The organism is Streptococcus sobrinus DSM 20742 = ATCC 33478, from assembly GCF_000686605.1.
In the GTDB taxonomy this organism is placed as follows: Bacteria; Bacillota; Bacilli; order Lactobacillales; family Streptococcaceae; genus Streptococcus; species Streptococcus sobrinus.
The window spans coordinates 1-45,994 of record NZ_JMLC01000018.1 but is presented as its reverse complement, the minus strand read 5'-3'; the positions used below and the strand labels follow the sequence as shown (position 1 = coordinate 45,994).

Here is a 45,994-nt window from a genome sequence, read left to right as displayed (position 1 = left end):
AGGAGGATTTTAAACCGTCCTCAATTTCCTTTTTCAACTTTGGTGTCAAACGAGACTTCCGACCTTTTTGCTTAGCCCTGTGGTCGTACTGTTCCTGTGCTAAGGCTGCGGAATAACCATTTTGGCATCGTCTTAACTCTCTTGAAATAGTAGACTTATGGACGCCAAGTTTATTTGCAATTTGGCAAGGTTTCAAACCTAATTCTAAGTAGGTTTCTATCTTTATTCGGTCGGTTATGGTAAGATGGGAGTAGCTCATAGTTTTTCCTCGGGTTCTGTTTGTGTGGTTACTTACAGTTTACACCAATGAAACGCTATGAGTTTTTTTGTTGCACTATATTTTACAATTTATCATGACTTAACTTAAAATCATCCTAAAAAGCCTGACATCAAGGCTTTTTCCTTGTCCTATATTAGTTAACAGGCTATAATATATAAGTTCAAACACCTTTAAAAAGTCAGGAAACTTTTGATGAATTCACTAGCCAAGTGAAAACAGCCCAGGGAGAGAGTGAGAGCTTGATTGAAAAAAGTTTTACTGATGGAATGAGGGGTGGGAATATTTTTAATAAGTTAAGTCCAAGTAAACGGATATTAAAAATTGAAGGAGCTTGGACACACAGTATTTTTACATGAGAGGGAGAGAATCATGAAACCAATTTTAATTTTGGCAACTAATCAAGACCACTATGAGGGTTATGATATTCCAACGGGCCTTTGGCTGGGGGAATTAACCCATTTTATTCATATCATGGAAGAAAAGGGTATCCCTTTTAAAATCGCCAGTCTTAAGGGAGGAGAAATTCCACTGGATCCCTACAGCCTTTCGGAACAATTTATGGATGAGCAAACTCTGCCTTATTACGATGACCTTCGTTTTATGTCAGAGTTGGTAAATTCACAGTCCTTAGATAAGCTAAATCCAGAGAATTACTCAGCTATCTATTTCGCAGGCGGACACGGCGCTATGTATGACTTTGTCCAAGATCCCCGAGCTGCCCAATGGATTTTAGCCATGACTAAGATGCAAAAACCAGTAGCAGCAGTCTGTCATGGTGTGGCAGCTTTGACAAATCAGGCTCTCGAGATTGATGACCAAGTCTTTGTCGAAGGAAAAACGGTCACAGGTTATACTAATGCTGAAGAACTACATGTTGGCCACAGTGACCATGTTCCCTTCCTTTTACAGGACCGCCTGCAAAGACTGGGTGCAAACTTTGGTGAAGCTGGTCCTTTCCAGTCTCACGTTCAGTTAGAGGGGTGTCTCTTGACCGGACAGAATCCACAATCGACCAAAGAATTGGCTGAAACCTTGGCTGACATGCTTCTAGGTGAAGCAGAATGATTGTCCGTCTTTACCGCAGCATTTTATTTGTTCTTGGGCTTCTGGGTCTCAGCCTGCAACTCTACAAGTACGGACCGGGCATGCTCCTCTATTACACCATTCTTTCCAACCTTGCCGTAACAGGCTTTTTAGGCTTCAGTCTTTATTTAATGAGCAAGCGGCAACAAGCTATTTTACAGGGGACTAACTGGCTTCGCTTCAAAGGTGGTCTAACAGTTATGATTTTGATTACCTTCATCATTTATCATTTCTTTTTGGCGCCGTTAGTGAAAGTTCAGGCCTATTGGAATCTGGAGAATTTTCTAGTTCACTATATCCTCCCCTTAGGCTTTGTACTGGACACCTTACATTTTGACCGCAAGAAGGTCTACAGACTCTGGGATCCCCTGCTTTGGTTGGGTTTCCAGTTGGCTTACAGCTTTTTGGCTCTGTGCAATGGCTTCATAACCAAGTGGACCATTCCCGGTGCAGTGGACAGTCCCTTCCCTTACTATTTTGTCAATGTCCATAAGTATGGTTGGGGCTTTGTCCTCAAAAATAGTCTGGCTCTTTTTATCTTTTACCTCATCTTGGGCTATCTCTTTAGTTTGGTAAAATTTTGGATAGGGCCAAGTCAGCAAAAGCAGGAGAAAAACTCATGAAGATAGATTTCAAAAATGTATCCAGTCAAGGACTGGATAGCTCACCGGTCGCAGAAAGCCTAGCAGGCTTGCGGGCCAATGAAGCTCGTTACTTCTGGAATAAGTTCAAGGTGGATTTCGAAACCCAGCCTATTTCAGAAAGAGCGGAACTTATGGCTGATATTGAAGACCTGCTCAAGCGAGAGAGGGACCTGGTCTTTGCGGCCAGGCCCTTAGAAATTGCCCAGTTTTTCCTAGAGGACCGCATTCTCTGGACACATGTCTTTTATGAGGATGGTTTGGCAATCGATGTCCTCTATGAATTGGACAATCCCAAGAAGCGAGCGGTTGGACTCAAGCTCTCTGATGGGATGGAAGTTCCTAGCGAGCTGGAGGGCCGTTTCAAATTTGCTCGCCAGAAATCCAAACTAGCTGGCACCATCCGCGGCTCCTATTTCACCCTCAAGGGCGACAATCAAGCCATGATTGCCCGCTGGTTGGAGAATTTTAAGTAATAAAAAAGACAGGTTTGACTGCGAAGCCACTTTTGGGTGACCTCTTGTCAGACCTGCCTTTCTTTTTATTCAAGAAACTATTTGAGTTGACGACCGTCTTGGTCGAAGTAGCAAACTTCACCGTTAATGACTTGTCTACCCGTTACTCTAAGGCCATTATCCTTATCAAGGTAATACCAAGTTATACCGCCATCAGGCGAAGCGAAGTCTCCTTTGACTTGAGAGCCATCGGCATTGAAATAGTAGGTTTTACCATTGATCACTTGAAGGCCTGTCAAAACCTGTCCATTATCTTTATCTAAGTAGTACCAAGTCTTGCCACCATCGGGCGAGGCGAAGTCTCCTTTGACTTGAGAGCCATCGGCGTTGAAATAGTAGGTTTTACCATTGATCACTTGAAGGCCTGTCAAAACCTGTCCATTATCTTTATCTAAGTAGTACCAAGTCTTGCCACCATCGGGTGAAGCGAAGTCTCCCTTGACTTGAGAGCCATCGGCATTGAAGTAATGAGTTTGTCCATCAATATCAGCCAAACCAGTCTCTAGTTGGCCATCTGCCTTGCGATAATACCAAGCTTGATTAGCGGTGAACCAGCCTTGCGACTTAACTTCCTGATTGAGCGGAGTCAGATAGACATTTTGGAAAGCGACCTCTCCATCCCAAAGTCCCAGGCCAATATAGGCCTTATTGAAATAGTCCTTAACTGTGTCAAATTTATGGCTCATAACTTCTTGTCCATCAATACTCAGGCTCACACTATCCTTGGTCTTCTTGATTTCAAGGTGATGGTAGAGATTATCATTGAGCGCCTTTGTGAGCGGTTCTTCTGTGATGGTATCCCCTTGGAAGTAGTAAAGTCGTGCACTGGTTTGGTCGCCCAATTGGAAGGTGTAGGCATTAGCTGGGTCGGTTGCCGGAGAGGCAAAGAAGATGTTGACCAAGCCCTTTTGATATTTAACATCAGCTTCTAATTTATATTCAGCATAAGGGACAATATCGGTTGACATAATGGCATCATTAGCGCTGGTATTGCTGTCCAGCAGCTCTTTATCATCGACCACCCATTGCCCTGAAATAGCCTTGAGATTTTTCAAGTTGGTCTTAAAATTATTCTCAAAGATATTAATTTTGTAGACCTTGGTCAAGCTAGGATCCTCCTTAGAGCTTGCCGTCAGGGTTAAACTGCCAGCCTTTTTGGCAGTCAAGGTCACCTTATTACCAGATTGACTAAAGTCAACTAGGTCAGGCTTATCTAATTGCCAGTTTACTTCCTGCTTGGCTTGAGCAGGTGCTAGGTAGGCCTCAAAACTTGTTGACTGACCAGTATTCAAGCGTGTTTCAGCCTGGCCGGTTCCGACAAGTTTGAATGGCTTGTCTGTTACGACCTTATTGGTCCAGATAGACTTAAGTGGGTAAAAGGCAATATCAGCTTTAGCGTCGCCACCTTCCGTGAAGACACTGGCTCCAAGGCTATCAGGAGCTGGGAAAATTTGGTTGGCACCAGCTACAGTGTCTCCCTTAGCAAAGACTTCAAGGCTAGCGCGGTCGACAAAGATATGAAGAGAAATGCTACCATCAGCATTTGTCGTTACCTTTTGCTTGTTGACTTCAGCAAATTTATCGTTAATAATAATGCCTGATTTGCTACGGTCGATTGAGAGTTCTTGAGTTTGTAGATCATAAGAGACAACAGTGACTTGGTCTTGTGATTGCCGTAATTTAAAGCCAACCTTCGTGGTACTTGCACTTGGCCTAAAGGTTGAGACGATTTCATAGCTATCGGATTTAACATCCTTGAGTAAATCATTATTAGCCGAAACCGTAACATCCTGATAGTTTATAGCCTTAGCTGTGTCGCGAAGAGACTCGTAGGCTTTAATTGGAGTTTGCGTCAAGATATATCTATCATTTTCCTTGGTCAATCCCAATTGCAGGTTGAGATTATAGGTTCCGTTGAAGTCTTGGTCAAGGGTCTTACCGACTAGGTTACAGTAGTCCCAGGTATTCATCCAGTTTAGTTCTGTTAATTTTGGAATGGTAGGATTGGCCTCGCTACCAAAATCCTGTACATAATAGGTCATGGCAGCGTAGGAATCTTTACCAAGATTCATAATGCCATCGGAATCCTGATAGGCCTGATCTGGGCAGAAGGTCCATTTACCATCAACTTGCTTGAAATCGCCAACCTTGTAGTAGCGGCCACCTCGGGAAAGGACCCATTTGACAGTACCATCATCGGTTTGAATCGGATAGAGGTCAGGACATTCGGTTTGGATGTCTGGGTAGGTCGATTCAACCGACCAATCTCTTAGATTATCGGAAGAATAGATACGCAATGGACCGCCAGCTAGAACCATGAACCATTTGTTATTCCAATGGAAGACCTTAGGGTCGCGGAAATCCTTGCTTTGCAGCGGGTCATTAGACCAGTCTGCCGCAACTTGATCCACCTTGGTCCAGGTTTGCCCCTCATCTGAGCTATAGGCCAACTTAATACGTTGGCCGTTGCCATCAGCCGTCACTAGGGCAACCAGTCCGCCTTCTCCATCTTTGAAGAAACCAGAAGTATTGTGTTCATCGACGACAATACAACCTGAGAACATGGTCCCGTTGGTGTCAGGGTAGAGGGCAATTGGTTGCTCTTCCCAATGAATCAAATCGGTGCTGGTCGCATGAGCCCAGTGCATTGGTCCCCAAACATTATCATCATAGAATTGATAGAAGAGGTGATATTTGCCCTTATAGTAGACCAGACCGTTAGGGTCATTGCCCCAGCCATCCTTGACAGAGTAGTGGTATTGGTCGCGGAAGAGTTCATTGTAATAAACGTCATTCGCTTGTCGCCGATGGACATTGATGCGATAGGTCAGGCTGGCCTGATTAGCCTCAGTCGTAACAGTGCTGGTCACCGTTAGATAATTAGCACCAACAGCCAGAGGAATGCTGTCAGTTAATTGATATTCCTTGCCGGTGCTATCGGTAATCTTGATATCCGCCTGATTATTTTTTGGCTTAATAGTTAGTTTTACACTAGTCGTGGCATTATCAACATACTGGATATTAATCGGAGCATTGGCCAAGAACTGACCTTTCTTTTCGACGCTACCTTGGTCGGATGTGACAGTAACATCTTCTAATTCTGGATTTAAGTCATCGGTAATTGGCGTGTAGTAGGTGTTTTGGAAGACTACTTCGCTATTCCAGTTAAGTAAGCCCAGATAGCCATCCTTGATAACAGTTGTTTGTCCCCTGTCGTCTTTTTGTAGGGTATAATCGCCGGTAGAACCGATTAATTGACCGTTGATGTAGAAGGATAGCCAGGAATCAAGAGCGACAACTCTGATGAAATAGTTACCATCGTCACTTGGACTAATCTCTTTTTCATCAATCAGTTGTTGATCCTGACCATCCTGCCACCGCCAGAATTTGCTCTTCTTTGTTCCTCCATCAATGTTGATGGCATAGCTATTTTGAACATTGTTGGGATCAGTGCTGCGGAAGATTAGACCGACAGCACCTTGGTCTTTGAGAAATTTAACATCGGTTGAATAGACAAAATTATCAGCCTGAATATCAGAGAGTTCCCAACTGTCACCCTTGTCAATAGCATTGCTGTAGAGACCGTCGTCTCGAACTTCCCAAGTTCCATTTGTTGGTTTGAGATTAGTCAAGTTAGTCTGATAGCCCTTTTCAGCAACTTGGGCTGCATCGGCCTTTTCAAGGGTGACTGCTACATCGGCAGGCTTGACAGTTGAAGTTTCCCCCTTGCTTGAATCCACATCCGTTTGCTCATTAGCTTCAACAGAAACGGCTGCAGTAGAAGTATCAGCAGCTGCTTGCCCATCAGTTTCACCAGATTCAGGTGTGGCATCGCTTTTGCTAGTTTCGTCTCCAGTAGAAGCATCTTGGCTTTCTGGAGTGGTTTGCTTATCAGCAACAGTCGTTGGATTATCTGTTGCAGAAGTAGAAGTCGTTGCTGAATTGTCTGCTGATTTTTCAGAAATTCCGCCAGCATCAGCCAACTGGGTGCTGGAAGAACTAGCAGTTGTTGCAGTGGTATCCTCAGCATAGACGGGGCTTGCGAGTGCCAGCCCTGCGACGAGCAGGGTAACAAGGCTACAGCCAAAAATCCAGTGTTTACCACGCTTGTGCATATACCAACCGGCCTGTTTGTTTTCCTTAGATGAACTATCCTTCATAATAAGTTTTCCTCCTTTTTTGAATTTTCACGATTATTATAAAATATCTGTAAGCGTTTTACAATATACGAATAATCATTCCTTTAGTTAAAAAATCCAGTTCTACCTTGTTCAGTTTGAGGATGGGCGGATGGATAGGTTGGTATTTTAAATCCTTAAGTAGGCCAAGTAAATTTGTTATAATGTCTTTATGAATCAACTGATTAAACACAAGTTGGAGTTGCTGCCGGATAGTCCTGGCTGCTACATCCACAAGGATAAAAACGGCACCATCATCTATGTTGGCAAGGCTAAGAATTTGAAGAATCGGGTTCGCTCTTATTTCCATGGCAGTCACGATACCAAGACAGAGATGCTGGTCTCAGAAATTGCCGATTTTGAGTATATTGTAACGGGCTCCAATACCGAGGCCCTGCTTCTGGAAATCAACCTCATCCAGAAGAATATGCCTAAGTACAACATTCGCCTCAAGGATGATAAGTCCTACCCCTATATCAAGATTACCAATGAGGTTTACCCTCGGCTCATGATTACCCGCCAGGTTCACCGCAAGGACGGGATTTATTTTGGTCCCTATCCGGACTCTGGAGCTGCCACCGAAATTAAGCGGCTGCTGGATCGGATTTTTCCCTTTAAAAAGTGTACCAATCCTGCCAACAAGGTCTGCTTTTATTATCATTTGGGACAATGCAAGGCCCACACCGTCTGTCACACCGACCAGGCCTATTGGGATAGTCTCAAGGAGGATGTCAAAAATTTCCTCAACGGCAAGGACAATAAGATTGTTGATCAGATTAAGGACAAGATGCTCAAGGCTTCTGAGCTTATGGAATTTGAGCGGGCCGCCGAATACCGTGACCTGCTAGAAGCCATCAGCAAACTCCGCACCAAGCAGCGGATTATGAACCAAGACATGAAGGACCGAGATATTTTCGGTTACTATGTGGATAAGGGTTGGATGTGTGTTCAGGTCTTCTTTGTTCGCCAGGGCAAGCTGATTCAGCGTGATGTCAATATGTTCCCCTACTATAATGAGCCTGAGGAAGATTTCCTGACCTATGTCGGCCAATTTTATCGGGAAAGCAAGCACTTCCTGCCCAAGGAAGTCTTTATTCCTCAGGATATTGATGCTGACTTGGTCAAGGCAGTCGTCAAGACCAAGGTGGTCAAACCCCAACGGGGCGAGAAGAAGCAGCTGGTCAATCTGGCCACCAAGAATGCCCGAGTCAGCCTGCAACAAAAATTTGACCTTCTAGAAAAGGACATTAAAAAGACCAAGGGAGCCATCGAAAATCTGGGCCAACTGCTCAATATTCCTGCCCCCCGACGGATTGAGGCCTTTGATAACTCGAATATCCAAGGAACCAGTCCCGTTGCTGCCATGATTGTTTTTGTTGACGGCAAGCCCAGCAAGAAGGACTACCGCAAGTTCAAGATTAAGACCGTTATCGGTCCTGATGACTACGCCAGTATGCGGGAGGTCATCTATCGACGTTATAGCCGGGTTATGCGAGATGGCCTGACTCCGCCTGATTTGATTGTTATTGATGGAGGTCAAGGTCAGGTCAATATTGCCAAGGATGTCATCCAGAACCTCCTGGGCTTGGATATTCCCATCGCCGGCCTGCAAAAGAATGACAAGCACCAGACCCACGAGCTCCTCTTCGGCGACCCCTTAGAGGTTATAGACCTCCCCCGCAATTCGCAAGAATTCTTCCTCCTCCAAAGAGTCCAAGATGAGGTTCACCGTTTCGCCATCACCTTCCACCGTCAGGTTAGAAGTAAGAACAGTTTCAGTTCCAAACTGGATGGTATTCCAAGCTTGGGACCTAAACGCAAACAGCTCCTGCTCAAGCATTTCAAGAGCCTGACCAAAATCCAGCAAGCCGATGTCGATGACATCGTCAACTGCGGTGTCCCCAGAAATGTGGCTCAGGATTTGAAGGCTAGATTGACGGAGATGGAGAAGGAGAAAGTGCCCAGCGATAAGAACTGATTGAAGAGCGATCAGAAAACAAACGTTAAAAATCCTTTGCTTGTGAATTGGACAGATAAATTCGTCCCCTTTCAAATCCCTAGCCAGAACCTTCTGGCTAGGATTTTTAATAGCTCAAAAGTCCGCCACCTCTCCATTTCCTGCCCCGTAGCAGAAATTTGCCCATCTCAGGCTTTTATGGTAATCTTGGCTTAAAAGTAGTAATCAGAAAGGCCTAAAGCCAAAGGTTTTATGCCTACCTGCAAACAAGAGAGAGGAACATCTATGGTAAAGACATACGATTATATTGTTTTGGGAGGCGGTTCAGGCGGGATTGCTTCGGCTAATCGAGCTGCCATGCACGGAGCTAAGGTTCTCCTGATTGAAGCTCAGGAAACTGGCGGAACCTGCGTCAATCGTGGCTGTGTGCCCAAGAAGGTCATGTGGTATGGAGCCCAGGTTGCCGAAGCCATTGGTAAGTATGCCGGCGAGTACGGCTTCAAAGTGGCTTCTAGCGACTTTGACTTTGCTATCCTCAAGAAAAATCGCCAGGCCTATATTGACCGCATCCATGGCTCCTATGAGCGAGGCTTTGCCGCCAATGGCGTTGAAGTGCTCAATGCCTACGCTCGCTTTCTCGATGCTCACACCCTGGAAGCGGATGGTCAAACCTACACCGCTCCCCATATTTTGATTGCGACCGGCGGTCACGCCCGCATTCCTAATATCTCTGGTGCCGAATACGGCATCACTTCCGATGGTTTCTTTGAATTGAACCAAATTCCTAAGCGTGCTGCCGTCGTTGGTGCGGGTTATATTGGGGTCGAAATTTCCGGCGTGCTCAATGCCCTTGGCAGCGACAGCCACCTCTTTGTCCGCCACGACCGGCCTTTACGAAATTGGGATACCTATCTGACCGATGCCCTCATGGAGGAGATGGAAAAAAACGGTCCAACCCTCCACAAAGAGTCTACACCCAAAGAAGTCCGTAAGAATCCTGATGGTTCCCTGACCCTTGTTTTGGAGAATGGTCAGGAGCATGAAACCGACGTGCTGATTTGGGCCATCGGTCGTGTGGCTAATACTCAGGGTTACGGTTTGGAAAATACTGGTGTGGCCCTCAATAAGCGTGGTTTTATTGAGGCTGATGCCTATGAAAATACCAATGTCCCAGGTCTTTATGCCATCGGCGACATCAACGGTAAGTTAGAGCTGACTCCAGTTGCTGTCAAGGCAGGTCGGCTCCTATCTGAACGTCTCTTCAATAATCAAAGTGAGGCCAAACTGGATTACACCAATGTTCCAACAGTGGTCTTTAGTCACCCTGCTATGGGTAAGGTTGGCTATACGGAAAGTCAAGCAATCGAAGCCTTTGGCCAAGACCAAATCAAAACTTACACCTCCAGCTTTACCTCCATGTACACAGCCCTAGCTGACCACCGCCAAGTCGCTCGGATGAAACTAGTGGTTCAAGGACCAGAAGAAAAGGTCATCGGCCTCCACGGTATCGGCTATGGTGTCGATGAAATGATACAAGGCTTCGCAGTCGCTGTCAAACTGGGAGCAACCAAGGCTGACTTTGATGCCACCGTTGCCATCCACCCAACTGGTGCAGAAGAATTCGTTACTATGCGGTAAGTCAAAAGAAGTCCCTCCCCGAACTTATCCAGAGCTAATTCGTTCAAAGGGCAAGCAACAGTTTAATACTGCTATAGAAAAGACTCCCCAACCGCATTGGTTAGGGAGTTTCTTTGTCTAGGAGAAAGTGGCGAACCTGGGAGATGAAGTAGAGAGAGCCAGTCACGACATAGAGTGCTTGGGAATCTTGGGTCTGACTCAGCCAGTCCCTGAAATCCTCAATCTTCTTAAAATAGTCGGGATAGTCGGCCAATTCAGCAGCCCCTGGGAAATCAAAGCTAGTAATCGTCAAGTCCTGTCCGTCCAGAAGCTCCAACATTCCTGCCAAATCCTTCCTTTTGAGACCTGCAAAGAGGAAATGCTTAGAGGAATTGGGAAAGTCTGTTTCTAGGAGCTCAAGCAAGGCCCCAATGCCTTGGGGATTGTGGGCGCCATCTAGGAGAATATTAGGTCTAACCAGCTCACCTCGTCCGGGCCAAGTCGCTGTCTGCAAGCCAATTCTGAAAGCTTCTTCATCTAGCTTGGGAAAAACGGCTTGAAGGAGGAGGGCAGTCTCAAGGGCTAGGGCAGCATTGTCTCTCTGGTGAGGGCCCATAAGGGATAGAGAGAGATTTTCTAGATTGCCTTGAGGGCTCATAAAATCAAAACTGTCTTCCCTATCCTTTACTTGAAAATCACAACCAGCTTGGTAGAGAGCAGCACCTAACTTTTTCGCTTCATTTTCAAAAACGGTCTGAGCCTCAAGCGGAACTTGTCCAAGGACAATGGGCTTAGCCGGCTTGATGGCACCAGCCTTTTGCCAGGCGATGTCTGCTAGTCGCTCTCCTAAGGTATCCGTGTGGTCGTAGCCAATAGAAGTGCAGATGGTTGCTAGGGGATTGATGACATTGGTCGAATCGAAGCGACCACCAATGCCAGCCTCGATTATCGCTATATCCACCGGCTTGATCCGCTCGAAGTAGAGGAAAGCAAGAACCGTCACCAATTCAAATTCGGTCAGGGAGCCAAATTCAGTCTCAGCGACCTGGTCAAACCTTGGTTGGACCAGGTCAAAGACCTCAACCAGCTCTTTATCACTAATAGGTTGCCCATCAATGGCAATTCTTTCATTGAAGCGGGTGATAAAGGGAGAGGTAAAGGTTCCTGTCTTGTAACCAGCAGTGGTAAAGATAGCTTGCAGGAGGGCAGTAGTCGAGCCCTTACCGTTGGTTCCGACAATATGAAGACTGGGAAAGCCCGCTTGAGGCCTCCCCAGTTTGTCTAATATCCAATTTAATCGCTTGAAATCAGGTCTGTGTCCATTGGCCTTATGACTATGGATGGCCTGCAGCGTTTCTTGATAGCTTAGCATTATTGTTGAGGTGTTTGGTTAGCAACGCCACCAGTTTTGCCCTGGTCAGCACCTTGGGTGCCTTGATCACCTTGGCTTTGATCTTGACTTTGACTATCGGTTGTTTGACCATCTTGAGACTGATCTTGGCTTTGGCTTTGGCTTTGGTCATCCGACTGCCCGTCTTGATTTTGGTCGCTGTTAGCATCAGAACTTGCATTCTCTTGACTATCTGAGCTAGCTTGACTTGAGCTATCGCTAGATTTAACGACAGAGCTAGAAGAAGTGCTATTGTCGTTACTCTTGCTTGGGCTCTTATGGACGATAGCGTAGATGGTTAGGGAAGCCACGATAATGGACAGAATGGCTGCGATAGTCGCAATGGTCTTTTGGAGTGCCGAGAAGCCCTTCTTAGCCCCGCGGGCGATTTTCTTACTAGTACGAGCCTTGGGTAGGGGTTTTCTTGGTTCTTCTTTTCTGATTGGTGTGTGGCTGAGTTCAGCATTTTCTTTCTTTCTGCGTTCCGAACGTGAGTATTGTGCCATGAATTTAATCTCCTTAAAAATATTTCTAATTACTAGTGTACCAAATTCAGATAAATTTTCCATAAATAAACTAGGGAAATCTCACTTTCTCTGGGGAATCTTTCCCTTAGCCAGGCCCGCGAATTGTGCTATAATAAAAGCAATTGACTTTAAAAGGAAAACTTATGATTTATTTTGATAATTCCGCGACAACAAGGCCCTATCCTCAGGCTCTTGCCACCTACCAGGAGGTGGCAAGCAAGATTTTTGGAAATCCCTCCAGCCTCCACAATCTTGGCGACCAGGCTACCCGTCTGCTGGAAGCTTCTCGCCAGCAGATTGCTCAATTACTGGGAAAATCGGCCCAGGAAATCTTTTTCACCTCCGGTGGAACGGAGAGCGACAACTGGGCCATCAAGGGGGTGGCCTTTGAAAAGGCCCGCTATGGCAAGCATATAATTGTTTCTGATATTGAGCACCCAGCAGTCAAAGAATCGGCCAAGTGGCTGGCAGAACAGGGATTTGAGATCTCCTTTGCCCCAGTTGATGAGCGGGGTTTCCTTGATGTCCAAGCCTTGGCAGATTTGCTGCGCCCTGACACGATTTTAGTGTCGGTCATGGCCGTCAATAATGAAATCGGTTCTATCCAGCCCATTCAGGCTATTTCAGAGCTCCTGGCTGACAAGCCGACCATTTCTTTCCACGTGGATGCGGTCCAGGCAATTGGGAAAGTTCCGACGTCCAGCTATCTGACTGACCGGGTTGATTTTGCTTCTTTTTCGGGGCACAAGTTTCATGCTGTCCGTGGTGTTGGCTTTCTCTATAAAAAGATCGGCAAACGTATCAATCCCCTCTTAACCGGTGGTGGTCAGGAAAAGGACCTGCGGTCAACCACTGAAAACCTAGCAGGAATTGCAGCCATGGCTAAGACTTTGCGATTAACCCTAGACAAGGAAGCCCAGGCTCTGCCTCGGATTGCAGCGATGAAGGCTGTCATTTACGATGAACTTAGCAAATATCCTGACATCAGGCTTTTTTCTGGAAAAACTGATGACTTTGCTCCAAATATTTTGACCTTTGGTATCAAGGGCGTTCGGGGTGAAGTCCTTGTCCATGCCTTTGAAGAGCATCAGATTTACATATCAACGACCAGTGCTTGCTCCTCCAAAGCTGGTAAGCCTGCTGGAACCCTGATTGCTATGGGCGTGCCAACCAAGGAAGCTCAGACGGCAGTCCGCATCAGTCTCGATGATGACAATGATATGAGCCAGGTTGAACAATTCTTGACCATTTTCAAGCAAGTTTACCAAAAGACAAAAAAAGTCCGTTAAAGACCAGCAAGAAGAAAGGATGTCCGGCAAAAATTCCGTCGGACTTTTGACACTAACATGCAGTATTCTGAAATTATGATTCGCTATGGTGAGCTATCAACCAAGGGCAAGAACCGGATGCGTTTCATCAACAAACTTAGACGCAACATCCAGGATGTTCTCTCCATCTATCCAGAGGTCCAAGTGACGGCAGACCGCGACCGAGGTCATGTCTTCCTCAATGGCAGCGACTATCATCCTGTCGCCGAAAGTCTCAAACAGATTTTTGGGATTCAGGCTTTTTCCCCAGTTTATAAGCTGAAAAAAGACATGACTATCCTACGTCAGGCTGTCCAAGAAATCATGACAGGTCTCTATCATGAAGGCCTGACTTTCAAGGTTTCCAGCAAGCGAAGCGACCACAAGTTTGAGTTGGACAGTCGTGAGCTCAATCAAGATTTGGGTTCCGCTGTCTTTGATGTTCTCCCAAATATCAAGGCCCAAATGAAGAAGCCTGACATCACCCTCAAGGTTGAGATTCGTGACGAAGCAGCCTATATTTCCTATGAGGAAATCAAGGGGGCTGGCGGTCTCCCTGTTGGTACGGCGGGGAAGGGCATGCTCATGCTTTCGGGTGGCATTGATTCACCTGTCGCTGGTTATCTGGCCCTCAAGCGGGGTGTTGATATTGAAGCAGTCCATTTTGCCAGCCCACCTTACACCAGTCCTGGTGCCCTCAAAAAGGCTCAGGACTTGACCCGCAAGCTGACCAAGTTTGGTGGAAATATTCAATTCATCGAAGTGTCTTTTACAGAAATTCAGGAAGAAATCAAGGCCAAGGCCCCCGAGGCCTACCTGATGACCCTGATCCGTCGCTTTATGATGCGAATTACCGACCGTATTCGCCAAGAGCGTCATGGTTTGGTTATCATCAATGGTGAAAGTCTGGGACAGGTTGCTAGTCAAACCCTTGAATCCATGCAGGCTATCAATGCGGTGACCAGCACACCAGTTATTAGACCTGTGGTTACCATGGATAAGCTGGAAATCATTGACATTGCTGAAAAGATTGATACCTTCCAGATTTCTATTCAACCTTTCGAGGATTGCTGCACCATCTTTGCACCAGATCGTCCCAAGACCAATCCTAAGATTAAGAATGTTGAGCAATACGAAGCTCGACTGGATGTCGAGGGCTTGGTTGAGCGGGCAGTAGCCGGTATCAAGGTTTCTGAAATTACCCCGGATAACCAGGCCGATGCTGTCGACCAACTTATCGACGACCTCTTGTAAATCTCAAAGTCAGCTCTTAGTCTCTAAGTGCGAGGCTGTCAAAGTTGATAAAAGCACCCTGGCAGTGCCCTTTGTTTTCGCAGATACCTAGGTAAGCTGAATTAGAAAGTGACCCTTATGTCTTTAACTTCCAAGACTATTAGTCCCATTTCATCCTTTTACCCAGCGGTTAAGGCCCTTTACAAGACTGCCTTTCCTGAGGCCGAACGCCTGCCCTTAACTTGGATGGAGAATTTAGCCCAGACTGGCCAAGCTGTCTTCCAAGCCTACTTTGATGGTCCAACCTTCTGTGGCTTTTGCTATAGTCTCAAGTCGGAGAGCTGCTATTATCTCCTCTTTCTGGCTGTAGCAGAAGAGCAACGGTCTAAGGGCTATGGTTCGGCTATTTTAGATAAAGTGGCTCAGGAGGCTGGCCAGCGAGTAAGAGTTCTAGTCATTGAGCCCCTGGACCAGATGGCGACCAACTACGGTCAGCGCCTCCGCCGCTTGGCTTTCTACCAGTCTAATGGCTACCACCTGACACCTCATTACTACTATGAAAATCAAGAAGCCTATCAAGTCATGGCCAGCCAAGCAAATTTTTTGCCTGCTGACTTAGCAGATTTTGCCAGCCTAGCCAGCTTGATTGAAGGTGCTGGGGTTAAGATTCGCCTTGGATAGGCGAATAGGCCTCCATGAAGACTTGCCTTTTTGCCTATTCCCCGACGGATCTGCAGCTGAGAGTTATATTAAAATTTCACCTCTGAAAAATAAAATAAAAATTGACTGTCTGACAGCCAGCTTCTTAGCAGGTTTTCAGCCAGTTTTTTCTTGGCTTTTGTTGAGTTTTTTTTTTGTAAATTTCAGGTGTTTTACTAATAAAGATAAATTTTTTAATAATGTCTTTTTTGGAAGCGCAATCATGCTATAATAGTAAGAAAAAAGGGGATTTTTATGAAGAGATTATCGGTTTCTAAAACCAGCCTAGTCTGCCTGGCTTTGGTTGGAGTTATTCTAATTTTTGCAGCCCTCTATGACTATTCAGGCCAATCCAAAAGCTCTCAGACTAGCTCAAATCAGGTGCATACTGCCAGAGTTGTAGCTAATGGGGATATTTTAATTCATGACATTCTCTATATGAGTGCTCGCCAGCCAGATGGTTCCTATGATTTCACGCCCTATTTCAAATATGCCAAGGATTGGATTTCGGATGCGGATTTGGCCTTGGGTGATTATGAGGGCACCATCAGTAGTGACTACCCCCTAGCCGGCTATCCCCTTTTTAATGCCCCCAGTTCCATCGCCCAGACCTTGAAGGACACGGGTTATGATGTCATTGATCTGGCCCACAATCACATCTTAGATTCTGGTTTGTCTGGTGCTTTGGAAACCGCTCAGACCTTCAACAAGTTGGGCCTTGATACCATTGGCATTTATCAAAAGAATCGCCAAAAGGAAGACTTTCTCATTAAAAATGTCAATGGGATTAAGATAGCTATTCTGGGTTATTCTTATGGCTATAATGGTATGGAAGCCAATTTGAGCAAGAGCGACTATAAAAAGCATCTATCCGACTTAGATGAAAAAAAGATTAAGGCTGAACTTTCTCAGGCAGAGAAAAAGGCGGATGTCACTATTGTTATGCCTCAAATGGGGGTCGAGTACCAGAAGCAACCAACTGATGAACAGGTCCAACTCTATCATAAGATGATTGATTGGGGTGCAGATGTCATCTTTGGTGGTCATCCCCACGTAGTAGAGCCAGCAGAAACCATCAAGAAGGATGGACAGAAGAAATTTATCATTTATTCCATGGGTAACTTTATTTCCAACCAAAACCAAGAAACAGTTGATGATATCTGGACAGAAAGAGGATTGCTTATGGATGTCACCTTTGAGAAGAAGGGGAAGATGACTAGCATTAAAACTGTCAAAGCCCATCCAACCATGGTTTGGCGCCAAGCTACAGGCCAAAAGGTGGATGAGGGCTATGATGCCTATAACTACCAGACCCTAATCCTAGAAGACTTCATCCAAGGTGGTAAATACCGCAAGGACCTGGATGCTACCATGAAAGATAAGGTTGATACAGCCTATCAGGAGATGAATGACTTGGTTAATTTGCAGTGGTAGCTTGGAGTGCGTAAGTCTTTGCGCCGACGGATAGCCAATGGAGTAGTCACATTTTATCGCCCCAGCTTGTCCATTACATGAATTTTCTCCCCCAACCATTAAAAAGGCAATTAAACCTAGCAATACCTCGTTGATAGTAAAACTAGAAGTGGGTAGGTTGAGGCTTGAAATTATTAGCTGCTAGTGGTAAAATAGGACTGTTGACTAATATGCACATCCTGTGCAACCGCACGAAAATCGTTGGAGGCCTTGCATAAAGGTCTCTTCTAAGTAAGAGTTCGGCTCTCACGATTCTAGGCGAGTCTTCACAAGAAGGAGAATTCCTTCACACAAAAATCTTATAGGAGGTGCATAATGAGCACATACGCAATCATCAAAACTGGTGGAAAACAAGTTAAAGTTGAAGAAGGTCAGACCATCTACGTTGAAAAACTTGACGTAGAAGCAGGAGCAGAAGTCACTTTTGACCAAGTTGTTCTTGTTGGTGGAGACGCTACTAAGGTTGGTAGCCCACTCGTTGACGGAGCTAGTGTTGTTGGAACTGTTGAAAAACAAGGAAAACAAAAGAAGGTTGTTACTTACAAGTACAAACCAAAAAAAGGTAGCCACCGCAAGCAAGGTCATCGTCAACCTTATACTAAGGTCTTTATCAAGTCAATCAAGGCCTAAGGTAGTCGGATGATTCGAGCGGTATTTACAAAAGATACTGAGGGCTGGTCGGAAATGGAAGTTTCAGGTCACGCTGGCAGTGGTGAGTATGGCTTTGATATTGTCTGTGCTGCGGTTTCCATGCTGACGCTCAACTTTGCTAATTCAGTAGCAGTTTTGACGGGGCAGGAAGCCAAGCTTGAAATGGCTAATGAGGGAGGCTACTTGCGGATTCAAAGACCGCAAGGCTTAACTCCTGACCAACTTAAGGTTTGGCAAACGCTCTTTGATTCGGTTCTAATTGGACTGAAAAATCTAGCGGAAAATTCTTCGGAATATGTTGCCCAACCTATCATTAAATAAGTATTCAACGAAAGGAAACTATTATGATTAAACTTAATCTTTCTAACTTGCAACACTTCGCCCACAAAAAAGGTGGAGGTTCTACCTCAAATGGACGTGACTCTGAAAGCAAACGCCTTGGTGCTAAAGCTGCAGACGGCCAAACTGTAACAGGTGGTTCAATCCTTTACCGTCAACGCGGAACTCATATCTATCCAGGTGCTAATGTTGGCCGTGGGGGAGATGATACCCTCTTCGCTAAGGTTGAAGGTGTGGTTCGTTTCGAACGTAAAGGACGCGATAAGAAACAAGTTTCTGTTTACCCAATCGCAAAATAAGTTTAAAAAGCAGGCTTCAAGCCTGTTTTTTTTGGCTCTCAGTTTTCACCCCTTTATACTGACTTATCCTTAGTGAAAATCAAAATCAGAGATTTCAACCGGTTTGCTAAACAGTTTAGAGGAATAGCAAACGAAGTGCGCTTAATCTGATAGTTTCGCTCTAGTGGTATTATTGGTAACAGTTGCGCTGTTACCAATAAGGGAAATTTTCGGGGATTCAAAATGTCTGGTGGACTATTTTAGCCTGACACCTTGAAATGGGAAAGTGAGGGACCACGAAGGTTTTGCCGACTGTCCAAGCCCTTTTTTGTCCGACCCCCTAACGCCAATCTCTATGACGTAACTCTCTCGCTAACTCAGTTAGGCCAGTAAAATTGACTGTCCTAACTTCGTGTCGCCATGAAACGCCTTTGGATTTAACAACCCCTTCCCCAAACGGTTTATTCTTGCATCCGCACAACTAACGCCATGGCGTTTTCAAAACCGATGCTCTATTTGAAAATGAAAGAGTCAGGCAGCTAGGTCAGTCACCCTAGCGATTACCGCAGTTTATCAGTGATTTTCAATCACTGATAAACTAGCTGCGTTAGAAACTCTAAAAAATGAACCTTTGGTTTTCATTGAACCTAAAATATGACAAAGTATTACAGAAGTCTAAGGGACTAAAATAGTATAAGACCGGTTTTTGATGAGAATGACACCAGTTTAAAAGTGAAATCCAGAAGGAAAGGTTTAATAAAATGTTAATAACTAGAAATAAATTGTAAATTGTGGTAAAATAAGCTGACGATTAGAGTAGTCTTAACTACTAAAAAGTTAACGATCGTTATTTTTTTCAAATTAGGAGGACTCCGTTCATGGAGAAGAATGTACGTTTTAAGATGCATAAGGTGAAAAAGAGATGGGTAACCCTCTCTGTCGCATCTGCCACCATGTTGGCATCAGCCCTTGGTGCTTCAGTAGCTAGTGCGGATACAGACACTGCTAGTGATGATAGCAACCAAGCCGTGGTAACTGGTGACCAGACTACTAACAATCAAGCCACTGACCAGACTTCTATTGCAGCAACAGCTACATCAGAACAGTCTGCTTCAACTGATGCAGCAACAGATCAAGCATCAGCAGCAGAGCAAACTCAAGGAACAACAGCTAGCACAGACACGGCAGCTCAAACAACCACAAATGCTAATGAAGCTAAGTGGGTTCCGACTGAAAATGAGAACCAAGGTTTTACAGATGAGATGTTAGCAGAAGCCAAGAATGTGGCTACTGCTGAATCTGATTCAATTCCATCAGACTTGGCTAAAATGTCAAATGTTAAGCAGGTTGACGGTAAATATTATTACTACGACCAAGATGGCAATGTTAAGAAAAACTTTGCTGTCAGCGTTGGTGATAAGATTTATTACTTTGATGAAACTGGCGCTTACAAGGACACTAGCAAGGTTGATGCCGACAAGTCCAGTTCAGCTGTAAGTCAAAATGCAACAATATTTGCAGCTAATAACCGTGCCTACAGCACCTCAGCTGAAAATTTTGAAGCCGTTGATAACTACCTGACAGCTGACTCTTGGTATCGTCCAAAATCAATCCTGAAAGACGGAAAAACTTGGACAGAATCTGGCAAAGATGACTTCCGCCCGCTTCTCATGGCTTGGTGGCCAGATACCGAAACCAAACGCAACTATGTTAACTACATGAACAAGGTTGTTGGTATCGATAAAACCTATACCGCTGAAACGAGCCAGGCTGACCTGACAGCAGCAGCTGAACTGGTTCAAGCCCGTATCGAACAAAAGATTACAACTGAACAAAATACCAAATGGTTGCGTGAAGCTATCTCAGCTTTTGTTAAAACTCAACCACAATGGAATGGTGAAAGCGAAAAGCCATACGATGACCACTTGCAAAATGGTGCCCTCAAGTTCGATAACCAATCTGATTTGACACCAGATACGCAATCGAACTATCGTTTGCTCAATCGCACACCAACTAACCAAACTGGTTCCCTGGACTCTCGTTTCACCTACAATGCTAACGACCCGTTGGGTGGTTATGAGTTCCTTCTGGCTAACGACGTGGATAACTCTAATCCCGTCGTTCAAGCAGAGCAACTCAACTGGCTGCATTACCTGCTCAACTTTGGCTCTATCTATGCTAAAGATGCGGATGCTAACTTTGACTCTATCCGTGTTGATGCGGTAGATAATGTCGATGCTGACCTTCTGCAAATCTCTAGTGATTACCTTAAGGCAGCTTACGGTATCGATAAAAACAACAAAAATGCTAATAACCACGTTTCTATCGTAGAAGCATGGAGCGACAACGATACCCCTTATCTCCATGATGATGGCGACAACCTCATGAACATGGACAACAAGTTCCGTTTGTCTATGCTTTGGTCTTTGGCTAAACCATTGGACAAACGTTCTGGCTTGAATCCCCTCATCCACAACAGTCTGGTTGACCGTGAAGTGGATGACCGTGAGGTTGAAACTGTTCCAAGTTACAGCTTTGCTCGGGCTCATGATAGTGAAGTTCAGGATATCATTCGTGATATTATTAAGGCTGAGATTAATCCAAATTCATTTGGTTATTCATTCACCCAAGAAGAAATTGATCAAGCTTTCAAGATTTACAACGAAGATCTCAAGAAGACTGATAAAAAATACACTCACTACAATGTGCCGCTCTCTTACACCCTGCTTCTCACAAACAAGGGCTCTATCCCACGTGTCTACTATGGAGATATGTTCACCGATGATGGCCAATACATGGCTAATAAGACTGTGAACTACGATGCTATCGAATCACTCCTAAAGGCTCGTATGAAGTACGTTTCAGGTGGTCAGGCTATGCAAAATTACCAAATCGGTAATGGCGAAATCTTGACTTCTGTCCGTTATGGTAAGGGTGCCCTTAAACAAAGCGATAAGGGTGATGCGACAACTCGTACGTCAGGTGTCGGCGTTGTTATGGGAAACCAACCCAACTTTAGCTTGGATGGAAAGGTTGTAGCCCTCAACATGGGTGCTGCCCACGCTAACCAAGAATACCGTGCTCTTATGGTATCAACTAAAGACGGTGTTGCAACCTATGCTACAGATGCTGATGCTAGCAAGGCTGGTCTGGTTAAGCGCACAGATGAAAATGGTTACCTCTACTTCTTGAACGACGATCTCAAGGGGGTTGCTAACCCTCAGGTTTCTGGTTTCCTTCAAGTCTGGGTACCAGTGGGAGCAGCAGATGACCAAGATATTCGTGTAGCAGCTAGCGATACAGCAAGTACCGATGGAAAATCACTCCATCAAGATGCTGCCATGGACTCTCGCGTCATGTTTGAAGGTTTCTCTAACTTCCAATCTTTTGCGACAAAAGAAGAAGAGTATACCAATGTTGTTATTGCTAACAATGTTGATAAATTTGTTTCATGGGGAATCACTGACTTTGAAATGGCTCCTCAGTATGTCTCATCTACTGACGGTCAGTTCCTTGACTCTGTCATTCAAAATGGTTATGCCTTTACCGACCGTTATGACTTGGGTATGTCTAAAGCAAACAAGTATGGTACAGCCGACCAATTGGTTAAGGCTATCAAGGCTCTCCATGCTAAGGGCCTGAAGGTTATGGCAGACTGGGTTCCAGACCAAATGTACACCTTCCCTAAACAAGAAGTGGTCACTGTTACTCGGACAGATAAGTTTGGCAAACCAATCGCAGGAAGCCAAATTAATCACAGTCTCTACGTAACAGATACAAAGAGCTCTGGTGATGACTATCAAGCTAAATACGGCGGTGCCTTCCTTGACGAATTAAAGGAAAAATATCCAGAACTCTTTACCAAGAAACAAATCTCTACTGGTCAGGCGATTGATCCATCTGTTAAGATTAAACAATGGTCTGCTAAGTACTTTAATGGAAGTAATATTCTTGGCCGGGGTGCCGATTATGTCCTCAGCGACCAAGTCAGCAACAAGTACTTCAACGTTGCCAGCGATACACTCTTCTTACCAAGCAGCTTACTCGGCAAGGTTGTAGAGTCTGGTATTCGTTATGATGGTAAGGGTTATATTTATAACTCAAGTGCAACTGGTGACCAAGTCAAAGCAAGCTTCATTACCGAAGCAGGCAATCTATACTACTTCGGTAAAGACGGTTATATGGTGACTGGCGCTCAAACCATTAATGGTGCTAACTATTTCTTCCTTGAAAATGGTACGGCTCTTCGCAACACTATTTATACAGATGCTCAAGGCAATAGCCATTACTACGCAAATGACGGTAAACGCTATGAAAATGGTTACCAACAATTTGGTAATGACTGGCGTTACTTCAAGGACGGTAACATGGCCGTTGGCTTGACAACTGTTGATGGCAATGTTCAATACTTTGATAAAGATGGTGTTCAAGCTAAGGATAAGATTATTGTCACCCGTGATGGTAAGGTACGTTACTTTGACCAACATAATGGAAATGCTGTAACCAATACCTTCATCGCTGACAAGACTGGTCACTGGTACTATCTAGGTAAAGATGGTGTCGCCGTTACCGGTGCTCAAACCGTTGGGAAACAAAAACTTTACTTTGAAGCAAACGGTCAACAAGTTAAGGGTGACTTCGTAACTTCTGACGAAGGTAAACTTTACTTCTACGATGTCGATTCAGGTGACATGTGGACTGATACCTTCATTGAAGATAAGGCAGGCAATTGGTTCTACCTTGGTAAAGATGGTGCAGCTGTGACTGGTGCTCAAACTATTCGTGGCCAAAAACTTTACTTCAAGGCTAACGGCCAACAAGTCAAGGGAGATATCGTCAAGGGTACTGATGGTAAGATCCGTTACTACGACGCTAAATCTGGTGAACAAGTCTTCAACAAGACTGTTAAGGCCGCTGATGGCAAGACCTATGTTATCGGAAATGATGGTGTTGCAGTTGATCCAAGCGTTGTCAAAGGACAAACCTTCAAGGATGCTTCAGGTGCTCTTCGTTTCTATAATCTCAAAGGACAACTGGTAACAGGCAGCGGTTGGTATGAAACTGCAAATCACGATTGGGTTTATATCCAATCTGGTAAAGCCTTGACTGGGGAACAGACCATCAATGGTCAACATCTTTACTTCAAGGAAGATGGACATCAAGTCAAAGGACAACTGGTAACAGGAACTGATGGTAAGGTTCGCTATTATGATGCAAATTCAGGCGACCAAGCCTTCAACAAGTCTGTAACAGTTAACGGTAAGACTTACTACTTCGGTAATGATGGCACTGCTCAAACAGCGGGAAATCCTAAGGGTCAAATCTTCAAGGACGGCTCAGTTCTTCGCTTTTATAGCATGGAAGGTCAATTGGTAATTGGCAGTGGCTGGTACTCAAACGCCCAAGGTCAGTGGCTCTATGTGAAAAATGGTAAAGTCTTGACAGGCCTGCAAACAGTTGGTAGCCAACGTGTTTACTTTGACGAAAATGGTATTCAAGCTAAAGGTAAAGCAGTAAGGACTTCCGACGGTAAGATACGCTACTTCGATGAAAATTCAGGTAGCATGATTACCAACCAATGGAAATTCGTTTACGGTCAATATTATTACTTCGGTAATGATGGCGCAGCTATCTACCGTGGCTGGAACTAATATTTGAGATTTTATTTTCTCAATACAGAGAAGACTTCCTCGGACTGAGGAAGTCTTTTTTGGTTTAGCGCTTTAAGTCCATTTTTCTTAGATTAGAAAAGACCACCCGTGAAATTTTCCCGAGTGGTTTTGTCTATTTGACTTAGTTACCATAAACTCTAGTAGCGATACCATTAGCGTCAATGACGTAGGTTTGATTGCCAATGGTGATGCTTGTGTCCTTGGCTAAGTCACCACTATCCTTATAGAAGTAGTGATAATTATTGTCCTCGGTCTTAACGAGGCGTCCCTTGGCTTGTACAGAAGTATAAGGGTCAAAATAGTAGGTTTCTCCATTGATGGTTTGGGTTCCCTGAACGGAGGTTCCCTCCTGATTGACGTAATACCAATTGCCATACTGGTCAGCGACAAAGCTATTGGTCAAAATCTCTCCGCTATTGCCATCATAGAAGTATTTGTAAGGTCCAGAAGGAGCGGCATAATAACTTCCCTTGATTTGTGTTCCCGCTCGGTCTGTGAAGGCGTAATGCTTGCCATGAATGGTCACGCGGCCGTGAGCAGTGTTTCCATTTTCATCATTGTAGTACCAATCTCCCGCCTTGCTTTGGAAGAAAAGGTCGGTAGCTATTTCTCCATTGTCTTTAAAATAATGAGTTTGGAGCTCATCAGTATTAAGAGCTGTGTTTTTTGCCTGTACCCCAGTCAAGCGATCAAAGAAGTATCGTTTGCCATCAATGGTTTGCCAACCTTTAACAGCTTTTCCGTCCTGACCAAAATAGAACCAGTTACCATCCGTATTAGCAGCAAAGCGATTGGTCCACATATCTCCAGTATCAGCATCGAAGTAGTAGGTGTCTTTGTCGATTTTAGCAGTAGCTCCCTTAACTTGCTGACCAGTTGTCTGATCAAAGTAAAGCTTTTGACTGTTGATGGTTTGCAGCCCCTTGGCTAAGTTACCATCTTCTTGCCTGTAGTACCAATCGTTTTTCCCAGTTGTTAAGAAGCCAACTTGAACCTTGGCATCTTCTGCAGATGCAGAAGGTTGCTGTTCTTGATTAGCTGAAGTCGCTGCCTGAGTCTGCATTTGCTCAGTGACATCTTGTACAGTTTTATCATTGGTATCAACAGCTTCCCATTTTTGACCTTGGTCAGCCTGATTAGCTACTTGTTCTTGAATTGCAGAAGTATCAGTTGATTCTGAATAGTCTGCTTGTTGATTTTGAATTTGTGTTGGCTGGTTCGTTTGCTGAGCGTCAACTGGTTTGGTAACAACGGCAGTGCTATCAGCCCTAACAACAGTTGAATCCTGCTGTTCATCAGCATTTGCTTGTCCGTTGGCCAAGAGTGAAGCCGACAAAAGGGTTGCCGTTCCTGCAATGGTTACCCAATGCTTTTTAACCTTGTGTAATTTGTAGGTATTCTTTCCTTGCATAGACTTTACCTCCTTATGCAAAGCTTATTGTATCATAGTATTTCAAGGATTCTGTAACGATTCTTAAAACGATGGGAAAATGTAAATCCCTTGTAATCTCCAATGAATCTTTTTCATTAAAACGTAAAATGGTTTGTAACATTAAAGTTCTTGCATATTCACATCAAAAAAGAACCTCCTCAAAAGAAGGTTCTCACGTTAGAGTAGAAAAATAATTGTTGCTTAGGCCTTGGTTGCAATACCGTTCTCATCGATGTTGTATTTTTGACTGCCATCATAGATACTGGTGTTGCGCAACATGTCTCCAGTATGGAGGTCGAAGTAGCGATAATTGCTACCATCCGTATTGACCATTTTACCCTTGACTTGCTCATGATTATAGGTATTAAACATGAGGGTCCGTCCATCAGGAGTAGTGGTCAAGCCTGAGGCAACAGAACCATCGGCTTGATAGTAGAGCCAAGCGACCCCAACCTTGGAACCAGGAGCGACCCCGCGATAGTCTTGCTTGTCAATTTGACGGAAGCGATCCTTCCACATATCACCTGTATCTTGGTCGAAGTAGTATTCCTTACCATCAATAGTTGCTGTAGCCCCTTTGACCTGCTTACCAGTATTGTTATCGAAGTAGAGAGTTTGGCCATTGATGGTTTGCAAGCCCTTTGCTAAGCTACCATCTTCGTTTTTATAATACCAGTCATTATTACCAGTTGTGTAGAAGCCAGCTTGCTCAGCTGCTTGGTCTGAAGATGACTTGGCATCATCCTTGCTGACAACAGCATGGCTATCTTTTACATCCGTACTTACTACTTGGTTAGCATCGCTCTTAGCTGCGTTTTGAACTTGATCGACAGCAGTAGCGACTTGTTCAGGTTGGCTAGCTTGATCAACAGCTTGCCATTTATCTTGATTGGCTGTATCCTGTCTTTGCTCTTGGGCTTGATCAGCAGTATTAGCAGAAGCTTGCTGATTTTGATTAGCTGTAGCCGTTTGTTCAGCAGTCGCTGGCTGTGCTTGGTCAGTCTGACTGGTCTCATCAGCAGGCTTGGTTACAACAGCAGCGCTATCGGCCCGAACAACAGTTGATTCTGTTTGTTCATCAGCCTTGACCTGATTATTCGCTAATAAAGCGACAGATAAGACTGTTGCTGTACCAGCAATGCTTACCCAATGCTTTTTAACCTTGTGCATCTTATAAGTTTTCTTTCCTTGCATAAAACATACCTCCTTATGCAGGGCCTATTGTATCATACTAATGAAAGCCTATCGTAATAGTCTTTAAAACGATTACAGATTGTAATCTCGATGAGACAAATCTTACTCTTTTGCAAGAAAGTTAATCTTAAAGAAATATTAAAAAGCGATTTAGGAAAAAGAAAAGCAGAGCTGCTTGGTCGGCTCTGCTTTAAAAATGTAAGGGTGAAAATTATTTCTTAGCCTACTTTACTTTTCCACCTAGTGCTTCCCTTCTCGTCTTTTTGTAAGTTGTAATCATAGCCATGCACCTTCCGATAACCACTGTCAGCTAATCCGTCAGCCCCAAAATGCAACCAGCCATTCTTATAGAATAGTGGCTCATCCATGCCGTCACTATATCTAAAGTGAGCTACATTTTCGACCTGAATGGTTTTATCTGTTACCATTTCACCAGTATCGGGAGCTAGGTAAAACATTCTATAACCCGATTGTTCGATGATAGTATCCTTGGCTTGTTCGCCGTTACCGAAAAAATAATATTTCTTACCATCAATTGTTTGTAAACCAGTAACCAGAGTACCATTTTTATCAACATAAACGTTGGCTTTAAAATCTTTATTGGTTCGTGAATCGTGTAGTGTTCTCTCTTCCCAGTGTCCACCAACATTGAGATCTTCTGCAGTTGCTACACCATTTTCATTCAGGTGGTAATTCTTACCGTTGATGGTGACATCTTTATTAGTTTGTAGAACACCGTCATTATCGAAGTAGTAGTCTTTACCATCAATGGTTTGTAGGCGATCCTTGACTTGAGCTGAGACTTGGCGGGCATAATCTGGTGCTGAGTCCGCATCTTTATTGGTCAAGAAGTACATTCTCTTTCCATCAATGGTTTGCCAGCCTTGCACGGCAGCTCCGTCTTGACCAAAGTAGAGCCAGCCGTTGAAGACAGGATTATAGTATCTGTTATTATTGAAGTTGATATTAACAAATTGGTTTTTAACCTTTTCACCAGTGTCAGGGGCAAAGAAGTAGTCCTTACCATCAAGGGTAGCTAGCTCGTTCTTGAGTTGGACACCATAGCTATTGAAGTAGTAATCCTTGCCATCTTTAGTTTGCAGACCTGAAATGGCATTGTTATATTGGTCCACATAAACTTGAGCACTATAGTGACCGTAGTTATTCTGCAATTCTTTTGTGATGAAGTGACCGGTAGATTTTTTCTCACCAACTGGAGTAGCTACCCCATTTTCATCTAAATGGAAGGTTTGTTGGCCGATGGTAACATTGCGGTTGGTCCAGAGTTCACCAGTATCTTGGTCGAAGTAGTAGTCCTTACCATCAATGGTTTGGATACGGCCCTTGATTTGACTGCCGACCTGTTTGTTGTAGCTGTAACGTGGTTTGGCCTTTTGGTCATCTTCGGTCGTGAAGTACATCTTCTTGCCGTCAATGGTTTGCCAACCAGTTACTCGCTTGCCATCTTGACCATAGTAGTACCAATCGTGGTCGGTTGCCAGAATATCAAAGTCGTACTCTTGTTGATTAGCGAAGCGATTAGTCCAGAGATCGCCTGTATCTTGGTCGAAGTAGTAGCTAGCACCATTATCGGTGATTTCACGTCCCTTAACTTGGCTACCATCTTCATTAAAGTAAAGCTTTTGCCCGTTGATGGTTTGCCAACCAGTTACATTTTGCTTATTGGCATCGGCATAGTACCATTTGCCGTCTTTCCCATAGAAGCTGTTTGCTTGGACACCGTTATCAGCTTCGGTAGCTGTCGCTTGGTCTTTAGAACCCTCTTGAGTTTGATTGGCGGCATCGGCTTGAGCATTGTCCGTCGATGGATTGGCTTCTGATTTTTGAGCGTCTTGACTCTGGTTGTTTTGATTGGCTTGGTCAGCTTGTCCTTGGTCGCCAGCAGAACTGTCTTGATTTAGAGTGACTTCAGGAGTTTCTTGAGTCGTCTTTTGTTCAGCAGCAGGAGTTTGGTCTTGGCTCGGTGTTTGAGCGGTTGCTTGTTCTGCAGAAGCTTGTGTATTTACTTCTTGATCAGCGACCTTATCAGACTGATTGTCTGTTTGAGTAGTGGTTGTTTGTTCTTGCGGGTTTGCCACTTGGTCAGCTTGAGTCTGAGCCCCGACTGCAAATAGGACTGTAGCTGCCGTAGCTGTGACTGCAATTGTTACCCAGCGTTTTTTGACCTTATGGAGTTTGTAATGTTTCTTCTCTTGCATATTAAAACCTCCTTTGTTTTGTAGTGGTATGCAATAATGAAAATTCCTTTGAAATAGGGCTTTCCACCTACAGAGAGATTGTCTGTTTTGGCAGACACCTCTATTCTAACACACTCTTAAGTTAAAATTAAGATTTACCTTAATTCGATGACAAAACGTAAAAATGCAGATAATTAGCAGACGATTGGAACTAAATTGAAAATTCAATTGGAAAAGGGTAAAATAATGGCAGAGTCTTAAATGGAGAAAGCGATGACAATTAAAACGAAAAAACTGGCAGTAATGCCCCAGAATACAAGGATAATGGCGGTCTTTCTTGGATCGGTAGGCGGTTGTCTGGATGTCTTTTCTCACATGCGCTTTGGCACCCTGATCGCAACCCAAACTGGGAATATCTTGCTATTAATCGCTGATTGGGGAGAAGGTCTGACCCGGACTGTCAACAGTATTTTATCCCTAGTCTTTTTCACCATTGGTTTTTTGCTGGCTATTCTTTTTAAGGAGAGGGCTAAGAATGCCTACTGGCGGACTTTTGGTGTCTTGCCGCTAGCCCTAGTAACTTTTCTTTATCCCTTCTTTCCTAGTCAGGAGTTTATTTGGGTTCCTCTCTTAGCGGCTTCTACCGGTGCTATGATGTTGACCTTTACAGGAACCAAGGTTCAAGACCATGCTTATGTCATTATGATGACCTCAGGCAATTATCGCAAGATGGTGACAGCCTGGTTCAACCTCCTGCGAGGCAAGGAAAATCACCGTCAAACCAAAAGACGAGCATTGAACTACAGCATCGTCGTGGGAAGTTTTGTTGCTGGTGCCGTAATAACGGGGATTTTGACCCATTTAGTTGGAGACTATGCCATCTGGTGTGTCACCTTAGTATTGCTGGCTATCATGGTCGTTTATACCACCCTGATAAAGGCCTACCATCTGGAAGACAGTAATATTTAATAGGAGATAATTGCGAAATAAGAGCCAAACGAATATGAGTGGCTCTTATTTTTGAAATACAGTAAGTGCATAATTTGACCGTCTGAAACGTAAGGATGACTATTAGAGGCACTAAGAATACAATCAGCCCAATCCTCGATAAGTTTGTACCCAAAGAATGAAGCAGCTGAAGTTCGGGTAGCGATGAAGGAGGAATCACCGCAAAATCCTTGAAAAGACTGAATTGGGATTGCTCTCGGGTTTTGAGGGAGCAAGCCAAGCCCATAAATTTTTGTTATAATAAGAAGTAACTTAATAAAAAATAGACTTGAGTTGAAAGAGAATTTATGAATATTCAACAATTACGCTATGTGGTAGCCATTGCCAACAGTGGTACCTTTCGAGAAGCGGCTTCCAAACTTTTTGTCAGCCAGCCCAGTCTATCTGTGGCTATCAAGGATTTGGAAGAAGAACTCGGTTTCCAGATTTTTACTCGGACAACAACCGGCACCGTTTTGACCAGCCAAGGCTCAGTCTTCTATGAGAAGGCTCTGGATTTGGTGAGGGGCTTTGATTCATTTGAAAAGCAATACACCAAGCCAGACGATGACCACTATCAATTTTCTATTGCTAGTCAACACTATGACTTTTTACCGCCACTGATGACGACTTTCTCAGAGCGGCATCCTGAGTATCAGGACTTTCGGATTTTTGAATCAACGACGGTGCAGATTTTGGATGAGGTTGGTCAAGGTCACAGTGATATCGGGATTATATATCTCAACCGTCAGAATAACAAGGGTATTCAGCAGAAGTTGGCCAAGTTGGGTCTGGAAATGGTAGAATTAATCCCGTTTAAGACCCACATTTACCTGCGCAAGAATCATCCCCTAGCCAGCAAGGAAAGTCTGATTATGGACGACCTGATAGGTCTGCCTACAGTTCGCTTTACTCAGGACAAGGATGAATATCCCTATTATTCAGAGAATTTTGTTGACACCAGCGACAGCTCGCTTATCTTTAATGTGACGGACCGGGCAACCCTGAACGGGATTTTAGAGCGGACGGATGCCTATGCTACTGGTTCGGGTTTTCTAGATAGTCGCAGCGTTAACGGCATCACCGTTATTCCTCTGGAAGATCATTTGGACAATAAGATGGTTTACGTCAAGCGAATTGATACCAATCTCTCAGCCTGTGCCCTTAAATTTATTGAGGTCATGACCGAGTACTTTGACCGTTTTAAACCCTAAATCTGATTTATAAAAGCCCCTATAGGGGTGTTTTCATGAGGAAATTTATGCGAAAAATCACAATTCCTTTAGCTATTTTTCTTTTGGTGGTCTTGGATCAATGGAGTAAATTTTGGGTGGTGGCTCATGTACCAGAGAATGGCAGCCAAAAGTTTTTACCGATGATTTTTAGTCTGACCTATGTTCGCAACTACGGTGCTGCCTTTTCCATCTTGCAGAACCAGCAGTGGTTCTTTACCTTGATTACGGTCATTGTAGTGGGAGCAGCAGTCTGCTACCTTTGGAAGCATCTTACCGGCTCAAATTGGCTGGTGTCAGCGCTAACTTTGATTGTAGCTGGCGGTTTAGGAAACTTCATTGACCGCCTGCGATTGGGCTATGTTGTCGACATGGTTCATTTGGATTTTATGGAGTTTGCAATTTTTAATCTGGCAGATTCCTGCCTCAGCGTAGGTGTTTTTCTGCTAATGATTGCCTTTTGGAAAGAGGAGCAACATGGAAGTCATCATTAAAAAAGCTGGTCTGCGCTTGGACAAGGCTTTGGCAGATTTAACCAATCTGTCTCGTTCCCAGGCAAATCTGGCAATCAAGGAGGGGACCGTTCTGGTCAATGGTCGGACCCAAAAGGCCAAGTATAATGTCAAGACTGGTGATATCATCAGTTATGAGGAGCCTAAGGAGGAGGTCTTGGATTATCTTGCTGAGGATATCCCGCTGGATATTATCTATGAAGACCAGGATGTTGCAGTTATCAATAAACCTCAAGGAATGGTGGTTCATCCATCAGCTGGCCACTCTTCTGGGACTCTGGTTAACGCCCTTCTCTACCATATTAAAGATCTATCAACTATTAATGGCATTGTCAGACCTGGTATCGTCCATCGGATTGATATGGACACTTCGGGCCTTCTGATGATTGCTAAGAATGACCAAGCCCATCAGGCCTTGGCAAGCGAACTCAAGGACAAGAAGTCTCTGAGAAAATATCTAGCCATCGTTCACGGCAACCTACCTAACGACCGTGGAGTGATTGAGGCGCCAATTGGTCGCTCAGAAAAAGACCGCAAGAAGCAAGCGGTGACTGCCAAGGGTAAGCCGGCAGTCACTCATTTTAAAGTCTTGGAGCGCTTCGGCAGCTATACCTTGGTTGAACTACGCTTGGAGACTGGCCGAACCCACCAGATTCGGGTTCACATGGCCTATATTGGTCATCCTCTGGCTGGTGATCCACTCTATGGCCCAAGAAAAACTCTGAAAGGCCGTGGCCAGTTCCTACATGCCCAAACCCTTGGTTTCACCCATCCCAGAACCGGTAAGCTAGTTGAATTTTCTGTTCAACCGCCTGCCATTTTCCAAGAAACCTTGGATAAACTGAGAGCCGGAAAGGCTTAAATTTTGGCCTTGCATCCAATTCTTAAGTTGCGCCTTGTTTCTTACTAGAGTTTTTGCTATAATACCACTAATGAATAAAGTCCTTTAAAACTGTCCAGAGAGGCAGGCAAGGAGACACAAAGAAGACAGTGGAAGTTCCAACAGCCAACGGGTTCAGTCTAGCTAGTTTTAGTCGGACTGTTTAAAAGATGGAGGACTACTGTATATGCTTGAGCTGACATAGCCAAGCTAGAATTGGTCCAATCTCCTTGCGTTTTGCAGGGAGATTTTTTGTTCAAAAATTATTTTATAAGGAAGGATTTCTTATGAAGACTAAAGAAGTCGTCGATGACGTAACCATGAAGCGGGCCATTACCCGTATCACCTATGAGATTATCGAGCGCAATAAGAGTTTGGATAATCTTGTTCTTGCTGGTATCAAGACTCGTGGTGTCTACATCGCACGTCGGATTCAAGAACGCCTCAAACAGATTGAAGGCATTGATGTACCCGCAGGGGAGTTAGATACCAAACCTTTCCGTGACGATGTCAAGGTTGCAGAGGATACGACAAGCATGCCAGTTGATGTGACTGCCAAGGATGTCATCCTGGTTGATGATGTTCTCTACACCGGTCGGACTATTCGGGCAGCTATTGATAATCTGGTTACCTTGGGACGGCCTGCGCGAGTCAGTCTAGCTGTTTTGGTTGACCGGGGGCACCGTGAATTGCCAATTCGGGCTGATTATGTTGGTAAGAATATCCCAACCAGCTCCGAAGAAGCCATCACTGTAGAAATGGTCGAAGTGGATGGAAACGATCGGGTAACTATCAGCGAACCAAACGAGGTATAAGTCGTTCGAAGTAACCCCTTAGTAAGGAAGTAGTTGTGGAAGAAATAAAATACGATATTAGTGATGTTCCCAAGCCTGGGCTCCTCTTAGGCCTGTCCTTCCAGCATCTCTTTGCCATGTTTGGCTCGACGGTCTTGGTTCCCATTTTGGTCGGTATCGACCCTGCTATTGCACTCTTTTCTAGCGGTTTGGGGACCCTGGCCCACCTGACGGTAACCAAGTATAAGATTCCCGCTTATATGGGCTCCAGCTTTGCCTATATTGCGACCATGCAGACTCTCTTGAAAACAGACGGTATGCCAGCGGTTGCTCAGGGGGCTATCTCAGGCGGCCTGGTCTATTTGCTGGTAGCCTTGATTGTTAAATTCGCCGGTAAAGATTGGATTGATAAGGTTCTGCCCCCTATTGTCGTTGGCCCCATCATTATGGTCATTGGACTGAGTCTGGCGACTTCGGCAGTTAACAATGCTATGCTAATCAAGGAAGAGTACAGCATTAGCAGTCTGGCAGTCTCCATGGTGACCCTCTTTTCGGTTATCCTCTTTAGCATATACGGCAAGAAGATTATATCTGTCATCCCGATTTTACTTGGTTTGATTGTCGGTTATCTCTTTGCTCTAGGCTTAGGTGCGTTAACAGGTCAAAACCTAGTTGATTTTTCAGGGATTGCTAAGGCTTCTTGGTTGGATATACCCGACTTTCATATTTTCCTGTCAGATGGCCATTTCAAGTTTTACCCCAGTGCGATTTTGACTATGGCTCCCATTGCCTTCGTTACCATGACCGAGCACTTCGGCCATGTTATGGTTCTAAACAGTCTGACAGGACGTGATTTCTTTAAAGATCCTGGCTTGGAAAGGACCCTGACTGGAGATGGTTTAGCACAAATTATTGCTGGTTTCTTTGGAGCTCCTCCAGTGACATCATATGGGGAAAATATTGGGGTTATGGCTCTCAATAAGATTTTCTCAGTTTATGTCATTGCGGGAGCAGCAGCAATAGCTGTGGTCATGAGTTTTGTCGGCAAGGTTTCTGCTCTCCTGCAATCCATCCCAGCTTCTGTTCTAGGCGGGGTATCTATTTCCCTCTTTGGGGTCATTGCATCTAGCGGTTTGAAAATCCTAGTTGAAAACAAGGTTGACTTCGACAATAAGAAAAACCTTTTTATAGCTAGTGTTATCCTAGTGTCAGGTATCGGTGGGCTGATGCTGCAAATTGCAGGCTTGCAAATCACCAGCGTAGCCTTCTCAACCCTACTTGGTATTATTCTCCATCAAATTCTTCCAGAAAAGGACTAAAGACCTATGGTAGTAACAAATGGTATGGTCTCCCTTAAACATCTGGTGACCATGGAAACTCTCTCTAATGAAGAGGTCCTAGGCTTGATTAAGCGAGGGATTGCCTTCAAGCAGGGTCAGGCCGACTTTCATTTGGATCGACAGTATTTCGCTGCCAATCTCTTCTTCGAAAGTTCGACCCGGACCCACAAATCCTTCGAGGTGGCCGAGAAGAAGTTGGGCTTGGATGTCATTGAATTTGACGCTAAAACCAGCTCGGTCAACAAGGGCGAGACTCTCTATGACACCATCCTGACCATGTCGGCCCTAGGGGTCGACATCTGTGTGGTTCGACATTCCAAGGATGACTATTACAAGGAATTGATTGACAGTCGGACCATTCAAACCTCGATTGTCAATGGTGGCGATGGTTCTGGTCAACATCCTAGTCAGTGCTTACTGGATTTGATGACCATCTATCAAGAGTTTGGTCGCTTTGAAAATCTCAAGGTGGCCATTGCGGGTGACATCACCCATTCACGCGTTGCTAAGTCCAATATGCAGATTCTCAAACGGCTGGGTGCCCAGCTCTATTTCTGCGGTCCCAAGGAATGGTACTCCAATGAGTTTGATGTCTATGGTCAGTACGTGACCATTGATGAAATTGTGAATCAGGTCGATGTCATGATGTTCCTGCGGGTTCAGCACGAACGTCATGATGGTAAGGAAAGTTTTTCTAAGGAAAGCTACCACAAGCTCTACGGACTGACCCAGGAACGCTATAATCGCTTGAAAGATGACGCCATTATCATGCATCCAGCCCCTGTCAATCGCGATGTGGAAATCAAGGATGACTTGGTTGAAGCCCCTAAATCTCGGATTGTCGCTCAGATGCAAAACGGGGTTTACGTTCGCATGGCCATCATTGAAGCGATACTGAACGGTAAAGTTTAGCAAATCATTAAGTGCAAAAAGCTCAAATCAGAAAGGAGCAGCATACAAAGCGTGTTCATGAATTTGAACACAGGCTAAAATCCTAGTAAAAAAGATAGATTTCCTAGTGTCTGCAGACGCTGCATCAATCTCCTATTTTTATACGGATTTTTAAACGCCTTTTGTATCATAAATCTATGACGAAAAGATTATTAATTCTAGAAGACGGAACCATTTTTGAAGGTCAGGCCTTTGGTGCTGGGATTGATGTGACTGGTGAGATTGTCTTTAATACTGGTATGACCGGTTATCAGGAATCCATCACCGACCAATCCTATAATGGTCAGATTTTGACCTTTACCTACCCCCTAGTCGGAAATTATGGCATTAATCGTGACGATTATGAATCTATTAGTCCGACCTGTAAGGGTGTTGTCGTAGCGGAAAATGCTAGACGGGCCAATAACTGGCGGAATCAAATGTCCCTAGATGAATTCCTCAAATCAAAGAATATTCCTGGGATTTCAGGGATTGACACTCGAGCTTTGACCAAGATTATCCGTCAGCATGGAACTATGAAGGCGACTCTGGCCAATGCCGGCGACACGATTGAACACCTGCAAGACCAATTGCGAGCGACGGTTCTGCCGACCAACAATATTGAGCAGGTTTCGACCAAGGCGGCCTATCCAGCTCCTGGCGTTGGCAAGAATATTGTTCTGGTAGATTTCGGTCTCAAACATTCTATCCTGAGAGAATTCTCCAAACGCAGCTGTAATGTGACAGTAGTCCCTTATAATACGACGGCCGAGGAAATCCTCAACCTCAATCCAGATGGTGTCATGCTCTCCAATGGACCAGGGAACCCTGAGGATGTGCCAGAAGCTCTAGATATGATTCGGGGCATCCAAGGCAAGATTCCAATCTTTGGGATCTGTATGGGTCACCAGCTCTTTAGCCTGGCTAATGGGGCCACGACCTATAAGATGAAGTTTGGCCATCGGGGCTTTAACCATGCGGTGCGTGAGATTGCGACCGGTCGGGTTGATTTTACCAGCCAGAACCATGGTTATGCGGTTGACCGTGAAACCCTGCCTGATAGTCTGATTGTTACTCATGAGGAAATCAATGACAAGTCGGTCGAAGGCGTTCGCCATCGTCACTATCCGGCCTTCTCGGTGCAGTTCCACCCAGATGCTGCTCCAGGACCTCACGATGCTAGCTATCTCTTTGACGAATTCTTAGAGTTGATTGATGCTTACAAACTAGAACATGCCCAGTCCAACTAATATTGCCTGTGCCTGGTAAAAGTTTTAATCAATTGAGGGGTGAACTTAGAGATTTGCTGGCTATGCCCTAGCAATCTTTGCCTCCCCCCATTCTATATTTGAGAAAAGTCTGAAAAAGTCTGAGCGGGTCTGTCGCTAGTTAAAACTAGTCGTCGGACCAGGCTAATCTCTAAAGAGGATTAGTTCACTCATACACTAGATTTTTCATCGAAAAATATGGTTCCGATGGAAATCGTCGGAGCAACCTATTTAATGCCGTCCTGTGAGACGGCAAATGAGAAAGGAGCAGCATACAAAGCGTGTTCATGAATGTGAACACAGGCTAAAATCCTAGTAAAAAAGATAGATTTCCTAGTGTCTGCAGACACTGCGTCAATCTCCTATTTTTATACGGATTTTTAACGCCTTTTGTATCATAAATTTATGCCGAAACGTACTGATATTAAGAAAATTATGGTTATTGGGTCTGGTCCTATTATTATTGGCCAGGCTGCAGAGTTTGACTACGCTGGGACCCAGGCTTGTCTGGCCCTGCGTGAAGAAGGCTACGAAGTGATCTTGGTCAATTCCAACCCTGCAACCATCATGACCGATAAAGAAATTGCGGACAAGGTCTATATTGAGCCTATCACCATTGAGTTTGTGACTCGGATTTTGCGTAAGGAAAGGCCAGATGCCCTCCTACCAACCCTCGGTGGTCAAACGGGGCTCAACATGGCCATGGAATTATCCAAGGCTGGTATTTTGGATGAGTTGGGGGTCGAATTGCTGGGGACCAAACTTTCAGCCATTGACCAGGCAGAAGACCGGGACCTCTTTAAACAGTTGATGGAAGATTTGGAGCAGCCTATCCCCGAATCTCAGATTGTCAATACTGTTCAAGAGGCTCTAGATTTCGCGGCTGAAATTGGCTACCCTGTCATTGTCCGTCCGGCCTTTACCCTTGGTGGTACTGGCGGTGGTATGTGTGCCAACCAAGAAGAACTGCAAGAAATTGCCGAAAACGGGCTCAAGCTTTCCCCTGTTACCCAGTGTTTGATTGAACGCTCTATCGCTGGCTTCAAGGAAATCGAATACGAAGTTATGCGTGATAGTGCCGACAATGCCCTAGTGGTTTGTAACATGGAAAACTTTGACCCCGTTGGTATTCACACCGGTGACTCCATTGTTTTCGCCCCAACGCAGACCCTGTCTGATATCGAAAACCAAATGCTGCGGGATGCCAGTCTGAAAATTATTCGGGCTCTGAAAATCGAAGGGGGCTGTAATGTTCAGCTGGCCCTGGATCCTCACAGCTTTAAATACTATGTCATCGAAGTTAACCCACGGGTTTCGCGTTCATCAGCCCTAGCTTCCAAGGCAACCGGTTATCCAATTGCCAAGCTGGCTGCTAAGATTGCAGTTGGCCTGACCCTGGACGAAATGATTAACCCAGTTACTGGCACCACCTACGCCATGTTTGAACCAGCCCTTGACTATGTGGTTGCCAAGATTCCGCGTTTCCCATTTGACAAATTTGAACACGGGGAACGCCGTTTGGGCACCCAGATGAAGGCAACTGGTGAAGTTATGGCCATCGGCCGTAATATTGAAGAAAGCCTGCTCAAGGCCTGTCGTTCCTTGGAAATTGGTGTCCATCACAATGAAATGCCTGAATTAGCCGGAGCCAGTGATGATCAACTCTTCGAAAAGATTGTCAAGGCCCAGGATGACCGCCTTTTCTACATTTCTGAAGCTATTCGTCGTGGCTTCACTATTGAAGAAATCTCTGATTTGACCAAGATTGATCCCTTCTTCCTGGACAAATTGCTCCATATTTTTGAAATTGAAGAAGATCTCAAGAGCAAGATTAATGACCTGGATGTTCTCAAGGAAGCTAAACGTTTTGGTTTTGACGACCGCAAGATTGCGGAAATCTGGGATATGACAGCTGAACAAGTTCGGCAAATCCGTCTGGACAATCAGATTGTCCCTGTCTATAAAATGGTTGATACCTGTGCGGCAGAATTTGAGTCGGCAACCCCTTATTTTTACTCAACCTATGCCTTCGAAAATGAATCCATCAAGTCAGACAAGGAATCGGTTATCGTTTTGGGTTCAGGCCCAATTCGGATTGGTCAAGGGGTAGAATTTGACTATGCGACCGTGCACTCGGTCAAAGCCCTCCAGGCAGCTGGCTATGAAGCCATTATCATGAACTCCAACCCTGAGACCGTTTCGACCGACTTCTCAGTTTCGGATAAGCTTTACTTCGAGCCTTTGACCTTTGAAGATGTCATGAATGTCATCGACTTGGAGCAACCTAAGGGTGTCATTGTTCAATTTGGTGGTCAAACAGCCATCAATCTGGCAGAACCTTTGTCCAAGGCTGGCGTGAAAATCTTGGGAACCCAAGTGGCTGACTTGGACCGAGCAGAAGACCGGGACCTCTTTGAACAAGCCCTGCAAGACCTAGATATTCCTCAACCACCAGGCCACACCGCCACCAATGAGGAAGAAGCAGTAGCTTCAGCACGGCAAATCGGCTTCCCTGTTTTGGTTCGTCCTTCCTATGTCCTTGGTGGTCGGGCCATGGAAATCGTTGAAAATGAAGCAGACCTACGGGCCTACATGCGGACAGCCGTCAAGGCCAGCCCTGACCATCCTGTCCTGGTTGACTCTTATCTGGTTGGTCGTGAATGTGAAGTCGATGCTATTTCCGATGGTAAGGATGTCCTGATTCCTGGAATTATGGAACATATCGAGCGGGCCGGTGTTCACTCAGGTGACTCTATGGCGGTTTACCCACCGCAAACCTTCTCGCAAGAGATTATTGACACCATTACCGACTACACCAAACGCCTAGCTATCGGTCTTAATTGCTATGGTATGATGAATATCCAATTCGTCATCCATGGCGAGACTGTCTATGTTATTGAGGTTAACCCACGTGCCAGTCGGACTGTGCCCTTCCTTTCTAAGGTGACCGACATCCCAATGGCCCAGGTAGCGACCAAGCTGATTCTGGGTCAAAGTTTAGCTGATTTGGGCTACAAGGATGGTCTCTATCCAGAAAGTGACCGGGTTCATGTCAAGGCACCAGTCTTCTCCTTTACTAAATTGGCCAAGGTAGACAGCCTCTTAGGCCCTGAAATGAAATCAACCGGTGAAGTCATGGGTTCAGATAGGACCCTGGAAAAGGCTCTCTACAAGGCCTTTGAAGCTAGCTATCTCCACCTGCCAACCTTTGGTAATATCATATTTACCATTGCGGACGACACAAAAGAAGAAGCTCTAGGCTTGGCTAAGCGCTTCGATGCCATTGGCTACGGTATCTATGCGACAGCTGGAACAGCCCGCTACTTCAAGAATCAGGGCCTTGATTCAGTTGTTGTAAATAAATTAGGCGAAGACGCTACGAATGATATACCAGCCTTGGTTCGGACGGGCGTTATCCAAGCCATTGTCAATACTGTCGGCACCAAGCGGACGGCTGACGAAGACGGTCAAACCATCCGAAGTTCAGCCATTGAAGCAGGCGTTCCCCTTTTCACCGCTCTAGATACGGCAGATGCCATGGCCAGAGTATTGGAAAGCAGGAGCTTTACGACCCAAGCTATCTAAGCAAGCAGATATTTTCTTATCATCAGTATGAGGACTGGGAAGTTTTCCCAGTCCTTTTGAGGTTAATACGCTTTTTTATCCGAAACGAGACGATTCATACTGAGTTAAAATCAAAAGTGAAACTTTTGATTTTAAAGGAATATTACCTGCTGTTTGCTTAGGGAGCAGCCCTGAATTTAAGGACAATCCAATTAAAAAATCAAACTATTTTTAGAAAAGTCGTTTCACTACATATTTTTGCCCTTTCACGACTTTTTCGTGCACAAAGTAAAATTTAAGCTATACTATAACCGTTGGATACAATAGATGATGCCCGTTAAAGTTTTTTGATTGGTAATTGATTTAACGGCCGTCTTTACTCCTTCATATTTAGGATACCTGAGGCTTTTGCTACTTTAGGCTCAGGTTGATTTTACTCCCAAATGGTAAAAGGAGGGTCACTTCAAAGAGACTCTCCTTTTCTTTTGCTAGTGGGTTTCAGAAATGTAGAGTAGAGCTTAAGAGGGGAAATACATGAAGAAACGTCGAAGATTTCTTGCGATTTGACTTATCAGTCTCAGCTTGATTATTTGCCTGGGTCTCTTTTGGGTAATTGCTATATGGAAAATTGCTTTCCTAGGAGCTGCCAGTCTTGTTATGCACTATTCGATTTACCGATATACCTATAAGCTAATTCCCGACAGAGAGTTAAGTTTGCGAGAAACATTACAAAGACTTTATGAGCATTTGAGTAAGAAATCAATCTTGCTTTGTTTTGTGCTTATCTTGGGATTAACGGTCTATGGCTATTGGTTACATGAATCAATCACCAGTACCTATTTCTTTACCAGCCTGATTATAATAACCTTCGGGACGCTCTTTATTAGTGCTTCCAACGGTGGGCCAAGGGAGGACATCTAGTCCTTCAATATTTTAACCCTCTAATTTTATTTAATAAAATTAACAAAAATAAGTAATTGATATGTTATTTTTGAATGATAAATTATTAATCGTAACTACTTGAGAGTTGCCTCGAGCAGAAAGTTTTGATTTAAAAAGTTTAGTTTGTATATATTATGGAGAAAAGTGATGAAAGCAAGTTATAAAGGAAAACTCATTGACGTCTGGCGAATTAGCAAGGCAGCTCCCTATCCAACTTGGGTTATGGAAGCCTTCAAAAAAAAGTGCTTGACTTGGCGGGATAGTAAGAATTTACAAGTTCTTATTCCAGCCTTGGATCCTAACTGGGCCAGCGACAGTCATTTCTATGGTTATGGCATGTATGCGATGGCTCAAATCGGCGATGTCATTGACCATACCAACGGTCGGATTATTCCGGCAGAGCGTTTCGACCAAGCCTATCGGACCATCGGGGATTGGTAAAAAATGCTGCCAACTCTTTAATTAAATCTATAGCTAGGACTGAGTAGTAAGCTGCTTGGTTTTTTCTATAGCTCTTAACGAAGGAAGCTAGAATGGCGAAGTTGAGTTTAGAGCTATTGATGCAGTTCGAACACTGGCGAGAACTAGGTTCCTAAATTCTTGGCTAAACAGGGCAGTAATGGCATGTTCAGCTTTGCCACATTGATGACGCTCGAGAACTAGCGAAAATCATCTGTTTGACTGAGCTTTGTTAACTTTGGAAGACGGAGGCCCTAGTTTGGGCGTAATAAGCGAAGACTAGGTCTCTTCTTTTTTGAGCCCGTTCACGACAAATTTTGGTCTTTTCAGGACAGTGGTGATTAACCTCCCTCCCATCTTGTTATAACGAAAGTGAAATCTGGTTGGGCACTTCCGGAGACCTCCTTAAAACAAGAATCTGATTGGAAATGGGGCATCATCATGAATTTATCAAAATTATCCTATAAGCAATTGCAAGCCTTGCGACTAGCGGTTGGAGTGGCAAGCGTGTTGGCAGTCTGTCTAGCGGTCAACAGTGAGAAGATTTCATTTTTACCCAACTGGTCAGCCTATATTTTCTGGTTGTTTTTCCTTTTATGTGCAGTCCTGACTAGTATCCTTAGAAGGGAATATGAGCGACGGCCAAAAAAGCAGAAGGATGACAATCAATTCTTTATCCAGCTGGCTTTTACAATCTTTTGCTTCCTTGCTTTTGTTGCTACTACTTATGGTGCCCTGGTAACTTCTGATACTCACAGTCGGATTGTCCGGATAATAGGGGCAAGTATATTTCTAGTACTGGCAATTTTATTAGCTTGGGGGCTGGTATATATTAAAAGGGCGGAAAAACAGGCCAAGCTGGATAAATCAGAGGGAGTCTAAATTCGAATTTTCATCGTTCAAGAACCTTGGTGCTAAGGAGTGCCAAGGCTTTTTGGGTAAATCATAGGATTTCATCACTTATTCCCAAAATAGTATAAGTTTTAGGTGGAAAATCGTGTTATACTCTTATTAAAAGTGAAGGGATTAGCTGATGATTCAGGCCATTGCGACTGATATGGACGGAACCTTTTTGAGGGACGATAAGACCTTTGATGAGGCCCGCTTTAAAAGGATTTTGACCGCCTTAGATAAGAGGAAGATAAAGCTGATTATTGCCAGTGGTAATCAATATCGTCAGCTGCGGCTTAATTTTCCTGGCTATGACCATCATTTTGCCTATGTGGCCGAAAATGGAGCTCATATCGTCGCTGGTGGTCAGACCGTCTTTGAGAATTTCATTGACTTTCAAACGGTGCTAGCTTGTTTGAAATTTCTCCAGAAAATCCAACCTCAGGCCCTCCATACTGTTGCTGGAAAGGAATCAGCCTACATGTTACGGGATTCGGACCCCGACTTGGTTAACCTGCTCAGGCATTACTTGCCCGAAATCCAGCTCTTAGAAAGTTTTGATCAGCTACCAGAGGATGATTCTATTTTCAAACTCACTAGTCTGGTTGCGGAAGAGGAGACCCAAGCTGTTAGGGAAGAAATTTCCCAGCAGTTTGCAAATCAAGGCTTGACTGGGACTTCGAGTGGTTTTGGCTGTATTGACATTATCCAAAAGGGCATGCACAAGGGCAAGGGACTTAGCCGCTTGCTGGACTATTGGGGGATGAAGCCGGAGAACTTGATGGCCTTTGGCGATGGTGGTAATGACATCGAGATACTTGGTCTAGTTGGTCATCCTTATGTCATGGCTAATGCTCCCCTGTCTATGAGGGACTTGGGTCAGTTAGCCCCTACCAATAACGAAGACGGGGTCTTGCAAGTTATTGAAAATTACCTATCAACCTATTGAAAGACAAAGAGGATTATCATGAAAATCGAACACCTAGCTATCTATGTCAACAATCTTGAAGGGGCCAGGGAATTTTTCCAAACCTATTTTCAAGCATTCGCCAACCAGCTCTACCATAATCAAAAGACTGGTTTCAAATCTTATTTTTTGAGCTTCCAGGATGGTGCCAGACTGGAAATTATGACCAAACCTGATATGCTGGACCTTCCCAAGGAGGCCAATCGGACTGGGCTAGCTCATTTTGCCATGAGCCTAGGAAGCAAAGAAGCCGTTGATGCCCTAACCCAACGCCTGGATGCTGGTGGTTACAAGTGTATCAACGGTCCACGAACAACGGGTGACGGCTACTACGAATCCGTCATTCTGGGATTTGAAGATAATACGATTGAATTGACAGTCTGAGGGGGCACTTTTGACTTAATTCTTTACCTCTATAATGATTGGGCTGGCCTCTTTATGGTCGGCTTTTTAGGCCGTGTTATAGTATCAGAATTCAAGAGGATTTTAGAAGTAAAGGTTTTCAGAAAATTTTATAATATTAGTGAGACAAAAGTCTTAATGACAGACAGATAAAGGAACAAATCTGCTGAATTATCTGATTTAGTAAGAAGTTAAGGCAGTCCACCATGAGTTGGTGGCCTCAAGCCTAGCTACTAAGATTGCCCACGAAGTTGACCCAGAAAACAAGGTTGGCTGTATGCTGGCGGCTGGTCAGTATTATCCCAATACGCCCAATCCAGCCGACTATTGGCAAGCCATGCAGGATGACCGTGAGGGCTATTCCTTGATTGATGTTCAGGCCCGTGGTTACTATCCAAACTATGTTCTCAAGAAATTCCAGCGGGATAATTTGGACATCAAGATGACGGATGAAGATTTGCAGCTTTTGAAGGAGCACACCGTCGATTTCATTTCCTTCTCTTATTATTCCAGCCGAGTGGCTTCCGCTGACCCAAGTTTGATCGATACGACTTCTGGTAATATCTTCGCCTCCCTCAAAAATCCTTATCTCAAGGCTTCTGAATGGGGCTGGCAAATTGATCCTTTGGGTCTGCGGATTACTCTCAATACCATCTGGGACCGTTACCAAAAACCACTCTTCATCGTGGAAAATGGCCTGGGGGCAGTCGATGAGCCTGACCAAAACGGCTATGTCGAAGATGACTATCGGATTGATTATCTGCGCGAGCACATCAAAACCATGAATGCGGCTATCAATGAGGACGGTGTCGAACTCTGGGGCTATACCACTTGGGGCTGTATCGACCTCGTTTCTGCCGGAACGGGTGAAATGAAGAAACGTTACGGCTTTATTTACGTTGACCGCGATAACCAAGGTAATGGAAGCCTCAAACGCTCTAAGAAGAAATCCTTCGACTGGTACAAGAAGGTCATCGCCTCAAATGGGACTGATGTTGACTAGGAAGAAGTTTAAAGCAAAAAGGCGATTTCATCGGAAGTCGTCTTTTTCTATTCCCCTCTGGCTCTATGCTATAATTTGCTTATGAAAAAATTTGAAGAAATTTACAGTCAGCATACCGAGATGCCTTATATTGCGGCCAAATACCAAGATAAACTAAGGCGAAAGCTCATTTCCAAACGTAATATGGAGCGGACTGCGGAAGGCCTGCTGCTTGGCCACATTATCCTCCTCTGGCGGGTTCATTTTGGCACCTACACGACTGAAAGCCCCCTGCACAAGTATTTTTATACCACCTATGGCATTGATGCCCAAAAGGAGTTGGATTGGTTGATTGAGGCAGGCTATGTTCGCTTAATGACTGCCCAAGAGTCCCTGCAATATTTGCGGGCAGGACAAATCAAGGATTTTCTTAAGAGCAAGGAGGTCAAGGGCCTGTCCAAGATGAAGCGAGCTGATTTAGACCAAAGTATGGCTCAGGTCTATAGTGAAGCAGGACTGGCTCCCCTCTATAGTCTGCGAGGCTATGCCCTGACGGCTAAGGGAGAAGAGGCTCTAGCTGCTCACCCAGAAATCGTTGACCGCCACCCGCAGAAGAAATTTTAAAGACAGATAATCTGTCGGGTTATAAGTGCTAACACGATAAAAATTTACATTATAAATATAGCGTGCTTAGTAGACAGACTAATCTTGCTTGGTAGTTTATTTGCCTCTCCTGAAATCGCCCAAATAGTCTTGCGAAACCTGCTATTTACACCAATCGATGAATAAGAGCAAGCCAACAAGTCCGCAGCGAAAAAGCGAGTGTGATTTAAACCAATTAGGCTCACGACAAATGCATGAAGAAAATAACGTTTTCAGATAATAGATTCATAAAAAAGAGTCCACCTCCGGAGTTATAATAGACTTAGGAGGTGTCTTTATGTCTGAGATTATAGAATTTCTTATCACTGTCCGTGATGAGCGTGACAATTGGAAGATCAAGCATAGCTTGGCTGATATTGTGCTGCTCATCTTCTTTGCCCGCCTTTCAGGTGCAGAATTCTGGGAAGAAATAGAGGATTTTGGAAATATCTATGAAACTTCCTTACGTAGTGTACTTACCTTGGAAAACGGTATTCCATCTCACGACACCCTGCAACGTGTTTTTGCGACCTTGGAT

36 protein-coding genes, 1 pseudogene and 1 other annotated feature are annotated in these 45,994 nt (G+C 44.5%); of the genes and pseudogenes, 30 read left to right on the top strand and 7 right to left on the bottom strand.

Annotation, left to right across the window (positions count from 1 at the left end):
• The coding region (locus BS63_RS0107005; RefSeq protein WP_028798512.1) for a helix-turn-helix domain-containing protein at nt 1–259 on the bottom strand (259 nt) is incomplete at its 3' end.
• A gap of 390 nt (nt 260–649) precedes the next feature.
• Here BS63_RS0107005 and BS63_RS0107000 point away from each other — a divergent pair.
• The 3 genes from BS63_RS0107000 to BS63_RS0106990 are packed head-to-tail and all read left to right on the top strand — an operon-like array spanning nt 650 to nt 2,480.
• Nucleotides 650–1,345, top strand: a complete 696-nt coding sequence (locus BS63_RS0107000; protein ID WP_028798511.1) for a type 1 glutamine amidotransferase domain-containing protein — start codon at nt 650–652, stop codon at nt 1,343–1,345.
• Complete coding sequence (locus tag BS63_RS0106995; RefSeq protein WP_002963351.1) at nt 1,342–1,986, top strand: Pr6Pr family membrane protein; 645 nt, start codon at nt 1,342–1,344, stop codon at nt 1,984–1,986. The genes BS63_RS0107000 and BS63_RS0106995 overlap by 4 nt, the downstream gene beginning before the upstream one ends.
• Nucleotides 1,983–2,480: a hypothetical protein gene (locus BS63_RS0106990; protein ID WP_002963350.1), complete on the top strand. Its 498-nt coding sequence runs from the start codon at nt 1,983–1,985 to the stop codon at nt 2,478–2,480. Before BS63_RS0106995 ends, BS63_RS0106990 begins: the two co-directional genes overlap by 4 nt.
• Before the next feature lie 77 nt (nt 2,481–2,557).
• Here BS63_RS0106990 and BS63_RS0106985 read toward each other — a convergent pair whose 3' ends face one another.
• Nucleotides 2,558–6,679, bottom strand: coding sequence for a GH32 C-terminal domain-containing protein (locus tag BS63_RS0106985; protein WP_028798510.1), 4,122 nt, complete (start codon nt 6,677–6,679; stop codon nt 2,558–2,560).
• A 190-nt stretch (nt 6,680–6,869) separates the two neighbouring features.
• Between BS63_RS0106985 and uvrC the strand changes: the two genes are divergently transcribed.
• Together uvrC and gorA are read left to right on the top strand one after the other, a co-directional pair.
• A complete protein-coding gene (uvrC, locus tag BS63_RS0106980) occupies nt 6,870–8,675 on the top strand; it encodes an excinuclease ABC subunit UvrC (RefSeq protein WP_002961139.1) in 1,806 nt (601 codons plus the stop codon).
• 264 nt (nt 8,676–8,939) lie between these two features.
• On the top strand, nt 8,940–10,292 hold the full coding sequence (gorA, locus tag BS63_RS0106975; RefSeq protein WP_002961140.1) for a glutathione-disulfide reductase: 1,353 nt from the start codon (nt 8,940–8,942) through the stop codon (nt 10,290–10,292).
• Nucleotides 10,293–10,392: 100 nt separating this feature from the next.
• Here the strand turns inward: gorA and BS63_RS0106970 are convergent, their stop codons facing one another.
• Together BS63_RS0106970 and BS63_RS0106965 are read right to left on the bottom strand one after the other, a co-directional pair.
• Complete coding sequence (locus BS63_RS0106970) at nt 10,393–11,643, bottom strand: bifunctional folylpolyglutamate synthase/dihydrofolate synthase (RefSeq protein WP_002961141.1); 1,251 nt, start codon at nt 11,641–11,643, stop codon at nt 10,393–10,395.
• A complete protein-coding gene (locus tag BS63_RS0106965) occupies nt 11,643–12,167 on the bottom strand; it encodes a DUF6556 family protein (RefSeq protein WP_002961144.1) in 525 nt (174 codons plus the stop codon). Before BS63_RS0106965 ends, BS63_RS0106970 begins: the two co-directional genes overlap by 1 nt.
• A gap of 164 nt (nt 12,168–12,331) precedes the next feature.
• On the opposite strand from BS63_RS0106965, the gene BS63_RS0106955 reads away from it, so the two are divergent.
• The 8 genes from BS63_RS0106955 (at nt 12,332) to BS63_RS0106920 (ending at nt 23,819) form a co-directional block, all read left to right on the top strand.
• Nucleotides 12,332–13,477 (top strand): cysteine desulfurase family protein, encoded by a 1,146-nt coding sequence (locus BS63_RS0106955; protein WP_002961146.1) that lies wholly within the window; start codon nt 12,332–12,334, stop codon nt 13,475–13,477.
• 57 nt (nt 13,478–13,534) lie between these two features.
• On the top strand, nt 13,535–14,749 hold the full coding sequence (gene thiI / locus BS63_RS0106950; protein WP_028798509.1) for a tRNA uracil 4-sulfurtransferase ThiI: 1,215 nt from the start codon (nt 13,535–13,537) through the stop codon (nt 14,747–14,749).
• A 117-nt stretch (nt 14,750–14,866) separates the two neighbouring features.
• Nucleotides 14,867–15,409, top strand: a complete 543-nt coding sequence (locus tag BS63_RS0106945) for a GNAT family N-acetyltransferase (protein ID WP_002961149.1) — start codon at nt 14,867–14,869, stop codon at nt 15,407–15,409.
• Between the two features lie 273 nt (nt 15,410–15,682).
• Nucleotides 15,683–16,861: a CapA family protein gene (locus BS63_RS0106940; protein ID WP_002961151.1), complete on the top strand. Its 1,179-nt coding sequence runs from the start codon at nt 15,683–15,685 to the stop codon at nt 16,859–16,861.
• Nucleotides 16,862–17,075: 214 nt separating this feature from the next.
• Nucleotides 17,076–17,176: a sequence feature (ribosomal protein L21 leader region), on the top strand.
• A gap of 39 nt (nt 17,177–17,215) precedes the next feature.
• Nucleotides 17,216–17,530, top strand: a complete 315-nt coding sequence (gene rplU / locus BS63_RS0106935; RefSeq protein ID WP_002961153.1) for a 50S ribosomal protein L21 — start codon at nt 17,216–17,218, stop codon at nt 17,528–17,530.
• Nucleotides 17,531–17,539: 9 nt separating this feature from the next.
• Nucleotides 17,540–17,872, top strand: a complete 333-nt coding sequence (locus tag BS63_RS0106930; protein ID WP_002961156.1) for a ribosomal-processing cysteine protease Prp — start codon at nt 17,540–17,542, stop codon at nt 17,870–17,872.
• A 23-nt stretch (nt 17,873–17,895) separates the two neighbouring features.
• Nucleotides 17,896–18,189 carry a 50S ribosomal protein L27 gene (gene rpmA / locus BS63_RS0106925; RefSeq protein ID WP_002961158.1) on the top strand — a complete coding sequence of 98 codons (294 nt, stop codon included), beginning with the start codon at nt 17,896–17,898 and terminating at the stop codon, nt 18,187–18,189.
• Nucleotides 18,190–19,046: 857 nt separating this feature from the next.
• On the top strand, nt 19,047–23,819 hold the full coding sequence (locus BS63_RS0106920; protein WP_002961335.1) for a glycoside hydrolase family 70 protein: 4,773 nt from the start codon (nt 19,047–19,049) through the stop codon (nt 23,817–23,819).
• Between the two features lie 142 nt (nt 23,820–23,961).
• On the opposite strand, the gene BS63_RS0106915 is transcribed toward BS63_RS0106920, so the two are convergent.
• The 3 genes from BS63_RS0106915 to BS63_RS0106905 form a co-directional block, all read right to left on the bottom strand.
• Entirely contained in the window at nt 23,962–25,251 is a 1,290-nt protein-coding gene (locus BS63_RS0106915; RefSeq protein WP_002961337.1) for a KxYKxGKxW signal peptide domain-containing protein, read from the bottom strand.
• A 222-nt stretch (nt 25,252–25,473) separates the two neighbouring features.
• Nucleotides 25,474–26,466 carry a KxYKxGKxW signal peptide domain-containing protein gene (locus tag BS63_RS0106910; protein WP_028798508.1) on the bottom strand — a complete coding sequence of 331 codons (993 nt, stop codon included), beginning with the start codon at nt 26,464–26,466 and terminating at the stop codon, nt 25,474–25,476.
• Between the two features lie 218 nt (nt 26,467–26,684).
• Complete coding sequence (locus BS63_RS0106905) at nt 26,685–28,685, bottom strand: KxYKxGKxW signal peptide domain-containing protein (protein WP_002961340.1); 2,001 nt, start codon at nt 28,683–28,685, stop codon at nt 26,685–26,687.
• A 252-nt stretch (nt 28,686–28,937) separates the two neighbouring features.
• Here BS63_RS0106905 and BS63_RS0106900 point away from each other — a divergent pair, with 252 nt between their 5' ends.
• The 17 genes and pseudogenes from BS63_RS0106900 to BS63_RS0106825 form a co-directional block, all read left to right on the top strand.
• Nucleotides 28,938–29,633, top strand: a complete 696-nt coding sequence (locus BS63_RS0106900) for a YoaK family protein (RefSeq protein ID WP_028798507.1) — start codon at nt 28,938–28,940, stop codon at nt 29,631–29,633.
• Between the two features lie 326 nt (nt 29,634–29,959).
• Nucleotides 29,960–30,865 (top strand): LysR family transcriptional regulator, encoded by a 906-nt coding sequence (locus BS63_RS0106895; RefSeq protein ID WP_002961015.1) that lies wholly within the window; start codon nt 29,960–29,962, stop codon nt 30,863–30,865.
• Between the two features lie 47 nt (nt 30,866–30,912).
• The gene (lspA, locus tag BS63_RS0106890; protein ID WP_002961016.1) at nt 30,913–31,377 is read left to right on the top strand and encodes a signal peptidase II; all 465 of its coding nucleotides are present in this window, start codon (nt 30,913–30,915) and stop codon (nt 31,375–31,377) included.
• Nucleotides 31,361–32,257, top strand: a complete 897-nt coding sequence (locus BS63_RS0106885; RefSeq protein ID WP_002961018.1) for an RluA family pseudouridine synthase — start codon at nt 31,361–31,363, stop codon at nt 32,255–32,257. Before lspA ends, BS63_RS0106885 begins: the two co-directional genes overlap by 17 nt.
• Before the next feature lie 305 nt (nt 32,258–32,562).
• Nucleotides 32,563–33,090: a bifunctional pyr operon transcriptional regulator/uracil phosphoribosyltransferase PyrR gene (gene pyrR / locus BS63_RS0106880; RefSeq protein WP_002961021.1), complete on the top strand. Its 528-nt coding sequence runs from the start codon at nt 32,563–32,565 to the stop codon at nt 33,088–33,090.
• A 35-nt stretch (nt 33,091–33,125) separates the two neighbouring features.
• Complete coding sequence (locus tag BS63_RS0106875; RefSeq protein WP_002961022.1) at nt 33,126–34,388, top strand: uracil-xanthine permease family protein; 1,263 nt, start codon at nt 33,126–33,128, stop codon at nt 34,386–34,388.
• 6 nt (nt 34,389–34,394) lie between these two features.
• Nucleotides 34,395–35,321, top strand: coding sequence for an aspartate carbamoyltransferase catalytic subunit (locus BS63_RS0106870; protein ID WP_002961023.1), 927 nt, complete (start codon nt 34,395–34,397; stop codon nt 35,319–35,321).
• 176 nt (nt 35,322–35,497) lie between these two features.
• Nucleotides 35,498–36,589 (top strand): carbamoyl phosphate synthase small subunit, encoded by a 1,092-nt coding sequence (locus tag BS63_RS0106865; RefSeq protein WP_002963342.1) that lies wholly within the window; start codon nt 35,498–35,500, stop codon nt 36,587–36,589.
• A gap of 423 nt (nt 36,590–37,012) precedes the next feature.
• On the top strand, nt 37,013–40,192 hold the full coding sequence (gene carB / locus BS63_RS0106860) for a carbamoyl-phosphate synthase large subunit (RefSeq protein WP_028798506.1): 3,180 nt from the start codon (nt 37,013–37,015) through the stop codon (nt 40,190–40,192).
• Between the two features lie 693 nt (nt 40,193–40,885).
• Nucleotides 40,886–41,092 carry a hypothetical protein gene (locus tag BS63_RS1000000112275; protein ID WP_230307013.1) on the top strand — a complete coding sequence of 69 codons (207 nt, stop codon included), beginning with the start codon at nt 40,886–40,888 and terminating at the stop codon, nt 41,090–41,092.
• A gap of 168 nt (nt 41,093–41,260) precedes the next feature.
• Nucleotides 41,261–41,554: a hypothetical protein gene (locus BS63_RS0106855; RefSeq protein WP_002962834.1), complete on the top strand. Its 294-nt coding sequence runs from the start codon at nt 41,261–41,263 to the stop codon at nt 41,552–41,554.
• Between the two features lie 459 nt (nt 41,555–42,013).
• Nucleotides 42,014–42,454, top strand: a complete 441-nt coding sequence (locus BS63_RS0106850; protein ID WP_002962836.1) for a hypothetical protein — start codon at nt 42,014–42,016, stop codon at nt 42,452–42,454.
• A gap of 151 nt (nt 42,455–42,605) precedes the next feature.
• Nucleotides 42,606–43,412: a Cof-type HAD-IIB family hydrolase gene (locus tag BS63_RS0106845; RefSeq protein WP_002962838.1), complete on the top strand. Its 807-nt coding sequence runs from the start codon at nt 42,606–42,608 to the stop codon at nt 43,410–43,412.
• Between the two features lie 18 nt (nt 43,413–43,430).
• Nucleotides 43,431–43,814, top strand: a complete 384-nt coding sequence (locus BS63_RS0106840; RefSeq protein WP_002962841.1) for a VOC family protein — start codon at nt 43,431–43,433, stop codon at nt 43,812–43,814.
• A 211-nt stretch (nt 43,815–44,025) separates the two neighbouring features.
• Nucleotides 44,026–44,835: pseudogene (locus BS63_RS01000000110975) on the top strand (family 1 glycosylhydrolase); the annotation flags it as partial.
• A gap of 81 nt (nt 44,836–44,916) precedes the next feature.
• The gene (locus BS63_RS0106830) at nt 44,917–45,438 is read left to right on the top strand and encodes a hypothetical protein (protein ID WP_002962845.1); all 522 of its coding nucleotides are present in this window, start codon (nt 44,917–44,919) and stop codon (nt 45,436–45,438) included.
• A gap of 316 nt (nt 45,439–45,754) precedes the next feature.
• Nucleotides 45,755–45,994, top strand: a 240-nt coding sequence (locus BS63_RS0106825) for a transposase family protein (protein WP_032798579.1), incomplete at its 3' end; no start/stop codon positions are given.

What these genes read in the sequence shown, in the direction of transcription:
- BS63_RS0107000 (WP_028798511.1), top strand. Translation starts at nt 650, where the DNA reads ATGAAACCAATTTTAATTTTGGCAACTAATCAAGACCACTATGAGGGT.
- BS63_RS0106995 (WP_002963351.1), top strand. Translation starts at nt 1,342, where the DNA reads ATGATTGTCCGTCTTTACCGCAGCATTTTATTTGTTCTTGGGCTTCTG.
- BS63_RS0106990 (WP_002963350.1), top strand. Translation starts at nt 1,983, where the DNA reads ATGAAGATAGATTTCAAAAATGTATCCAGTCAAGGACTGGATAGCTCA.
- BS63_RS0106985 (WP_028798510.1), bottom strand. Translation starts at nt 6,679, where the DNA reads ATGAAGGATAGTTCATCTAAGGAAAACAAACAGGCCGGTTGGTATATG.
- uvrC (WP_002961139.1), top strand. Translation starts at nt 6,870, where the DNA reads ATGAATCAACTGATTAAACACAAGTTGGAGTTGCTGCCGGATAGTCCT.
- gorA (WP_002961140.1), top strand. Translation starts at nt 8,940, where the DNA reads ATGGTAAAGACATACGATTATATTGTTTTGGGAGGCGGTTCAGGCGGG.
- BS63_RS0106970 (WP_002961141.1), bottom strand. Translation starts at nt 11,643, where the DNA reads ATGCTAAGCTATCAAGAAACGCTGCAGGCCATCCATAGTCATAAGGCC.
- BS63_RS0106965 (WP_002961144.1), bottom strand. Translation starts at nt 12,167, where the DNA reads ATGGCACAATACTCACGTTCGGAACGCAGAAAGAAAGAAAATGCTGAA.
- BS63_RS0106955 (WP_002961146.1), top strand. Translation starts at nt 12,332, where the DNA reads ATGATTTATTTTGATAATTCCGCGACAACAAGGCCCTATCCTCAGGCT.
- thiI (WP_028798509.1), top strand. Translation starts at nt 13,535, where the DNA reads ATGCAGTATTCTGAAATTATGATTCGCTATGGTGAGCTATCAACCAAG.
- BS63_RS0106945 (WP_002961149.1), top strand. Translation starts at nt 14,867, where the DNA reads ATGTCTTTAACTTCCAAGACTATTAGTCCCATTTCATCCTTTTACCCA.
- BS63_RS0106940 (WP_002961151.1), top strand. Translation starts at nt 15,683, where the DNA reads ATGAAGAGATTATCGGTTTCTAAAACCAGCCTAGTCTGCCTGGCTTTG.
- rplU (WP_002961153.1), top strand. Translation starts at nt 17,216, where the DNA reads ATGAGCACATACGCAATCATCAAAACTGGTGGAAAACAAGTTAAAGTT.
- BS63_RS0106930 (WP_002961156.1), top strand. Translation starts at nt 17,540, where the DNA reads ATGATTCGAGCGGTATTTACAAAAGATACTGAGGGCTGGTCGGAAATG.
- rpmA (WP_002961158.1), top strand. Translation starts at nt 17,896, where the DNA reads ATGATTAAACTTAATCTTTCTAACTTGCAACACTTCGCCCACAAAAAA.
- BS63_RS0106920 (WP_002961335.1), top strand. Translation starts at nt 19,047, where the DNA reads ATGGAGAAGAATGTACGTTTTAAGATGCATAAGGTGAAAAAGAGATGG.
- BS63_RS0106915 (WP_002961337.1), bottom strand. Translation starts at nt 25,251, where the DNA reads ATGCAAGGAAAGAATACCTACAAATTACACAAGGTTAAAAAGCATTGG.
- BS63_RS0106910 (WP_028798508.1), bottom strand. Translation starts at nt 26,466, where the DNA reads ATGCAAGGAAAGAAAACTTATAAGATGCACAAGGTTAAAAAGCATTGG.
- BS63_RS0106905 (WP_002961340.1), bottom strand. Translation starts at nt 28,685, where the DNA reads ATGCAAGAGAAGAAACATTACAAACTCCATAAGGTCAAAAAACGCTGG.
- BS63_RS0106900 (WP_028798507.1), top strand. Translation starts at nt 28,938, where the DNA reads ATGACAATTAAAACGAAAAAACTGGCAGTAATGCCCCAGAATACAAGG.
- BS63_RS0106895 (WP_002961015.1), top strand. Translation starts at nt 29,960, where the DNA reads ATGAATATTCAACAATTACGCTATGTGGTAGCCATTGCCAACAGTGGT.
- lspA (WP_002961016.1), top strand. Translation starts at nt 30,913, where the DNA reads ATGCGAAAAATCACAATTCCTTTAGCTATTTTTCTTTTGGTGGTCTTG.
- BS63_RS0106885 (WP_002961018.1), top strand. Translation starts at nt 31,361, where the DNA reads ATGGAAGTCATCATTAAAAAAGCTGGTCTGCGCTTGGACAAGGCTTTG.
- pyrR (WP_002961021.1), top strand. Translation starts at nt 32,563, where the DNA reads ATGAAGACTAAAGAAGTCGTCGATGACGTAACCATGAAGCGGGCCATT.
- BS63_RS0106870 (WP_002961023.1), top strand. Translation starts at nt 34,395, where the DNA reads ATGGTAGTAACAAATGGTATGGTCTCCCTTAAACATCTGGTGACCATG.
- BS63_RS0106865 (WP_002963342.1), top strand. Translation starts at nt 35,498, where the DNA reads ATGACGAAAAGATTATTAATTCTAGAAGACGGAACCATTTTTGAAGGT.
- carB (WP_028798506.1), top strand. Translation starts at nt 37,013, where the DNA reads ATGCCGAAACGTACTGATATTAAGAAAATTATGGTTATTGGGTCTGGT.
- BS63_RS0106855 (WP_002962834.1), top strand. Translation starts at nt 41,261, where the DNA reads ATGAAAGCAAGTTATAAAGGAAAACTCATTGACGTCTGGCGAATTAGC.
- BS63_RS0106850 (WP_002962836.1), top strand. Translation starts at nt 42,014, where the DNA reads ATGAATTTATCAAAATTATCCTATAAGCAATTGCAAGCCTTGCGACTA.
- BS63_RS0106845 (WP_002962838.1), top strand. Translation starts at nt 42,606, where the DNA reads ATGATTCAGGCCATTGCGACTGATATGGACGGAACCTTTTTGAGGGAC.
- BS63_RS0106840 (WP_002962841.1), top strand. Translation starts at nt 43,431, where the DNA reads ATGAAAATCGAACACCTAGCTATCTATGTCAACAATCTTGAAGGGGCC.
- BS63_RS0106830 (WP_002962845.1), top strand. Translation starts at nt 44,917, where the DNA reads ATGAAAAAATTTGAAGAAATTTACAGTCAGCATACCGAGATGCCTTAT.